Genomic DNA, 47,861 nt, shown 5'->3' on the forward strand with positions numbered 1-47,861 from the left:
ATTAGGCTCATCGGACTCCCTTTCAGGGCGTTCTCTGAATCCCATTAGGCTCATCGGACTCCCTTTCAGGGCGTTCTCTGAATCCCATTAGGCTCATCGGACTCCCTTTCAGGGCGTTCTTCCTAGTCTCTTCGGAAGATATCCCGGGTATAGACTTTTTCCTTCACATCATCGAGGCATTTATCGTATCTGTTGGCGATGATCGCCTGACTCTGCTTCTTGAATTCCTCCAGGTTGTTTACCACGCGGCTGCCGAAGAAGGTGGTTCCGCTCTTCAGCGTAGGCTCGTAGATGATAACCTGGGCGCCCTTCGCCTTGATGCGCTTCATCACGCCCTGGATGCTGCTCTGGCGGAAATTGTCGCTGTTGCTCTTCATCGTGAGGCGATACACGCCGATGGTGCAAGGCTTCTCTTCCTCCTCGCGGTAGTTGTTCTGGTTGGCGTAATCGTAGTAGCCTGCCATGTGAAGCACTCGGTCGGCGATGAAATCCTTGCGGGTGCGGTTGCTCTCTACGATGGCCTGGATCAGATTCTCGGGCACGTCGGCATAGTTTGCCAGCAGCTGCTTGGTATCCTTCGGCAGACAGTAGCCCCCATATCCGAACGACGGATTATTGTAGAAGGTGCCGATGCGAGGGTCCAGTCCCACACCCGATATGATGGCCTGGGTGTCGAGTCCCTTCATCTCGGCGTATGTGTCCAGCTCGTTGAAGTAGCTTACCCGGAGTGCCAGGTAGGTGTTGGCGAAGAGTTTCACCGCCTCTGCCTCTGTGAGTCCCATGAAGAGAGTGTCGATGTTCTCCTTGATGGCTCCCTCCTGCAGGAGTTCTGCGAAGAGATGCGCCGCCTGGTCGAGTCGCTCATCTCCTGCCGGTCTGCCCACGATGATGCGGCTAGGGTAGAGATTGTCGTAGAGCGCCTTGCTCTCGCGCAGGAATTCCGGGGCGAAGATGATGTTCTCGCTGCCCATCTTCCGGCGTATGTTCTCGGTGTAGCCCACTGGGATGGTGCTCTTGATGACCATGATGGCTTCGGGGTTCACCTCCTTGACCAGCTGGATGACCTCTTCTACATGCGATGTGTCGAAGTAGTTCTTCACGGGGTCGTAGTTGGTTGGCGTGGCGATTACCACGAAGTCGGCGTCCCTGTAGGCTGTGGCTGCATCTGTGGTAGCCTTGAGGTTGAGCTCTTTCTCCGCCAGGTATTTCTCGATGTATTCGTCCTGGATAGGCGAGCGGCGATGGTTAATGAGTTCCACCTTTTCGGGAACCACGTCCACAGCCACCACCTCGTGATGCTGGCTCAGCAGCGTGGCAATGCTCAAACCTACATAGCCTGTTCCGGCTACGGCTATCTTTATATTTTCTTTTGCCATTACCTTTTCTATATTTAAATTGCTGCAAAGGTAATAATAAATAGGTAGAATGCCAAATATTGCGCCGATTTTTATTAAAAAATAACTGAATTTGCGGTAAAAAAGCCCTTCAAAATTTGCGTATTTCTGAGCATCTGTACGGTTGACCGGAAATACGCTAATTTTGGAGGGGGATAAATGGGGCGTTTGGGGGGTGATGATGCAGTGGTGGGAGAGAAGCCGGGTGTCTGCCTTTCTGTCTGATTTTTCTATATTGTCAATAAATCAGAATAGTCGGGAATCTCTTCTAGAAATAAATATTTTTTACCGTCGTAATCCATCCGGCAGATATAGTGATCCAGTCCGTTGCTCACCACCAGGTAATCTACGTGGAGCAGGAGATTATATACCGAAATCTGATCGAACACCTTCTGCGTGATGGGGATATGCGGCGCCTTGTATTCGATAATCATCCTGGGGCGGAGTTCGCGGCTGTAGAGCACGCTGTCGGCACGCAGCACCTTGTCGCCGCATTTCAGCTGAATCTCGTTGGCGAGCAGCGAGGCAGGGTAGCCCTTGTGCTCGATGAGATAGTGTACGAAGTGCTGGCGCACCCATTCTTCGGGCGTGATGGCTACGTATTTTCTGCGCAGCACATCCAGTATCTTGGGCTGCTGTCTGGTGCCCGAAACCTTCATTTCGAAGGTTGGTAAGTTCAAGCGAATCATTTTTTATACCTTATTATATATATAGTTCGATTTATTTTTGTACCTTTGCAAATGGATTGCAGGCTGGATTCTCTGTGCAGACAGATGAATGGCAGGCTGGAATCACAGTGCAAAGATACAAAAAATAAATCAATGGCAGAAAAGAAAAATGCAATAAGTTACGAGTCGATCATGAAAGATCTCAAGGCTCGGAAGTTTGCGCCCGTGTATGTTCTGATGGGCGACGAACCTTTCTATATAGACAAGATCTGCGATTATATCGCCGAAAACGTGCTCCAGCCGGAAGAGCGGGACTTTAACCAGACCGTGCTTTTCGGGGCGGATACCACGGCGGTGCAGGTGGTGGATCAGTGTAAGGGATATCCGATGATGGCGGAATTAAGGGTGGTGATTGTGAAAGAAGCACAGAATCTGAAAAGTCTGGATGCCCTGGAAAAGTATCTCGAGAAACCGGTGAAATCCACCATTCTCGTCATCTGTAACAAAAACGGCAGTATCGACCGCAGAAAGAAGTTCATCCCGAGAGCCGAACAGGTGGGAGTGGTGTTCGAGAGCAAGAAGCTCTACGACCGTCAGCTTCCGGGTTTCATCGAAACCTATCTCAAGGCTCGCAAGGCAACCATCGAACCGAAGGCGGTGCAGATGGTGGCAGATCATATCGGAGCCGATCTTCATCGCCTCACCTCCGAACTCGACAAGCTGCTCATCTCTCTTCCTGATTCCGACCGACGGGTGACTCCGGATGTGGTGGAACGTGAAATAGGAGTGAGCAAGGACTTCAATGCTTTCGAACTTCGCAGCGCCATCATCCAGCGTGATGTTTTCAAGGCAAATCAGATAATAAACTATTTTGACAGCAACCCAAAGTCGGGTTCGCTCTATGCGCTCCTCCCGTTGCTCTTCAGTTATTTCCAGAATCTGATGATAGCCTATTATGCTCCGAATAAGCAGAACGAAAATGAGCTTGCAAAATTCCTGGATTTGCGCGGAACCTGGGCGGTGCGCGATTATACGATGGGAATGAGAAACTATTCCGGAGTGAAAGTGATGCAGATAATCGAGAAGCTGAAAGAGGTAGATGCGAAGAGCAAAGGCATCGATAATCCGTTTACTTCGGCAGGCGAATTGATGAGAGAACTCATCTTCTTCATCCTCCATTAGGCTGCTTTTCGGCTCCAAAAATCCGTCGATGGGCGAGGGTGGGAGAGAGGCCATTTTTTACTCCTCCTTCGTCTTGTCGGAGAAATGAAATGATCTGGAATCGGGGAGGGCGTTTAGCTTCCTGAAAGTGGTGAAAATAGCGTTCGTTATCGAGGAAACGGGCGCTATTTTTTTTGTTTTTCTCGTGGGAAATCTCTTGTTTGGATGGATTTTTCATCTAGATGGTCATTTTTCAGTTTTCGCTGAAATCGCAGTTAACTATAATGAATATCAGATAGTTAACGAAAATAACCCCCTTCAATACTCGCATTTTTGAGCAAAACCCGACCAACGGGCTTGAAAACGCTCAAAATGGAAAAATTTGCCATCCTCAACCCCTCTTTTTTTAGTGTTTGCATTTATTAAGGTTTACGTTTCTGTAGTTTAGTAATGTAAATATGTATTTTATAAATCGTTCTTTATATTTATGAATCTAAATTAAAGAAAACTAAATCTGAGAAAAAAGAGGGTGAATTTACAAACACAAATATAAATCGGGCGGTTTTGAAATATGAATGTATAAATATACAATCGAATTATTGAAACGAAAACATATTGAAACCCAGTGATTTATAGATTTCTGTTATTTTATGTAAGGTTATGATTTGGAATTTTGTGCAAGAAAGATGCATAAATACGGCTGAAATGCCTATTTATAGGGAATAAAGGCTTTGAAACTCAGTGAATTAATAGTTTTAAATAAAGCAAACCATTGTAAAAGCTTTAGATTGCTAAAGCTAGATTTGTAAATCTAAACCATAAAACTAAGAAAGCAAAGATTGAAAGTTTAAATTTGTAAATACAAACCTAAAGTTTAAAAAACAAAATTTTTCCCGAAAAGTTTGGTAAAACCAAATTTTTGCTTTATCTTTGTAAAATCTAAGAAAAATGGGCCAAAAACGGGCCTGTTCGGAAATAAAACATCGTAAAAAATCAAATTCAAACATAGTGATGAAAGACAGAATCAGACAGATCATGGAGGACCAACACCTCAACCAACAGAACTTCGCGCAGCTCATCGGAAAATCGACAGCGACCCTGAGCAGCATCTTCAATGATCGCACAAAACCATCGCTCGACATCGTGGATGCAATCAAGAAAAAGTTGCCTCAGGTGAACCTTGAGTGGTTGCTTTATGGTACTCCTCCTATGTATATTAATAAGGTGGAAGGTGCCCAGGCGGGGGCTTCCGCCAGAGGTGGAAACGGAGCGGACGAGGATTCGCTCGATATGTATGGAGACGCTGTAGGTGTGGCTGGTACAGGAGCTTCGGCAGCAGGCATGGGCGGAAGCCATGGGGGCATAGGTGGCGCTGGCGGCGTGGTGGAGCCTACCCTGGATTTCGGAGGCAGCGAGGGTTCCGACTCCCCTACTTCTCCATCGCTCTTTGACCATCCTCAAACACACGGTGTAAAAAGGACACCTAAAAATATCGCCAATGCAGCGGTTAAATATGTGGACAAACCGCAGCGTAAGATTACCGAGATCCGCATCTTCTACGATGATCAGACCTGGGAGACTTTCGTCCCGAAGAAATAGATTGCTGCTCTGCTGTCGGGAATAAAGAAGGAATAAAGAAGGAATAAAGAAGGAATAAAGAAGGAATAAAGTAAGAGGGGAGCTGAAAAGAATCTAACTGAACGGTTGAAACGGGCTGAAAGCCCAAAAGCTCTTAGCCCAGGGCATCGCCCTGGGTATAATAGCAATCAATAAGACGCCCTGTAAGGGCAAAAGCTTTGTTTATTGCTTGGTTCTTTGAAAGCTTTTGCCCTTACAGGGCGACGGGTTTGCGTCCTAATTACCCAGGGCGGTGCCCTGGGCTAGGAGCTTCTGCCCTTTCAGGGCGTATTGGGTAATTTCAACCGTACAGGTCGAAAAAAATGCTCTTTCTCTTTGTGAAGTTCGGATTTTGTTGTACCTTTGCACTGACTATATATAAAATAGGTATAACAGCAAGCGTTAAATGTGCATTAACAGCAAGCATTAATAACAAGCATTAAAATAGCAATAAGATGAAAAAATATGTTCTAGACCTTAAGGTGGTTTCTGTAGAAGCACTCAGCGATAAGCACGTATTGATTAAGCTTACCGACGAGAAGCCTTTGCCGGAAATCCTGCCTGGACAATTCGTAGAAGTAAAGGTAGATCATTCGCCTGCCACCATGCTTCGCCGTCCTATCTCCATCAATTTCGTGGATAGAGAAACCAACCAGCTCTGGCTGCTCGTTGCCATGGTGGGCGACGGAACCCGCCAGCTCGGAAAGCTTCAGGCTGGCGATACGCTCAACTGTATGCTGCCTCTGGGCAATGGTTTCACCATGCCTACAGAGAAGAGCCAGAAGTATCTCCTCGTGGGGGGTGGTGTAGGTGTGGCTCCTCTGCTCTACTTCGGAAAACTCATCAAGGAGTTTGGTGCAGATGTAACCTTCCTGCTGGGTGCCCGCAAGGCTTCCGACCTGCTGGAGCTGGATGAGTTTGCCAAGATAGGAAAGGTATGCATCACTACCGAGGATGGCTCTGCCGGCGAGGTGGGTTTCGTAACCAATCACTCTGTATTGGAGAACGAGCAGTTTGACATGATCTCTACCTGCGGTCCGAAGCCGATGATGGTGAGCGTGGCTCGCTTTGCCAAGAAGGCTGGTGTGGAGTGTGAGGTTTCCCTGGAGAACAAGATGGCGTGCGGCGTAGGTGCATGCCTCTGCTGCGTAGAGAAGACCACCGAGGGACATAAGTGCGTTTGCAAGGATGGTCCGGTCATCAACATCAAGCAGCTCACCTGGGATATCTAGTCATTCCCTAGGGTATATCTGATTGGCTCCACTCGCCCTGAAAGGGCAGAAGCACCTAGCCCAGGGCATCGCCCTGGGTATAATATATACCAAATGGCAAGTCGCCCTGAAAGGGCAAAAGCATTTGTAATCCAAATGTAATAGAATATTATTTGATTAAGAAAGATTATGGCTGATTTAAGTGTAAATATAAAAGATTTGAAGCTGAAGAATCCAGTGATGACTGCATCGGGAACTTTCGGCTACGGATTGGAGTTTGCTGATTTCGTTCCGCTGGAGGAAATCGGAGGTATCATCGTAAAGGGTACTACCCTGGAACCACGCGAGGGAAATGACTATCCACGCATGGCTGAAACTCCACAGGGAATGCTCAACTGCGTGGGCCTCCAGAACAAAGGTGTGGAGTACTTCTGCGAGCACATCTATCCTCAGATCAAGGACATCGATACCAATATGATTGTAAACGTGAGCGGACACTCGCCTGAGAGCTATGCGGAGTGTGCTGCACGCGTGAATGAGCTGGATAAGATTCCTGCCATCGAGCTGAATATTTCCTGCCCTAACGTAAAGGATGGCGGTATGGCTTTCGGCGTTACCTGCGAGGGTGCTGCAAGCGTGGTGAAGGCGGTGCGCAAGGTGTATGACAAGACCTTGATCGTGAAGCTTTCGCCTAACGTAACCAGCATTGCCGACATCGCCCGTGCGGTAGAGGCTGAGGGTGCCGACTCTGTTTCGCTCATCAACACATTGATGGGTATGGCGGTGGATATAGAGAAACGCCAGCCGCTGCTGAGCATCCGTACAGGCGGCTTGAGCGGTCCTTGTGTCAAGCCGGTGGCATTGCGCATGGTTTACGATGTGGCCCATGCCGTGAAGATTCCGGTAGTAGGACTGGGCGGTATCCAGAATGTCAAGGATGCCATCGAGTTTATGATGTGCGGTGCTACTGCCATCGAAATCGGTACTGCCAACTTCATCGATCCTGCCGTAACCAAGAAGGTGAAGGATGGTATGAACGAGTGGCTTGATGCTCACGGCTGCAAGTCGGTGACAGAAATTATCGGTGCCATCAAGTAAATGCTGGTCGCCAACAGATAAATTACACATTATTATATATAACAGAATGAACTATCGCATGTGGTTCAAGAACGGGCTGAAGGCCCAAAAGCTCCTAGCCCAGGGCATCGCCCTGGGTAATTACGGACACAAGCTTGTCGCCCTGTAAGGGCAGAAGCTTTAAAATACTGGGCAATATACAAAGCTTTTGCCCTTACAGGGCGTATTGCCGGCTGCTATCTTACCCAGGGCGATGCCCTGGGCTAGGAGCTTCTGCCCTTTCAGGGCGTGTGGGCTTACATGCGTAACTAAAATAGAATAGGTATGATGGATTTGAATGATATGAATCCCGTTCTGCTCGTAGCATCTCTTACGCAGCAGATAGCGGAGCAGGAGAAGCGGGCGGAAGCTTGCAGCGAGGATGCTGAGAACAAGGCTGCGCTGAGCAAGAACCTGCTGAGACGAGGCAATCTGCTGATGCAGATGGGCGATAAGGAGGGAGCCGGAAAGGATATGCAGAGATACCTGCAGCTGAATCCCGAGAAGATAGAGGAACTTACTGGAGAGTTTAAGGCTGAAGGAAGAGAACATTGCCGCTAATTGTCTGAGCATTGCCGCTAATTGTCTGAACATTGCCGGTAAATGTTCTTTCGAAATGATACGAATGCTGATAAAAATCTGCCAGTTTAGGGCTTTTCTGATAAAAATCTGCTGAAAATCTGCTGAAAAGCAGAAAATATAAGGAAAATAAAGAAAAAACTGACAATTTGTTTGGTGGTATCAAAGAAAAGTATTACTTTTGCAAACGAGTTGAGACTTTCATCGGTTGATGCTCGAAGCAATAAGTGAATAATAAATAAAAGAATAAGAAAATGGAAAAGTTGAACGCTTACTTTTTTAGCTATTACTTTTACTTTGCAAGCAATTGTAAAGCGGGAAGTTGCGTATATATTTCAACTTAGGATATAAGATTCTTGAAATCATCGAAACGGTCCCGCTCTATTGTGAGCAGGACCGTTTTTCGTAAAACTCGAATCCGTTTTCCATAAACGTTTTCGAAATAATCTGTTTTCAAAAACATTTTCCGAAAAATCCGTTTTCCTAAAAAAGGAGATAATGTAAAAAAGAGAGTGAAACAATGAAGAGAATTGCAATACAAGGAGAGTTGGGATCCTTCCACGACATTACCGCCCACGAGTATTTCCAGGGCGAGCAGATAGAGTTAATCTGTTGCGCTACCTTCGAGGAGGTGTTTGAGAACATCAAGCGAGATCCTACCATCATCGGCATCTGCGCCATCGAGAATACCATCGCCGGCAGTCTGCTCCACAACTACGAGCTGCTCCGGGAGAGCGGAACCACCGTGGTGGGTGAGCACAAGCTCCACATCGAGCACAGCATCTGCTGCCTGCCTTCCGACGACTGGAGTACCCTGCAAGAGGTTCACTCTCATCCTGTAGCGCTGATGCAGTGTGGCAAGTTCCTCGCCAACCATCCTGATCTCAAGGCGGTGGAGGCTGAGGATACCGCAGGTTCTGCCGCATTCATCGCCCAGCATCAGGTGCACGGATGGGCAGCCATCTGTTCTGCCTACGCCGCCAGGATGTATGGCATGAAGGTGCTGCAGGAGGGAATCCACGACAATCCGCACAACTACACCCGATTCCTCGTGGTCTGCAATCCGCAGAAGGCCGCTCTTCTCCGACCTATCGAAAAGGCCAACAAGGCGAGCATCGTCTTCAGCCTTTCACACGACAAGGGTTCGCTCTCCAAGGTTCTCACCATCCTGAGCTTCTACGACATCAATCTCACCAAGATCCAGTCGCTGCCAAGCATCGGTCATGAATGGGAATATCTCTTCTACGTGGATCTCACCTTCGATAATCTGACCCGCTATCGCCAGAGCATCGATGCCATCACACCACTCGTGAAGAAACTCACGGTGCTGGGAGAATATGAGGAAAAAGAATAGTAACATTTCAAAATAAAAGAGAATAAAAATGATACAACCAGCCAATAGAGTAACAGAAATACAGGAATACTACTTCAGCCGTAAGCTGAAGGAAGTGGCTAAGCTTAATGCCGAGGGACAGGACATCATCAGCCTCGCCATCGGAAGTCCAGACATGCCGCCTTCTAAGCAGACCATCGATACGCTCTGCGAGGTAGCCCATAACCCTGCTGCACACGGATATCAGCCTACGGTGGGCATCCCGGAGTTGCGCAAGGCGATGGCTGGTTATTACAAGAGATGGTATGACGTGGATCTTGACTGGGCTACGGAAATCCAGCCCCTCATTGGTAGCAAGGAGGGTATCCTGCACGTTACGCTCGCCTTCTGCAACCCTGGCGACGAGGTGCTCATCCCAAACCCGGGCTATCCTACCTATACTGCCATCAACAAGATTCTCGGCACCAAGATTACCTATTACGACCTGCGCGAGGACAATGAATGGCAGCCAGACTTCGAGGCGCTGGAGAAGATGGACCTCAGCCACGTGAAGCTGATGTGGACCAACTATCCGAACATGCCGACCGGAGGCGTGGCAAAGATGGAGACCTACGAGCGACTCGTGAAGTTTGCCCAGGACCACAACATCGTGGTGGTGAACGACAATCCTTATTCGCTCATCCTCAACGAGCATCCGCTGAGCATCATGCAGGTGCCGGGCGCCAAGGACTGCTGCATCGAATTCAATTCGCTCAGCAAGAGCCACAACATGCCGGGATGGCGTGTGGCTATGATTTCGAGCAACAAGCAGTTTATCTCCTGGATCCTGAAGGTGAAGAGCAACATCGACAACGGATGCTTCCGCGGAATCCAGCTCGCTGCTGCCGAGGCCATGCTCAACAATACCGATGAGTGGCACCGTGAGAACAACATCACCAACTATCGCCGCCGCCGCGACATCGCCGAGCAGATCATGCAGGTATTGGACTGCAAGTTTGATCCTAACCAGGTGGGTATGTTCCTCTGGGGCAAGATTCCGGAGAAATACGCCGATGTAGAAGACCTCACAGAGAAGATTCTCCACGAGGCGCGCGTATTCATCACCCCTGGATTCATCTTCGGAAGCAACGGCAAGCGATACATCCGCATCAGCCTTTGTGCCAAGGATGAGAAAATGAAGGAGGCGCTGGAAAGAATCAGAAAAGTCTTTGGAAAGTAAAAAAATAAAAAATTAAAATATACGACTATGGAATTAGAATTAGAACCATTGAATCTCCCTAGTGATCAGGAACGCCCTATCGTCATTGCAGGCCCATGCTCTGCAGAGACTGAAGAGCAAGTTATGACTACCGCCAAGCAGCTGGCTGCTAAAGGCTGCCACATGTTCCGCGCTGGTGTATGGAAGCCACGTACCAAACCAGGAGGCTTCGAGGGAAATGGCGAGACTGCCTTGCCTTGGATGAAGCAGGTGAAGGAGGAGACCGGTATGCTCACTGCTACCGAGGTGGCTACTCCTGAGCACGTGGAGCTCGCCTTGAAATATGGAATCGATGTTCTGTGGGTGGGAGCCCGTACTTCTGCCAATCCATTCGCCATGCAGGCACTGGCAGACAGCCTTCAGGGCGTGGATGTTCCTGTGCTGGTGAAGAACCCGGTGAATCCGGATCTTGAGCTCTGGATCGGTGCGCTCCAGCGTATCAACCAGGCTGGTATCAAGCGACTTGGTGCCATCCACCGCGGTTTCTCCAGCTTCGACAAGAAGATCTACCGCAATCTCCCTATGTGGCAGATTCCTATCGAGCTGCACCGCCGCATTCCTCAGTTGCCTATCCTCTGTGACCCTAGCCACATTGGCGGTCGCCGCGACCTCATCGCTCCTCTCTGCCAGCAGGCTATGGACCTGGGCTTCGACGGTCTGATCGTAGAGAGCCACTGCTCTCCTGATGATGCATGGAGCGATGCCAAGCAGCAGGTTACTCCAGATATCCTGGATTACATCCTGAGCCTCCTCGTAGTTCGTGATGAGCATTATTCTACAGAGGGCCTGCATCAGCTGCGCGGTCAGATTGATGAGTGCGACAACCAGCTGATGGATCTTCTTGCCAAGCGTATGCGTGTATGCCGCGAAATCGGTACCTACAAGAAGGAGCACAATATGACAATCGTACAGACCAACCGCTACAACGAGATTCTCGAGAAGCGTGGTGCCCAGGCTTCACTCTGCGGAATGAGCCCTGAGTTTGCTGCCCAGATCTTTGAGCATATCCACGAGGAGAGTGTTCGCCAGCAGTTGGAAATTCTGAATCAGAAATAAATTAAGTGAAGAGTAGAGGACGAAAGACTTCGGCCTCCACTCTTCATTCTTCACATTATAATGAAATGAGAATTTTGATAATGGGAGCAGGAAAGATGGGAAGCTTTTTCATCGACCTGCTCAGCTTCGACCACGAGGTGGCTGTGTATGAAAAGGATGCCAAGCGACTGCGCTTCACCTATAACTGCTACCGTTTCACCAAGATGGAGGAGGTGGAGATGTTCCGCCCGGAACTCGTCATCAATGCCGTAACCGTGAAATACACCATCCCGGCATTCGAGGAGTTGCTGCCACATCTCTCTAAAGACTGTATCATCAGCGACATTGCGTCGGTGAAGACAGGATTGCAGGAGTTTTACGACAAGAGCGGCTTCCGATACGTGAGCACCCACCCGATGTTCGGTCCTACATTCGCCAACCTGAACCAGCTCTCCGAGGAGAATGCGGTCATCATCAAGGAGGGCGACTATATGGGTAAGATTTTCTTCAAGGATCTCTATCAGAAGCTCGGACTGAGCCTTCATGAGTACACCTTTGATGAGCACGACCAGACGGTGGCTTACTCGCTGAGTATTCCATTTGTCAGCACTTTTGCCTTTGCGGCGGTGATGAAGCATCAGGATGCTCCTGGTACCACCTTCAAGCGCCACATGCAGATAGCCAAGGGCGTATTGAACGAGGATGACTATCTCTTGCAGGAAATCCTCTTCAACCCATATACATCTGGACAGGTGGCCCAGATTCGCGAAGAGCTGGCTGAACTCATCGACATCATCGATCACAAGGATGCCAAGCGCATGAAACTCTTCCTCACCAGAATCAGAAATCATGTGAAGGAAGACATCGAAATCAAGCAGCAGAAATAGGAAAAACAGAAGACAAAGAAGAGTAGTAGATTATGAGTGAACAGATTGATCAACAGAATAACACAGCTGAACAGCCTAGCATGTTTCAGGTGGTAAATGAGGGATTCACTACCCGAGAGGCGATTGAGGAAGCCAAGAGATGTCTGCATTGTAAGATTCCGCAGTGTAAGAAGGGATGCCCTATTGAAAACGATATACCGGATTTCGTACACGAACTGTCGATGGGTAACATGGGTGCTGCGATGAGCATCATCAATGCCAAGAGCAATCTGCCGGCTATCTGTGGACGCGTGTGTCCACACGAGAAGCAGTGCCAGGGACATTGTGTGCTCGGCAAGAAGGGAAAACCTGTACAGATTGGAAAATTGGAGCAGTTTATCGCTGACTTCGATACCAAGATGAAGCTCTCCCGTGAGCTCCTGCCACAGAAAACCCGTGGTAGAGTGGCTGTAATCGGTTCGGGTCCTGCAGGACTTACCGTAGCCGGTGATTTGGCAAGACAGGGATTCAATGTAACGATTTTTGAAGGACAGGCTGAACCGGGTGGCGTACTGATGTACGGTATTCCGGAGTATCGCTTGCCAAAGACTGTGGTGCGCGATGAGGTGAGCAAGATTGCTGCCTTGGGCGTGCAGTTTATCACCAACTGTATGGTGGGCGAAAACAATGTCACCATCGACAGTCTCTTCCGTGCCGGTTATGATGCCATCTTCATGGGTACCGGTACCAGCGTGCCTCAGAATATGGACTCTACACCGGGCAGCAAGCTCCATGGTGTAAGCCAGAGTACCTACTTCCTGCATAATGTAAATGCCTATAACGAAGGTGCTTTGCCCCGCGATATGGTTCCTTTGCGCGATGGCGAGAAGGTAGGTGTAATCGGTGGTGGAAATGTGGCGATGGATGCTGCCCGTACTGCCATCCGTCTGGGTGCTGACGTTACCGTATTGTACAGAAAGACCCAGGAGGAAATGCCTGCCATCAAGAGCGAATACGAGGATGCCGTAAAGGAAGGTGTGAAGTTTGAATGGAAAACTACCGTAGAAGCCTTCCTGAAGGGTAAGAATGGCAGACTGGGAAGCTGCGTGCTGAATACACCTGAGGGCGAAAGGGTAGAGAATTTTGATAGAATCTATCTGGCTATCGGTTCGCGCCCTGCCAACCGTATCGTTTCTACTACTGCTGGAATCGAGGTGGATGAGAAGGGATATGTAAAGGTGGTAGATCGTCCTTTCGGAATGACTACCCGTCGTGGCGTATTCGCCGGAGGTGATGTGGTGCATCGCCCTCAGACCGTAGTGCTGGCGATGAAGGCTGCCAAGGAGGTGGCTCAGGGTATCGCGCAGTATGTGGATGCCATCAAGCTCCTGGAAGAAGCCAAGCGTATCGAAAAAGAAGGTTCCTGCTCGTAGAGGTTAATATCTGCTTAATCTGGTTAATATCTATTGCAATATTTTGCGGAATGAAGGATTCTTGTTATTTTTGCCTACAAAAAAGCAAAGATTATGAAGAAAATTATATTTTTGATGATAGCCCTGCTGTCGATGGCTTCCATGGTCTTTGCGCAGAAAACATGCGTCATCGCATCTGCCGAGGATCATGTGCCTATCAGGGAAGCCCTCATTCATACGAACAATAACCATTGGGCGCGTACCGACTATCGGGGTTACTGGAACATGCGCTACCAGTTTGATTCTGCTACCGTATCCAAACCGGGCTATATCAAGGCAACTATCCGCTATCAGGAGTTGCCTGATACCGTTTTTCTCCTTCCCGAAGCCAAACAGATTGGTGAAGTGACCGTTTGGGGCAAGAACCAGGAGCATATCGACAATATGGAAGAGCAGATACAAGAGAAGGTGAATTCTGTGCCAACATCACCGGGAGGAATCGGCTTCGATGCCTTCGGCTGGATGGACAAGCAGGGCAGCCGCGACCGGAAGCACAAGAAGCAGGCTCAGGAAATCTTCAAGAAGATGGACAGAAAGGATCCTATCGTCTCTGCCTACGAAAAGGCTACGGGAAAGAAGTATGAACTGAAAAATCCTATCAATCTGAGCGCTAACAAGAAAGAAACTTTGGAAAAGCAGGATGAGACCAGGCAGGAATCATCAGAGAAAACGCTTCCAAATGTTCAAAATGAAGCAAAAGAGCAAGAAAATGAAAAATAATCGAGATTGAGTTGGCTTTCTCGGAAAAAGTTCGTAACTTTGTGCCCGAAATAAAAAAGTACAATTAAGAACATGTTTGAAAATTTAAGTGATAGATTAGAACGTTCCTTCAAAATTCTGAAGGGTGAGGGTAAAATTACCGAAATCAACGTGGCTGAGACCATGAAGGATGTGCGCCGTGCACTCCTCGATGCCGACGTTAACTATAAAGTTGCCAAGGAATTCACCAACAAGGTGAAGGAAAAAGCACTCGGCATGAATGTTTTGACAGCCGTGAAGCCAGGCCAGCTGATGGTGAAGTTGGTTCACGACGAACTCGCTGAGCTGATGGGAGGCGAGGAAGCTCCATTGCATTTGGAAAGTCGCCCTGCTGTAATCCTGATGAGTGGTTTGCAGGGTTCTGGTAAGACTACCTTCAGCGGTAAGCTTGCCAATATGCTCAAGAACAAGAAAGGCAAGAAGCCTTTGCTCGTGGCTTGCGACGTATATCGTCCTGCTGCTATCCAGCAGCTCCATGTAGTAGGCGAACAGGTGGGTGTGCCTGTATATAGTGAGCCTGATAACAAGGATGTACTCAGCATCGCTGACCACGCTTTGCAGCAGGCTAAGACCAACGGCAACGATGTGGTCATCGTCGATACTGCCGGTCGATTGGCTGTTGATGAGCAGATGATGCAGGAAATCAGCAACCTCAAGAATCATCTCAACCCGGATGAGACTCTCTTCGTAGTTGACTCCATGACGGGTCAGGATGCTGTAAATACAGCCAAGGAGTTCAACGACCGCCTCGACTTCAATGGTGTAGTTCTCACCAAGCTCGATGGTGATACTCGTGGTGGTGCTGCCCTCAGTATCCGCACCGTGGTTACCAAGCCTATCAAGTTTATCGGTACCGGCGAGAAGATGGAGGCTATCGATGTGTTCCATCCTGCTCGAATGGCAGACCGTATCCTCGGAATGGGTGACGTGGTTTCGCTGGTAGAGCGCGCACAGGAGCAGTTTGACCTGGAGGAGGCTAAGAAGTTGGAGAAGAAGATTCGCAAGAACCAGTTCGATTTCAATGACTTCTACAATCAGATTCAGCAGATCAAGAAGATGGGTAACATCAAGGATCTGGCTGCGATGATTCCGGGTGTAGGCAAGGCTATCCGTGATGTTGATATCCCAGAGGATGCCTTCAAGGGTATCGAGGCTATCATCCAGAGTATGACTCCTAAGGAGCGTACCAATCCATCTATCCTCAATACATCTCGCCGCCAGCGTATCGCCAAGGGTTCTGGTACCAATATCCAGGAGGTAAACAAGCTCATCAAGCAGTTTGAACAGACACGCAAGATGATGCAGATGATGACTGGCAACAAGATGGCGCAGATGATGGGCCGTATGAAGGGTATGCCAGGTATGCCTAAGATGCCAGGTATGTAATTCAGAAGCAGAGAGCCAAGGCTCGAAGCTTATCAATGTAAAATTCTTAAAATAGAAAAAGTAAGATGCAACTAATAGACGGAAAGGCTACAGCAGCCGCCATAAAGGAACAGATTGCTCAGGAGGTGGCTCAGATTGTAGCCGCAGGAGGCAAACAGCCACATCTGGTGGCTGTGCTGGTGGGTCACGATGGTGGCAGCGAAACCTATGTGAAGAACAAGGTTCTGGCATGCGAAAAGTGCGGATTCAAATCTACGCTGATCCGTTTTGAGGAGGATGTTACTGAGGAGGAGCTTCTGCAGTGTGTAGATAAGCTCAACAAGGATGCTGACGTGGATGGTTTCATTGTGCAGCTGCCTTTGCCGAAGCACATCGACGAGCAGAAGATTACCATGGCGATAGACTATCGCAAGGATGTGGATGGCTTCCATCCCGTGAATGTGGGTAGAATGTCGCTGGGTATGCCTAGTTTCATCTCGGCTACTCCGCTTGGAATCCTCACCCTGCTGCAGCATTATCAGATAGAAACCAGCGGTAAGAAGTGTGTTATCCTGGGCAGAAGCAACATCGTGGGCAAGCCTATGGCCCAGCTGATGATGCAGAAGCAGTATGGAGATGCTACGGTTACCGTGTGCCACTCGCACTCCAAAAATCTGAAGGAGGAGTGCCGGGAGGCGGATATTATCATTGCGGCTATCGGTAAGCCTGATTTCGTAACAGCCGATATGGTTAAACCGGGAGCTGTTGTCATCGACGTGGGTACGACTCGTGTACCTGACGCCACCAGAAAAAGCGGATTCCGCCTGAATGGTGACGTGAAGTTCGATGAAGTGGCTGAAAAGTGTTCTTTCATTACTCCAGTACCGGGCGGAGTGGGTCCGATGACCATCTGCTCGCTGATGAAGAATACGCTTGCCGCAGGAAAAAAAGAAATTTATGATTAGATCTCTCTATTCCATTAGGGAGTGTATTAGGTTTAGTTGTTAGGTTGGGGGCAGGTTGCTGTGAAGCATTCTACCCCTTTTTTATTAACTTTATACGATTTTTAAGTCGTATCATCTATATATATTAATGTAATACAATTGAGAATCTAAAAACAAGCAAAAAATAAATAAGAAGTAATATGATGAAACCAAAGTATCTACTCTTCTCGGCTGCCCTGTTGGCTATGACCCAAGCTGTGGCGCTGACTCCTGTCAGAAAGCAGACTCAAATGCCAGCTGCCAAGAAACAAGTTAATAAGGCGACTTTGTCTGTTGCAGATAAGGATGCACCTGCCTATACCATAGTGGGCAAGGATTCTACCTGCCAGATTTTCGTGTATTCTCCAGCTCCCAACCAGGGACTGCATCTCGCTTATCTTACAGACGATGAAAGATGGGTGGATGTAGGTCAGCTCTGTGCCTCTGACTTCGGACCTTGGGGCAGTGAGAAAAAGATGTATCGCCCATTCGTTCTCAAGGCAAATGATGGTACCTGGCGGGCTCTTTGGAGTGTAAATAAGACCTCACCACAGTTTGCTGTGGCTTATTCTGAAGATCTCGTAACCTGGCGACCACAAGATTATCCTATCATGAAGGAGAAGAATATCAGTGATGTGGCTGCCTATCAGATGGAAGATGGAACCTTCGACCTTTATCTGAAGACGGAGAAAGGCAAAAGATACGTTCATGCCGACAAGGATTTCCGCATCTTCCAGGAAGATTCGCTGGAAGCTGCTGCAGATGAAATCCTCTGGCAGCGCGATACGGCTACCATCAATGGTAAACTGATAGAGGGTAACGACTTCGAGATTCCGGCCATTCATCTGAACTATATCCGCGCCTGGCATAAGGCTCTGGCTGAGGAAGCAAAGGAAAACAGCCGGAAGCTGCCTAAGAATGAGGCTGATTTGAAGGCTTATATCGCTGATGTAGAGGAGAAAATCAAGAATGAGCAAGGTGAGGAGGCTGTCCTTCAGCACGCTAAAATGGTAAAGGAGGCGGATGCAGCAGATGCTTTCACGGCTAAGCTCACGGTGAATCCGCAGAAGAGTCATCGCATCAGCGACAAGCTTATCGGCATCTTCTTCGAGGATATCAGCAGAGCTGCCGATGGCGGACTCTGTGCAGAACTCCTGCAGAATGGCGATTTCGAATACAATGGTGAGCGAAAAGGCTGGAATGCTGCAACTGCCTGGATGGGAATTGAGGCTTCATCTTCTTCTGTATCGTCATCCTCTTCTGCCATCATTTCTACAGAAAATGGGGTAAGCGTGAATAATCCGCATTATGCCATCCTCTCATCTACACCTATTTATAATATAGGATGGGAGGGAATCGTCATCAAGTGTGGTGCCGCTTACGAAGTGAGTCTGTATGCCCGTTGTATCGACGGCAAGAAAAAGCAGCTTACTGTAGCACTCGTAGATCAGGAAGGACTTCCGATAGCTCAGGCTAAGCTGAAGGTGCAGGGACCTGATTGGGCTGAATACAAGGCGCAGCTTGTCATCACAGACAAATATAAAGGTGAACTGGGCAAGGATACCCGTTTTGCCCTCTTGCCTAAGGGAGAGGAAAAGGTAGCCGTAGATATGGTGAGCCTGATGCCGCAGGATACCTACAAAGGTCATGGTCTGAGAAAGGATCTTGCTGAGATCATCGCTGAGCTGAAGCCTCGCTTCGTGCGTTTCCCTGGTGGATGTATGCTCCACGGACAGGGACTCGGCAACATCTATCATTGGAAAGAGAGTATCGGTGAACTGAAAGACCGAAAACCGGCTCTCAATATCTGGAACTATCACCAGACCCGTAAGCTGGGGTTCTTCGAGTATTTCCAGTGGTGTGAGGATATGGGCGCTGAGCCTCTGCCAGTATTGGCTGCTGGTGTACCTTGTCAGAACTCCCAGCCTAATGCGCAGGGCATCTGCGGACAGCAGGGCGGAATCCCAATGGCAGAAATGCCAAAGTATGTGCAGGATGTTCTCGACCTGGTAGAGTGGGCGAATGGTGATCCTGCCACATCGAAGTGGGCAAAGATGAGAGCGGATGCCGGACATCCGGCTCCTTTCAATCTCAAGATGGTAGGTATCGGAAACGAAGATCTGATTTCCACCGATTTCGAACAGCGCTATCTGATGATCTGCAAGGCTCTCAAGGAGAAGCATCCGGAAATTGAAGTAGTAGGTACTGTAGGTCCATTCCATAGTCCATCTTCCGACTATATCGAGGGCTGGAAGATTGCAAAGGAGAATAAAAAATGGATTGATGCGGTAGATGAGCACTATTATGAGCAGCCAGGATGGTTTATCAATCATCAGGATTACTACGATCATTACGACCGTAAGGCTCCGAAGGTGTATCTGGGCGAGTATGCTGCAAATGGCAATAATGAATTAGACCGCGCTTTGGCAGAGGGTATTCATCTCTGTAATGTGGAACGTAACGGAGATGTCGTGGAAATGACTTCTTATGCTCCTCTGCTCTGCAAGGATGGCTATCATAACTGGAACCCGGATATGATCTACTTCGATAATTCGGAGAAAATCCGACTCACCGAGAGTTACAAGATGCAGAAGATGTTTGGTCAGCATTCCGGTGATACTTATATTGTATCTAGCCTGAACCTTCCTGCAGCTCTCAAGAAGTACGTGGGCACCAGCGTGGTAAAGGTTTCCAAGACCGGTAAAACCTGGCTCAAGGTGGTGAATGCCTTGCCTCGAACGCTGAAACTCCAGGTGGAAGCACAAGGAGCTGGTGCTGGCAACAAGCAGGTTGAGGTGAAGGCTCGTTCTGCCGAGGTCTTTGAACTCTAATCTGTTTGTATAAGACATATAAGGACCCTTGTATTATTGCACAATCGGGCTGCTTTTGTGTAAGGGGTCTGATAAATTGTAAGCAATTTAGCTTATTTCCTAACAAAAATCCGCAAAAATTGAAAGTTTTTGCGGATTTTGTTGTTTGTTTCATAAATTCTCACTATCTTTGCAGTCAAAATTGTAAGAAGAAGGCTTGAGAGAGACCTTCTGGTAATAAAGAACAAGATAATATAAAGAGATAATAACGATATGAAACATCCATTAAGAAGTAGCGTCTGTACTGAAGGCAGAAGAATGGCAGGTGCCAGAGCACTCTGGGTAGCTGCAGGTATGAAACATGAGCAGTTTGGCAAACCTATTATCGCCATCGTGAACAGTTTCACGCAGTTTGTTCCGGGACATACTCATCTTCACGAAATCGGTCAGATTGTCAAGAAGGAAATTGAAGCTATGGGTTGCTATGCAGCTGAGTTCAATACTATCGCTGTTGACGACGGTATCGCTATGGGTCACGACGGAATGCTCTATTCACTCCCAAGTCGCGATATTATTGCTGATTCTGTGGAATATATGGTGAATGCGCACAAGGCTGATGCTATGATCTGCATTTCCAACTGTGATAAGGTTACCCCAGGTATGTTGATGGCGTCTATGCGTCTGAATATTCCTACTGTATTCTGTTCTGGAGGTCCGATGGAGGCTGGTCGCTGGAAAGGCGAGAATGCTGACTTGATTACCGCTATGATTAAGGGTGCTGATACCAGTGTCAGCGATGAGGAAATGAAACAGATTGAGCAGTGTGCTTGCCCTGGATGTGGTAGCTGCTCTGGTATGTTTACCGCTAACTCTATGAATTCTCTCACAGAGGCTATCGGTTTGAGTCTTCCTGGCAATGGTACTATTCTCGCTACTCACAAGAACCGCATCGAACTCTTCAAGGCTGCGGCTCGTCAGGTTGTAAAGAATGCCTACGCTTATTATGAGGATGGCGATGAGAGCGTATTGCCACGTAGCATTGCTACCCGTGATGCCTTCCTCAATGCCATGACTCTCGATATTGCAATGGGTGGTAGTACAAATACAGTGCTCCATCTCTTGGCTGTGGCTCAGGAAGCAGGTGCCGATTTCAAGATGGAAGATATCGATCAGCTCAGTCGCAAGGTTCCTTGCCTCTGCAAGTTGAGTCCTAATACTCAGAAGTATAGCGTTCAGGAATGCAACCGTGCCGGTGGTATCCTGGGTATCCTGAACGAACTTAACAAGGGTGGCCTTATCAATGGTGCTGTGAAGCGTGTGGATGGCAAGACTCTCGATGAGCAGATGAAGAAATACGATATCACAGGTGCCGAGATTGATCCTGAGGCTGACCGCATCTATCATTCTGCTCCAGGCAGAAAATTCTCCACTCAGATGGGTAGTCAAGATGCACAGTGGGAGAGTCTTGATACAGATAGAGAGAATGGCTGTATCCGTGATCTCGAACATGCTTATACCAAGGATGGTGGTCTTGCAGTACTCTTCGGTAATATCGCGCAGAATGGTTGCGTAGTGAAGACCGCAGGTGTGGATCCTGTACTCTGGCATTTCGAGGGTCCAGCAGTATGCTTCGATTCTCAGGAAGATGCCTGCGAGGGTATCCTTGGTGGTAAGGTGAACTCTGGTGATTGTGTTGTCATCACACACGAGGGTCCTAAGGGTGGTCCTGGTATGCAGGAGATGCTGTATCCAACTTCATACATCAAGAGCCGTCACCTCGGTAAGGAGTGTGCCCTCATCACAGATGGTCGATTCTCAGGAGGTACATCTGGCTTGAGTATCGGTCACATTAGCCCAGAGGCTGCTGCTGGTGGTAACATCGGCAAAATCAAGGATGGCGATATCATCATTATCGATATTCCTAGCCGCTCTATCAATGTGAAGCTTTCCGACGAGGAACTTGCTGCACGTCCACAGCAGCCGCTGAAGCGTAATCGTCAGGTTAGTAAGGCTTTGCGTGCATACGCACAGAGCGTAAGCTCTGCTGATAAGGGTGGTGTAAGAATCATTGATTAATCCTTTCCTGGTTTCCCAGGCAAGAAGGTTTGTCTTTGACAACAAAGAAAATAAAGTTTTTGAATTATTCAGAATAAGATATAGATAAATGGCAAAAGAAGTAATAACAGGAGCTGAAGCATTGATGCGCTCCCTGCATAACGAAAGGGTTAAGACCATCTTCGGTTACCCAGGTGGTAGCATCATGCCAGTGTTTGATGCACTGTATGGTTACACGAGAGGAGAGAAGAAGATGTTCGATCACATCTTGGTTCGTCACGAGCAGGCTGCTGCTCACGCTGCACAGGGCTACGCCCGAGTCAGCGGCGAAGTGGGTGTTACTCTCGTTACTAGTGGTCCTGGAGCAACTAATACGCTCACCGGTATTGCGGATGCCATGATGGATTCTACACCTATCGTGGTCATCGCCGGACAGGTGGGTGTGGGCGCTTTGGGTACTGATGCCTTCCAGGAAGTTGACCTGGTGGGCGTTACCCAGCCTATCTCTAAGTGGTCTTATCAGATTCGTCGTCCTGAGGATGTGGCATGGGCTGTAAGCCGTGCCTTCTTTATCGCTCGTAGCGGTCGTCCGGGACCTGTAGTACTCGACTTCACCAAGAATGCTCAGATTGCTACTTGTGAGTGGGAACCAGTGAAATGTGAGAAGGTTACATCTTATAATCCATATCCGAAGATTGATGAAAAGGCTGTAGCTGAAGCTGCTGAACTCATCAATCAGGCAAAGCGCCCTTTCGCTCTCGTCGGTCATGGCGTAGAACTGGGTGGTGCTCATAATGAACTGGTTGAATTCCTGGAGAAGGCTGATATCCCGGCTGGTCGTACCCTGCTCGGTCTCTCAGCTCTTCCTAGCAACCATCCGCTTAATATGGGTATGCTCGGTATGCATGGTTCTTATGCTACCAATATGAAGACTCAGGAGTGTGATGTGCTCATTGCCATCGGTATGCGATTCAGCGACCGTATCACGGGCGTTCCTTCCAAATATGCTAAGCAGGCTAAGATTATCCATCTTGATATTGATAAGTCGGAAATCGATAAAGTCATCAAGACTGATGTGGCTGTGATTGGCGATTGCAAGCAAACGTTGCCTGCCATCACTCGTCTCTTGAACAAGAATGTTCATCGCGAGTGGAGAGATTCCTTCGAGGAATATCGCAAGCAGGAGCAGGAGAAGGTTATCGAGAAGGATATTCATCCTAGTGAAGGCCCTCTGCTGATGGGTGAGGTGACCAATGTGGTGACTGAAGCTACCAATAATGAGGCTGTTCTCGTGAACGACGTAGGTCAGAACCAGATGATCAGTAGCCGCTACTTCAAGTTCACCAAGAAACTGAGTATTGTTACCAGTGGTGGTTTCGGAACCATGGGCTTCGGTCTTCCTGCTGCTATCGGTGCAACATTCGGCGCACCAGACCGTACCATCTGCTGTTTCTTCGGTGATGGCGGTTTCCAGATGAACATCCAGGAATTGGGTACCATCATGGAGCAGCAGGCACCAGTGAAGATGATTCTCTTGAACAATAACTATCTGGGCAATGTACGCCAGTGGCAGGATTTGATGTTTGAGGGACGTCGCTCTTTCACCCATATGCTGAACCCTCGTTATGAGGAAATTGCCAAGGCTTATGGCATTCCTTACGATGTGGTAATCGACCGCAAGGATCTGAAGGCGAAGGTTGAGAAGATGATCAGCACCAAGGGACCTTACCTTTTGGAATGCGCCATCAAGGAAGATGAGGATATTGTTCCTATGACTCTGCCGGGAAAGAGTGTGGACGAAATGCTGCTTGAACTCCACTATTAATGGCTTTCGGCTATATATATAATAAGGTGTAACTATACATTTTAAATAATAGAAATAAAATGGAGAATAACAACGATAAGAAATTATATACATTGCTTGTCTATTCTGAGAATATTGCAGGTATTCTGAATCAGATTACGGCTGTATTTACAAGAAGACAGGTGAATATCGAGAGCTTGAATGTGTCGGCTAGCAGTATCAAGAACATCCACAAATATACCATCACGGTATGGAGTGATGCTGAGCAGATTGAGAAAATCAACAAGGCAATAGAGAAGAAAATTGATGTGGTGAAGAGTGATTATTATACAGATGATCAGATTTTCATCCACGAGGTAGCACTCTACAAGATTTCTACTCCTATTCTCTTGGAGAATCCTGAGGTTTCCCGTACTATCCGCAAGCACGATGCTCGTATGATGGAGGTGAATCCTACCTATAGTACTGTACTCTTGGCGGGTCTTACTGAGGATATCGCTGATCTTTTCCATCAGCTCAACAGTTTCGATTGTCTTTTGCAGTACAGTCGAAGTGGTAGAATTGCCGTTACAAGAAGCTTCGATGAGCCTATCTCTGATTATCTGAAAAAGAATTCAGAAGAATAGTCTCGGACAGGAATTCTGAAAGAATATATTGATTCTGGAACAAACAGATTTAAACGAGGAAAATCCCTTTGCTTACCTGGTTGGAAGACCAAGAGCAGAGGGATTTTTTAGTTTCTTGTATGTAATAAAGATATAGGGGGCTTCGTTATATATATAATAAGGTATAAAACAATAAATCAAAAACCGAAGAATATGAAACAGGAATTATTAGATAAGGTAGGTTGCTACGAGTTTCTGGCGGAACCTTTCCATTGCGATTTTGCAAGTCGTCTGTTTATGGGGCATTTGGGAAATCATCTTCTGAATGCTGCCGATTTCCATAGTAATGATCGTGGTTATGGAATGAACTATCTGATGCCCCGACACAAAACCTGGGTCTTGAGTCGTCTCGCTATCGAGATGCAGGAAATGCCAAAGTCTTATGATAAGTTTTATGTAGAAACCTGGGTAGAGAGTGCAATGAAGTACTTCACTAGCCGAAACTTTAAGATCTGTTCATCTGTTTCGGATGGTTCTGAAGCAGAGAAGGTATATGGCTATGGTAAAAGTGTCTGGGCGATGATCGATACAGAGACCCGTCAGCCAGTGGATATTTTCAGTATCCATGATGGACTTATCAAGGAATATATAGAAACAGAGAAACCTTGTCCTATTGCAGCCAGCTCTCGTGTCAAGATGGGTAAGAATGCAGAATTGGTACGTACTATTCATACCTATTATAATGATGTAGATGTAAATGGCCATATTAATTCTGTGAAATATATCGAGCATGTACTCGATCTTTTTGACCTAGATTATTACAAGACTCATTTTTTACAGCGCTTCGAAATCGCATACGTAGCAGAGAGTCATCAGGGCGATCAGCTGAATTTCTATGTAGAGAAGGTGGGTGATGGGGGAAAAACAGAAAAAGAAGCTTCTGTTAACGAACCTCAAAAAATGGAAGAATTTTGCATAAAAATAACAAAAATCAGCCAAAATAGCGATATTGAGGTGGAAGTTGTAAGGAGTAAGGTGAAATTTATAAAAAAATGAAAGAAAAATTTGGTGGTTTCATAGAAATTCATTACCTTTGCACTCGAAATAAAAAATAAACCCAGTGCCGCTTCCTCGTGTAGGTGGTGGACGGATCAAACAGGCTCTCTTTGGATAAGAATACAGCTCGCATCCGTATGGACAAGTATAACCCGCGGCTCCACAATAGGCAAGCCGCACAAAAATTAAGTTACAATTATGGCAGAAATGAATTTCGGTGGCGTAATGGAAACTGTTGTCACCAGTCATGAATTTTCATTGGAGAAAGCACGTGAAGTATTGAAGAACGAAACTATCGCAGTTATCGGTTACGGTATCCAGGGTCCTGGTCAGGCTTGCAACCTTCGCGATAATGGTTTCAACGTCATCGTCGGACAGCGTCAGGGTAAGACCTACGAGAAGTGTTTGAAGGATGGCTGGGTACCAGGCAAGACTTTGTTCTCTATCGAGGAAGCTGCTGAGAAGGGTACTATCATCTGTATGTTGCTTTCTGATGCCGGTCAGATTGCTTGCTGGCCAAAGATTAAGCCATACCTCACACCAGGTAAGACTTTGTATTATTCACATGGTTTCGCTATCAACTGGAGCGATCGCACAGGCGTTGTTCCACCTAAGGATATTGATGTTATAATGGTTGCACCTAAGGGTTCTGGTACTTCTCTCCGCACTATGTTCTGCGAGGGTCGTGGTTTGAACTGTTCTTACGCTGTTTACCAGGATGCATCTGGCAAGGCAGAGGAAAAGACTATTGCCTTCGGTATCGGTATCGGTGCAGGTTATCTGTTCAAGACTACATTCCAGCGTGAGGCTACTTCTGACCTTACTGGTGAGCGTGGTTCTTTGATGGGTGCTATCGAGGGTCTCTTGGAGGCTCAGTACGATGTACTCCGTGAGAATGGTCACTCTCCATCTGAGGCATTCAACGAGACTGTTGAGGAGTTGACTCAGAGCCTTGGCCCTCTCTTTGGTGCTAAGGGTATGGATTGGATGTATGCTAACTGTTCTACAACAGCTCAGCGTGGTGCTCTTGATTGGGCTCCTCGTTTCCGTGAGGCTATCAAGCCTGTTATGGAGTGGTTGTATTACTCTGTTAAGACTGGTAATGAGGCTCAGATTTCTATCGACAAGAACTCTCAGGCTGATTACCGTGAGAAGTTGAACGCAGAACTCGAGGCTATGCGTAACAAGGAGATGTGGCAGGCTGGTGTTACTGTACGTAAGCTTCGTCCTGAGAATAACTAATTTTTTTCTCGTACATAATGTTATAAAGGGAGCGGTCCGCGATGGGTCGCTCCCTTTTACGTATATGATAAAGTCGAAAGGAGGTTGCTTTTCCAATCATCCTTTCGACTTTCAATGATCCTTTTATCTTTTCAATTATCCTTTTTTTTCTATGACTTTGAGGTCTTCTATGATGATTTCTTCTTCTGCAATCTTTCTGCGGAATTCCTTTTCTTTCTCTTCCGTTTCCTTCGCCAGGCAAACATCACACTGCTGGCATTTCGTTTCATTATGTTCACCAAAATAGGCGAGTAACTGGCGTGAGCGGCATATCTCATCATTTTTGGCATATTGCAGCATGCTTTGAATACGCTTCATATATTGCTCTCTTCGGCCTTCCCATACCTCTTGCGGAATCTGTACCTTGTTGCCATCCACACGGTCGCGTGTATAGCTGATGAAAGGTATCTTGCGGCGGGGGATGAATTTGATGATGTGGCGGGCTGCCAGGTTCTTTAATGCAAAATATACCTGCTGGATGTTTAATTCCGCCTGGCGGGCAATAAGATGCTCGTCTATGAAGGTAAGATCCACAAACAGACTGCCGTAGCTGCGCAGTAATGCTGTGATGACCGCCTCCTGTGTAGGAGGAAGCTGATCGAGTATATAAAGTTCGTTTCTGCCCAGGAGAAACATAACGCGGGCTTTACCATCTGGATCGTCCTCGTAGTGCAGATAGCCGCTTCGTTCAAGAATCCTGAGGGCAGAATCTACTTTGGTAGGGAAAAACTTGTAGGTGATGCAGAATTTATCGATGTCAAACTCGAAGGTCTTGCCACATCCGCTACCTACACCTATCTGGTAGAAGTAGGCAAGATGTTCGTAAACGTCCTGTATCATTTCTTTAGGTGGAAAGGTATCATCTATTCGTTTCTTGAGTTTCGACTCGTCGCTTCTGTCAAAAAGCAGTACAGCATAGGATTTCTCCCCATCTCTTCCGGCACGTCCAGCCTCCTGGAAGTAAGCCTCAAGTGAATCGGGACAGTCTATGTGAATCACCATCCTCACATCGGGTTTGTCTATTCCCATTCCAAAGGCGTTTGTGGCGCACATCACCCTTACTTCGTCTGCCTGCCAGGCTTTCTGTCGCACATCCTTCTCATCAGGAGCGAGTCCGGCGTGGTAAAAGGTGGCGGAAATACCTTTCTTAGACAATAGTTCAGCCATTTCCTTGGTGCGTTTTCTACTTCGGGCATAGACTATGGCTGAGCCTTTCACGCTTTGCAGGATATGCACCATTTCACCCTGCTTATTGGAAGTGTTGCGTACAACATAAGCGAGGTTCTTGCGTTCGAAGCTCATCTTAAACACATTCTTTTCTGCAAAATGGAGTCTTTCCTGTATATCATCCACAACTTCTGGAGTCGCAGTCGCTGTAAGAGCAAGGATAGGTGCCTGGGGAATCATTTCCCTGATTTTGGCTATCTGCAGGTAAGAAGGGCGGAAATCGTAGCCCCATTGGCTGATACAATGGGCTTCATCTACTGTGATGAAACTTACATGGATGTGTTTGAGCTTGGTCTGAAAGAGTTCTGATGCGAGTCGTTCTGGTGAAACGTAGAGAATCTTTACGCCCCCGAAGATACAGTTGTCGAGCGTCTGGAGAATTTCGTTTCTCGATTTGTCTGCATAGATGGCATCAGCCAGTATACCTCGTTCTCTAAGATGCTGTACCTGGTCTTTCATCAGGGCGATGAGAGGGGTGATAACGATACATACACCTTCCTTGACCAAGGCAGGCACTTGGAATGTGATGGATTTGCCGCCACCTGTAGGCATAAGACCGAGGGTATCCCGTCCGCAGGCAATGCTTTCGATGATATTGCGTTGAATGCCTCGGAAATCAGGATACCCCCAATACTTTTGCAGAATAAGTTGAAATTGATCTGCCATTTTTTCTTAGTCATTTGGCCTGATAGCCTCTATTTGAAGTTGGACTTGATTCTTCTTGAAAATATTGTCCTCAATGGTGTATGCAATGTCGAAACTGCGGCGGCTTTTGATGTATCGGGCAGCCGCGCTTTGCCCGAAGGCAATTCCGTTCATTACGGTACTCGATTTAGAATCTACCAATTCCAGTTTGATATGCTCTTGCTCTCTGCCCACCACCTTGCTGGTGCCGTAATCATATACGTTCTGCGTGCAGAATACGGGTTTGCTATTGCATGGACCAAAAGGTGAGAACTTCTTTAAATCTGAGTGCAGCTGCTTCGTTATGTCCTTGAAGTCTATCATCGCATCTATGTTGAGCATCGCTTCCGTCTGTTCGGGAGCGATATGTTCTGCCACGTACTGGTGGAATCTGTCTCTAAACTCCTTCACGTTTTCCCATTTCATCGTAAGTCCGCAGGCATAGGTGTGGCCTCCGAAGTTGATAAGCAGGTCGCGGCAACTCTTGATGGCAGAATATACATCGAATCCTGTTACGCTGCGAGCCGAACCTGTTGCAAGGTCTCCGTCACGGGTCAATACCACGGTAGGACGGAAGTAGATTTCCGTAAGTCGGGATGCAACGATGCCGATGACTCCCTTTTTCCAACCTTCATCATAGAGTACGATGCTGGAGTTGTGTTTCTGTGTCTCCAGTCGTGACACGATTAGATTGGCTTCTTCTGTCATCTGCTTGTCTATGTCCTTGCGTTGTTCGTTGTACTCATTGATGTGCTTTGCCATTTTCAGAGCCTGCCCGAAGTCTCGCTCTACCAGCAGATCCACGCTTTCCTTGCCGTTCTCCATACGTCCTGATGCATTGATGCGTGGTCCTAGCTTGAAGACGATGTCACTCATAGACAGCTCTCTTCCGTTGAGTCCGCAGATATCGATAATCGCCTTGAGTCCGATACTTGGATTGGTATTGAGAAGTTTGAGTCCGTGGAAGGCAAGGATTCGGTTTTCATCCACCACAGGCACTATGTCGGCAGCAATGCTCACGGCACAGAAGTCGAGTAATGGGATGAGGCGTGAGAAAGGAATGTTGTTGTTCTTGGCAAAAGCCTGCATGAACTTGAATCCTACGCCACAACCGCAGAGATGTTTGAATGGGAACGGATCATCCGGGCGTTTGGGGTTAAGTATGGCCACAGCTGGTGGCATCACGTCGTCAGGGACATGATGATCGCAGATGATGAAGTCTATGCCAAGATTCTTGGCATATTCTATCTCCTGGATAGCTTTGATGCCGCAATCTAGGATAATGATGAGTTTTACACCTGTTTCGTGCGCAAAGTCTATTCCCTTTTTGCTTACTCCATAGCCTTCGTCGTATCGGTCTGGTATGTAGTAATCAATGTTGGAATAAAACTGTTGCAGAAACTTGTACACCAATGCTACAGCCGTGCATCCATCCACGTCATAGTCTCCATAGACCATGATGCGCTCCTTTCTTCCCATAGCATCGTTGAGGCGATCTACTGCGATATCCATATCCTTCATCAGGAATGGATTGATGAGATCTGACAGCTGGGGGCGGAAAAAACGCTTGGCTGCAGATTCTGTCGTAATGCCTCGATGGATGAGAAGCTTGGCTAGGATAGGGCTGATACTGAGTTTGTCGGCTAGTTCTTTAGCCGATTTCTCCAGCTCTGGTGTCGGTTCTTCGTAATTCCATTTAAAATGCATTTTAATTATTTTTTATTTCTGCCCCCAAAGTTACGAAATTAAAATGACAATCGAAAATGTTTATGAAGTATTTTATTTAAAAATATCTAGATTTAAGTAAAAATAATACTTGTAGGTAAACAAAAAGGCAGCAAACTTTGCTGTTTGCTGCCTTTGGTTCTGTTTATTTTGAATAAATTAGATGCCGAGCTTCTTGCGGATATCCTTAGGAATGGCATTCTTGTTTACCATGAAGTCCATAGTCTTGTAAGCTACGAAAGCCTTGGTCATATACCATGTTCCCTTGTAGTCACCATACTCACCCCATGAGTTCTTTACCATATAGTACTCCTTGCCGTTCTGGTCCTTAGCGATACCATAGATGTGCATTCCGTGGTCGTCGGTAGTCTCCCAGTTGTCGAAAGCTTCCTGGCGCATAGCCTGGGTAGGAACAACTTCTGGTGCGTTTACACCAAGTGAATCGAACTTCTCCTTCTTCTCGTCCTTAGAGAGTTTGAACCAGTGGTCTGCGTCTGTACCTGCCATAGAACGAACCTTCTTGACGTCGTATGCGATACCGAGACCCTTACGAGTAAAGCCGTCCTCTGTTACGTCGCCACCCCAAGCTATAGTGTAGCCGTTGTTGATAGCGTTGTCGATGATCTTGCAAAGGTCATCCATTGGTACGTTGTAGCTCAAAGGCCAACGCCAGTTATCCTGTACCTCAACAGCAAACTTGCTCCACATTGGGTGGTGAGTGTAGCTGGTGATGGTAACATAATCATCGAGGTTCAAGCCGAGGCTCTGGCAGAATGACTGTGGAGTGTACTGCTTGCCCTGATATGTGAACTTCTCTGGAGTCTTACCGATATATGAGTCGATGATACCCTGAAGACCGCTCTTCCAGGCAGAAGAAATCTTCTTAGCATTGCTCTTAGCTACAGCCTCTACGTATGGAGTCATTACGTCGAAGAACTCACCGAAGTTAGCGAGTGAGTCGCCTGTCAAAGTACCTGGAGCTGGCATTGCGCCCTCCGGTACGATTCCGTAGTGCTGCAAAGCATAAAGTACATCGTATGCGCTACCGCCCTGAGAGAAGCTTACGTCGCCGTGCATTCTCACTGCCATAGTGGCGCGGTCCATATAAGTCTTGTTAGCTACGAACATCTCGCTGAGGTCGTAGGTTTTACCTGTATGCTTCAGAATCTCGCTTTCGAAGTAGCTGAGTGTAGAGTAAGCCCAGCACGTACCGCTGCGGTTCTGGTCCTTGATGCTTGTAATAGGATTCTGCTTCACTACTGTGAATACAGGCTTGTTCTTTGCAATAGTTGCAGAATCAGTTGCTGATTTCGCATTTGCGCCAGTGGCAACCATGGCCAACATGGCTGCAACGATCATTGATTTCTTCATGAAATTTTTCTCTTAAATTAATAATGTTATTCTATACTTATATCTCTCTATGAAAAATCCTCAAGTATTGAAAAACTTGAGGGTTCTTCGTTCATTTGCTTGAATGGATTTTTCTATTTAAAGAATCTCTCCTCTGTGGGCTGCCATATAATCCTCTACATCCTTTGGATGGTAAGGTATACGGTCGGTTCCGAGGAATCGGCAACCATCCTTGGTGATGAGCACATCATCCTCGATACGGATGCCTCCGAAGTCTTTGTAGGTCTCAATCTTATCGAAGTTGAGGAACTCTGCACAATGACCTGAAGCCTTCCAGTCGTCGATGAGAGCTGGAATGAAGTAAACGCCTGGCTCGTCTGTTACTACGAAGCCTTCTTCAAGGCGGCGACCCATACGCAGGCAGTTTGTACCAAACTGTTCCAGGTTAGGGCGAACTTCATCATCAAAGCCAACGTTTATCTGGTCGAGGTTCTCCATATCGTGAACATCCATACCCATCATGTGTCCCAATCCGTGAGGCAGGAACATAGCGTGGGCACCAGCACGTACAGCCTCTTCTGTATCACCTTTGGCAAGGCCTAACTCTTTCATACGGTCGAAGAGCAAGCGGCATACGGCAAAGTGGACATCAGCCCACTTCACACCTGGCTTTGCAACTTCCAGAGCGTAGTCGTGACAAGCCTCTACGATAGAATAGATTTCCAACTGGCGTTGGCTGAACTTACCGCTGACAGGCATTGTACGGGTATGGTCTGAACAGTAATTGTTCATAGTCTCTGCACCTGCATCACAAAGTGCCAGTCTTCCTTCCTCGAGCAGATTCATAGATGGATAACCATGCTGAATCTCTCCATGCTGGCTGAAGATAGTAGGGAAACTAACCATTGCTCCATAAGAGTGAGCAATTCCGCTTACCTGTCCTGCTACATATTTTTCTGTGATTCCTGGGCGGACGAGCTTCATAGCAGTGGTGTGCATCTTATATCCGATAACAGAAGCACGCTCCAATTCCTCAATTTCCTCTGGAGTCTTGGTAGAACGCATCTTGACAACCGCCTTGATGAGATCCATGCTGGCTTCCTCTTTCTGCTGGTTTGGATGAATTCCGAGAAGGTCAAATACCTGAAGCTTGATATCATAGCGGTAAGGTGGCAAGAAGTGAATCTTGCGTTTCTTCGCCATAGCATCATTGCAGATGGTCTTCAGGCTCTTCATTGGTGCTGAATTATGTACGCCCACCTGCTCTGCGAGATCGTGGACGCTATCTACGCTTCCGTACCATACAATATCTACCAAGTCGATATCATCACCGATTAAAGTTTCGATATCGTTATCTATGTCAATTACACCAACCAAACCGTCTCGCTGCAAACCGAAATAGTACAGGAATGTTGAGTCCTGGCGGAATGGGTAATATCCGTTATTAGGGAAATTACAAGGTGAATTGTTGTTTCCGAAAAGAATGATGACGCCGCTTTTGACGAGCTTCTTAAGCTCTTGTCTGCGGCTGATATAAGTGTCCTTACTAAACATATTTTTAGAATTTTACTTTATTTTGCTGCAAAGTTAGCAATTATTTCGCAAAAATGTATTATCTTTGCAATCAAAAATAGAAAAAACTAGCGAATTTATAAATAATTAATATAAAAATGCTCTTTTTGAGGGACAAAATGTAAGAAAATGAGTTTTCTCAGAGTGCAAATCGTTAGTAATGCAGAGAGTGATAATCTGTAAGAGTATGAATGTTGATTAGTGTAATGCAATCAAAAAACAGTGGAAGGATAAAGGTTATGAAGTTGAATTTGGAAAAAACTGGTTTGGTCTTGGAAGGTGGAGGTATGCGTGGCGTCTTTACCAGTGGCGTACTTGATGCTTTTATGAAGCATGATGTTTATTTCCCATATACGGTGGCGGTGTCGGCAGGTGCATGTAATGGTATGTCGTACATCAGTCGCCAGCCGCGTCGTGCCCGTATCTCAAATATCGATTATTTGGCGAGGTATCAGTATATCGGCATCCGACATCTGGTAACGCAAGGGTGTATTTTCGACCGTGAGTTGCTTTACGATAAGTTTCCGAATCTGTTGCTTCCTTACGATTTTGATACCTATTTTAAATATGCCGACCGATTCGAGATGGTTACCACGAATTGTCTTACGGGCAAGCCTATGTATCTTTCGGAAAATCATGATCGGCAGCGTGCCCTTGATATTGTGCGTGCTTCCAGCAGTTTGCCATACGTGAGTAAAATCGTGGATGTGGATGGTATCCCAATGCTCGATGGTGGAATAGCAGACAGTATTCCCGTGATGAGAGCTATAGACAAAGGTTATGAGCACAATGTGGTTGTCTTGACCCGCAACAAAGGTTGGAGAGATACTGGCAAAGATAGAAAGCTACCTTATTTATATAAGAACTATCCGCGCCTGCGAGTGGTCTTGAGTCATCGGCATAAGGTTTATAATGAGCAGATTCAACTGATTGATGATTTGGAGGCTGCTGGCAAAATAACTTGTATCCGTCCGATTCGTCCAATGGAAGTAGGGCGCATAGAGAAGGATACGGATAAGTTAGAACGTCTCTATGAAGAAGGATTTATGCTGGGAGAAAAGTTTTGTGAGAAATTCCTATAATGAAGTTCTCATTATGGATTCCTGATATGGAATACTCTTTATGAAGTAGCCTGTTCTCTAAACAGAAACTCGTGTTTTGAGAACAGGCTATTCTTATATATATGCTCACCTTTAATATATATGCTCACCTTTAATATATATACTTATTTTTTATATATGCCCATCCTGCAGATTGGCTTTAGCCTATTATTCTTTAAGCAAGTCGGGTCTTAATCGCTTGGTTCGTTCCATTGCCTGGTCAAACTCCCACTGGCGGATTTTTGCTTCATTGCCGCTAAGCAGGATTTCAGGAACCTTCCAACCCTTGTAGTCTGAAGGACGGGTGTAGATAGGAGCTGACAGAATGTCGTCTTGGAAGCAGTCGGAGAGGGCACTTTGTTCATCGCTGATGACTCCTGGTACGAGGCGGATTACCGCATCTGAAATAATAGCTGCTGCCAGTTCGCCGCCCGTGAGCACATAATCACCTACGCTGATTTCTCTGGTAATAAGATGATCGCGCACGCGCTGATCGATTCCCTTGTAGTGACCGCAGAGGATGATGAGGTTTCCACCCAGCGACATTTCGTTGGCTATCTTCTGGTTGAAGGTCTCGCCATCCGGAGATACATAGATGACGTCATCGTAGTCACGCTCTGCCTTCAGGGCAGTGATGCATCGGTCTATTGGTTCGCATTGCATCACCATTCCGGCGCTTCCTCCGTATGGATAGTCGTCCACTCGTTTCCATTTATCTAATGTATAGTCGCGCAAGTTGTGGAGATGGATCTCTGCGAGGCCCTTCTTCTGCGCACGTGCCAGGATAGATTCATTGAAGAATCCCTCCAGCATCTCTGGTAATACTGTAATAATGTCTATTCTCATAACATCTGCAAAGATAATAAATAATGTGTATAGCGCCAAATGTTTTATCGTTTTTCTTTTTCTTCTGCAATTGTTTTCTTATTTTCTGATGCTTTTACTATTGTTTTCTTGCCTTTCTTGTATTTTTACTTTGAATTCTTTATTTATAGTGGAAAAATACCATTCTTACGCATAAATATGCAACAAATTCATCAAGAATCAAGAAAAATGCTAGCAAAATGATAAATTTTCAATAAAATGTGCTACTATTTGCAGAAAAAGTCGTATATTTGCAAACAAAAAAGTTCGGTAGTGCGTATTATGCTGTTGTATGGTGTGCGCACACGAATGTATAGTTAATCAAATAATTAGTGAATAAGATGATACTGGACATTGAAATGCTGAGAAGCTTTTATGCTTCGTATTCGGAAAGTGTAAAACAGGCTAAGGCTACTGTGAAACGACCTCTCACTTATGCCGAGAAGGTGCTTTTTGCGCATCTTTTCGACCCTGCTGAGTTGCGCCCATATAAAAGAGGTATAGAATATGTGGATTTCCGACCTAACCGCGTGGCGATGCAGGATGCTACCGCTCAGATGGCGCTCTTGCAGTTTATGAACGCAGGTAAGGATAAAGTGGCTGTTCCTGCTTCAGTACATTGCGATCACTTGATTCGTGCAGACGTGGGTGCTACTCAAGACCTTCCTGAAGCATGTAAGACCAACAAGGAGGTATATGATTTCTTGAAGTCGGTATCTCAGAAATATCACATCGGGTTCTGGGGACCAGGAGCTGGTATCATCCACCAGGTGGTACTCGAGAACTATGCCTTCCCAGGCGGTATGATGGTGGGTACAGATTCCCATACTCCAAATGCCGGCGGTCTCGGTATGGTAGCCGTGGGCGTTGGTGGTGCCGATGCCGTGGATGTGCTCACTGGTCAGCCTTGGGAACTCAAGATGCCTCGCCTCATCGGTGTGCATCTCACGGGTAAGCTCTCTGGCTGGGCTACTCCAAAGGATGTGATTCTCGAAATCTTGGGCATTCTCACTGTGAAGGGTGGTACCAATGCCATCCTCGAATACTTTGGCGATGGCCTCGACGGCATCTCTACCACGGGTAAGGCTACCATCTGTAACATGGGTGCAGAGCTGGGTGCTACCTGCTCCATCTTCCCATTTGACCAGAATGCCAGCGAATATCTCCGCAAGACGGGTCGTGAGGAGATTGCTTCCCTTGCCCAGAAGAATGCAGCCGAGCTTCGTGCTGATGATGAGGTGCTTGCCAATCCATCTGCCTTCTACGACCAGATTGTAGAAATCGACCTCTCTAAGGTGGAGCCACATCTCAATGGTCCGTTTACTCCAGATGCGGCAACCCCTATCTCTCACATGAAGGCGCAGGGGCCTGCCAACGATTATCCTATGGTAGTAGAAGTAGGATTGGTAGGTAGCTGTACCAACTCTTCCTATCAGGATTTGGCCCGTGCGGCAAGTGTGGCACGCCAGGCTTACGAGAAGGGCATCCAGGTAAAGGGGCAGCTCATCATCAACCCTGGTTCTGAGCAGATTCGCTATACTGCCGAGCGTGATGGCATCCTCGATGACTTCAAGAAGATTGGAGCCTTGATCATGACCAATGCTTGCGGTCCTTGCATCGGACAGTGGAAGCGTCATACCGACGATAACACCCGCAAGAATGCCATCGTCACCTCTTTCAATAGAAACTTCCGCCGTCGTGCTGATGGCAACCCTAATACATTTGCCTTCATCGGTAGCCCTGAGCTCACCGTGGCACTCACCATTGCCGGCCGCCTGGATTTCAATCCTGCCACCGATACCTTATCAGATAAGGATGGCAACAGCGTGAAGCTCGATGCGCCTGCTGGTTTCACCTTCCCTCCTAAGGGATTTGCCGTAGAAGACAAGGGCTTCATCGCTCCTAGCGAAGCAAATGCTAACATTGAGGTGGTAATTGCTCCAGATAGCAACCGCCTGCAGAAATTGGCTCCATTCGCTCCTTGGGATGGAAAGGACCTGGTAGATATGCCTCTCCTCATCAAGACCGAGGGCAAGTGTACCACCGACCATATCTCAATGGCTGGTCCATGGTTGAAGTTCCGCGGACATCTTCAGAATATCTCTGATAACCTGCTGATGGGTGCCGTCAACGCCTTCAATGGCGAGAGCAACAAGGTGAAGAACCAGTTGGATGGCAAGTATGTGGAGGTTTCTACCGCAGCCAAGGCTTACAAGGCGCAGGGCATCAGCAGCATCGTGGTGGCTGAGGATAACTACGGTGAAGGCTCATCTCGTGAGCATGCAGCCATGGAGCCTCGTTTCCTGAACGTGAAGGTGATTCTTGCCAAGAGTTTCGCCCGTATCCACGAAACCAACCTTAAGAAGCAGGGTATGCTCGCCCTTACATTCTGCAATAAGGATGATTATAATAAGGTACAGGAAGACGACCGCATCTCACTCACCGGTTTGAAGGAGTTAGCTCCAGGTTCTAAACTCACTGTCATCTTGAAGCATAAGGATGGTTCTGAGGATAGTTTCGAGGTAGAGCATACTTATAATGATACACAGATTGCATGGTTCAAGGCTGGTTCTGCATTGAACTTTGCAGCAAAGAAGTAACAGTTATGAATAAAGAATATTTGATATATAAATTAAGCGATGAGGTAAAGAACTCATGCAAGATAGATAAGGATGCATTCTCCAAGTTCAACGTAAAGCGTGGACTTCGTAATGAGGATGGCTCTGGTGTGCTGGTAGGATTGACCAACATAGGTAACGTTGTGGGTTACGAGCGCGATGAGAATGGCAAGCTGAAGCCTACCGAGGGTAAGCTCTATTATCGTGGCTACGAGCTTGACGACCTCGTTACTCCTCTTCTGAAGGAGAAGCGATTCGGATTTGAGGAGGTTGCCTTCCTGCTCCTTTCCGGTCAGCTGCCGGATAAGGAGGAGCTGGAGGCTTTCAAGGAACTCCTGAACGACAACATGCCGCTCGACCACCGTACCATTACTCACATCATCGAGCTGGAGGGTTCTAACATCATGAACATCCTGGCTCGTTGCGTGCTCGAAATGTACACCTTCGATCCGAACCCTGATGATATCAGCCGCGACAACCTGATGCGTCAGAGTGTGGAGCTGATTGCGAAGTTCCCAACCATCATCGCCTATGCATACAACATTTATCGTCACTCTGTACAGGGCAGAAGCTTGCACATTCGCCATCCACGCGAGAATCTCTCTATCGCAGAGAACTTCCTCTATATGATGAAGCATGAGAACTACTCAGAGTTGGATGCGCGTATGCTCGATCTGCTCCTCATCATCCAGGCAGAGCATGGTGGTGGTAACAACTCTACCTTTACGGTGCGTGTTACTTCTTCTACCCGCACGGATACCTACAGCTCCATCGCTGCCGGTATCGGTAGCTTGAAGGGTCCTCTTCATGGTGGTGCCAACATCAAGGTTATCAATATGTTCCATCATCTGAAGGAGGCTATCAAGGATTGGACCAATATCAACGAACTCGATATCTACCTGAAGCGTATGCTCAACAAGGAGGCTTATGATAAGACGGGTCTTATCTATGGTATCGGCCATGCGGTTTATACCTTGAGCGATCCTCGTGCCGTAGAGTTGAAGCGACTGGCTGGCGAGCTTGCCAAGGAGAAGGGTAGAGAGGATGAGTACAACTTCCTGAAGCTTATCGAGCAGGAGGGTATCAAGTGCCTGCAGGAACATCGTGGCGGCAGCAAGCCTGCCTGTGCCAACCTCGACTTCTATAGTGGTTTCATCTATGAGATGATTGGTCTTCCTCAGGAGATTTATACTCCTATCTTTGCTATGGCCCGTATCGTGGGTTGGACTGCCCATCGCATCGAAGAACTCAACTTCGAGGGTCGCCGCATTATTCGTCCTGCTTACAAGAATATTCTGGGTGAGTTGGATTATACTCCATTGGGTGAGAGATAAAAAATACATCAAATAATAAATACATAGTATTTAAAAAGGGCAATGCTTCTATGAGTATTGCCCTTTTATTTGGTGTGTACAGGGGGAATATGCTTTTCTTTTTGGCTGTAGTCTTTTTTTCGATACTAAATAGCGTGTCTTGTTTTAAAAACGGCTTTAAAAAAATATTTTAGTAAAATATAGTTAAGAAAATAATGTTTGGAGATAAATATTTGCGGATTACAGATAAATGTAGTATCTTTGTCGACGAATTGCATGAAATGCAAGACTACAATAGTAAATTGTTATAATAAATAAGAGTATAAGAGAATAGGTGATGTCTGTAGATAGCCTATTAGACTGGTACCTAAATAAGAGGAGTAATAAAAGTTAATGGAAAAAGAATTTGAAGAGTATTGGAGCGCACACAGCAAGAGAATGCTTTTGAATGCTCCTGGCAACCTGCGGCAGGAATACCTGGAATCAACGAAATTAGATACGCCTATGGATTGGGTGTGTTATATCCTTCCCGTGGCTGCAGGTATTCTCATTCAACCTCATGTCAATCTGAAGAGTGAGGTGCTGTCTTGGGCCATTATTTTATTGATAGTGGTAGTACTGTTTGTTTTTTTGCAGATGGTAAAGCCTTTTTTTCAGAAAAAGAAGTCAACCATTCAGGCAATTGATCAAATTAAACAGTATTACTACGAAAGATATAAGAAATATGGTCTGGATAAAATGGAGCCTTGGAATTAAGGCTCCATTTTTTTATGCGATTATGTGGTCTTATGCCATCATATATTTTATACGATCATAAAGTCGCTCATGATGTCATCTGATATATAAAGACCTTGATGGGTAAGTGATAGCTTCCCGTTGCTTATCTTCATGAGTCCTCTATGAATATGCTTCTCTGCTTCCTGCATCATCTGAGAAGCTAATTGGTCACCAAACTCTTTTCCCATTTTTTCTAAATCAATACCGTCGCTTGTCCGTAATGCCGTGGTAATAAGGTCATTGTATCTAGTAGAAAGATCCAGAGATTCGCTTTCACTAGGCAATTCTCCCTTTTGGATGGAAGCGATGTATTCTCTGATGTTGTCCACATTCCAGCTTCTGGTGGCTTCAATCTTGTTTTCTTCACCTCTTTTAGTCTTTCGTCTGTAGGAGTGGGCGGCTGCACCTATTCCGATATAGGGCACTTCATGCCAATAGCTGCTGTTGTGGCGTGATCGGTAGCCTGGCTTGGCAAAATTGCTTATTTCGTAGTGCTCGTATCCGGCAGAGGTGAGTTGGGTGATGAGTAGCTCATACATCTGTCGGCTGGTTTCCTCATCGATTTCCTCTATCTTTCCCTGTTCCTGCATTCTGTAGAGAGTCGTTCCTTCTTCGTACATCAAGCTGTAGGCAGAAACGTGTTCTACCCCCAGTTTGATAGCTTCATCAATGTCTTTTTTCCAGTCTTCCAGAGTTTCGCCAGAAAATCCGAACATCAGGTCGATGCTGATGTTGTGGATGTCGATGCCACGCAACCTTTTGATGGCAGCCTTGACATCTGCAGCCTTGTGGCGGCGGTGAAGGAAGCCCAGGCGATGGTCTGAAAAAGTCTGTGCTCCCATGCTTACCCTGTTTACGGGCAGCTGCAGGAGAGTCTTGCAGAATTCTTCTGAGACATCATCGGGGTTGCATTCCATCGTGATTTCCATTTTTGAGAATTCTTCTTCCGGATGGTTTGGAGGGAAATAAGCCTCCTTGATACCTTCGAAAAGGTGGATGAGCTGATCGTGGGTAAGCTGGCTGGGAGTTCCACCCCCCAGGTAGATGGTTTTTAAACTGTAATCGTAATCAGTTGCCGTTTTGAAGGGGCGCATCTTCATTTCCTTGCACAGAGCATCAACGTAATCATCCCGCATGCTGAGGGATGTGGTGCTGTAGAAACCGCAGTAGATGCAGCGGCTCTCACAGAATGGGATATGTATGTATAGTCCTGCCATGTTTTTTAAAGTCTGAATTCCTAATCGGCATTTCTGGCTTTAGTCTTATCTTTTTCTATATATAATAAGGTATAAGCCTAGAAGTATGTCTTAACAAGATGCAAAATTACTAATATAATTTAATTTAGAGCAAGTTTTTTGTGAAAAAATTTGCAGGATTGCCGAAAAATGTGTAATTTAGTAGCACGAAACAGAAAAATCGTATGATTGGACTGTCGAATAACTAGCAATTTTAAGTATAACCCTTAAAAATCTATAAGCGTCATGAGAGTATATCAGACTAATGAGATTAAAAACATTGCATTGCTGGGCAGTGCGGGTAGCGGCAAGACTACACTTGCCGAGAGTATGTTATTTGAAGCAGGCGTTATCAAGCGTAGAGGCTCTGTAGAAGCGAAGAATACGGTGAGCGACTACTTCCCAGTAGAGTTGGAGTATGGCTACTCAGTGTTCCCTACCGTTTTTCATGTGGAGTGGAACAATAAGAAGCTTAATATTATAGATTGTCCTGGTAGCGACGATTTCGTAGGTGGTGCCATTACATCACTCAACGTTACCGATCAGGCAGTCATCCTTATCAATGGTCAGTATGGTCCAGAGGTAGGCACCCAGAACAACTTCCGTTATACAGAGAAGTTGAACAAGCCTGTTATTTTCCTCGTTAACCAGCTTGACTCAGACAAGTGCGATTTCGACAACCTCATTGCTACCATGAAGGACATTTATGGTTCCAAGTGTGTGCAGATACAATATCCTATCGAGACAGGTTCTGGTTTCAATGCTCTCATTGACGTGTTATTGATGAAAAAATATTCCTGGAAACCAGAAGGCGGTGCTCCTATCATCGAGGATATTCCTGAGGAGGAAATGGACAAGGCAATGGAACTTCATGCTGCACTCGTTGAGGCTGCTGCCGAAAACGACGAGGGCTTGATGGAGAAATTCTTCGAGAGTGAAAGCTTGACAGAGGATGAACTTCGTGAGGGTATCCGCAAGGGATTGGTAACTCGCAGCATCTTCCCTGTATTCTGCGTTTGCGCAGGCAAGTCTATGGGCGTTCACCGCCTGATGGAGTTCTTGGGCAACGTTGTTCCTTTCGTAAGCGAGATGCCTAAGGTGCATAATACCCGTGGTGAGGAAATTACTCCTGATACCAATGGTCCTGAGAGTGTTTACTTCTTCAAGACAGGCTTGGAACCACATATCGGTGAGGTAAGTTACTTCAAGGTGATGAGTGGTTCTATCAAGAGTGGTGACGACCTGACCAATTCTGACCGTGGTTCCAAGGAGCGTATCGGACAGATTTATGCCTGTGCGGGTGCCAACCGTGTGCCTGTAGATCAGTTGAATGCTGGTGATATCGGTTGTACCGTGAAGATGAAGGACGTGAAGACGGGCAATACCTTGAATGGAAAGGGTGCTGAGTGGCGCTTCGATTTCATCAAGTATCCTAATCCTAAGTACTCTCGTGCCATCAAGGCTGTCAATGCCCAGGATACAGAGAAGCTGATGGCTGCTCTTCTCAAGATGCGCCAGGAAGACCCTACATGGGTTGTGGATCAGAGCAAGGAGTTGCGCCAGGTGATCGTACGAGGCCAGGGTGAGTTCCACCTCCGTACATTGAAGTGGCGTCTGGAGAACAACGAAAAGCTTAATGTAGTCTTCGAGGAGCCTCGCATCCCATATCGTGAGACCATTACCAAGAAGGCTCGTGCCGACTATCGTCATAAGAAGCAGAGTGGTGGTGCTGGTCAGTTTGGTGAGGTTCACCTCATCGTTGAGCCATACGCAGAGGGTATGCCAGATCCGACATCATTCACCTTCAACGGTCAGGAGTTCAAGATGAACATCAAGAGCCGCGAAGAAGTTTCGCTGGAGTGGGGTGGCAAGTTGGTATTCCTCAACTCTGTGGTTGGTGGAGCTATCGATGCCCGTTTCATGCCGGCTATCCTGAAGGGTATCATGGATTGTATGGAGCATGGACCTCTGACAGGTTCTTACGCCCGCGATGTCCGCGTTATCGTGTATGATGGAAAGATGCACCCGGTAGATAGCAATGAGTTGTCATTTATGCTGGCTGCCCGCCGTGCTTTCAGCGATGCCTTCAAGCAGGCAGGTCCAAAGATTCTGGAGCCTATCTATGATCTGGAGGTTTACGTGCCAGCCGACTATATGGGTGATGTGATGAGTGATCTTCAGGGACGCCGTGCCCTTATCATGGGTATGGATTCTGAGGCTGGTTACCAGAAGTTGAGTGCCAAGATTCCACTCAAGGAGCTTGCCAACTATTCTATCTCCCTCAGCTCGCTTACCGGTGGTCGTGCTTCGTTCACCACCAAGTTTGCCAGCTACGAGTTGGTTCCTACCGATATCCAGAGCAAGCTAATTGCCGATCATGAGGCTGAACTGGCTAAGGAGGCAGAATAGAGTAAAAAAGATATTTCATCTTTATGATAAAATTGTTGTTTGAAATATAACTTCGAATTATCTCTCTTATATAAATTAAAATTTTATGTTGATATGACCAATGGGGAGCCTGCATGTGATATGTCGGCTCTCTTTTATTTTTATATATGCAATTATAACCATTTATTTTTGTTAATTTGAGCAAATTGAAATGAAATAATTAACTGTTTTGTGTTAACCAATTAAGAAATTTCCTATCTTTGCCCCTATGAAAAAGAAAACGATTTGGACCATAGCCATTATTATGGGCTTTTCGTTCCTTGCGCTGCTCTTTCTGCAGCTCAGTTACATCCAGGAGATGGTGAACATGAAGAAGGAACAGTTTGACGAGTCGGTCAACAGAGCCCTATATCAAGCTTCAAGAAACTTGGAGCTGAATGAAACTTTGCGCTATCTTGAAAAGGATGTCAATGAGACAGAACGCAAGGCTAGTAAGAAGGATTCTGTGGGAACCCGCAGCGGTCAGCTGGATGGAACTATCCAGCACTCTCATCAGTATTCTGTGGTAGGCAAGGATGGTACGGTCTATTCATCCTTCGAGTTGAAGACCATTGCAACCAATCCTGCCAACAAGCCGAAGGCGATGATTCTGCGCAGCGACAAGAACTCGCTTAATGAGACTCAGAAGTCCTTGCAGGAGATTGTAAAGAATCGCTATGTGTATCAGAAAGCGTTGCTCGACGAAGTGGTTTATTCCATTCTCTACTCGGCATCCGATAAACCGTTGAAGGAACGAATCAACTTCAAGCAGTTGGATCAGGATCTCAAGGCAGAGATGATGAACAATGGAATCAATATCCCTTATCACTTTACGGTAACAACCCAGGATGGCAGGGAGGTGTACCGTTGTCCGGATTATACCGACGAGGGTGAGGAATACAGCTATTCGCAGGTACTCTTCCGCAACGACCCGCAGTCGAAGATGGGAGTTGTAAAGGTTCACTTCCCAGATATGAACAGCTACATCTTCTCCAGTGTGCGCTTCATGATTCCTAGTGTCATCTTTACGCTGGTATTGCTCATCACCTTTATTTTCACCATCGTGGTCATCTTCCGACAGAAGCGATATACGGAGATCAAGAATGACTTCATCAACAATATGACCCATGAGTTGAAGACGCCTATTGCCAGCATCAGTCTGGCGGCACAGATGCTCAACGACCCATCGGTTTCCAAGAGCGAGCAGATGCAGAAGCATCTGGGTGGTGTGATAGATGATGAATCGAAGCGACTCCGTTTCCTGGTAGAAAAGGTGTTGCAGATGAGTATGTTCGACCGCAAGAAGGCGGTGTTCAAGAAGAAGGAGCTCGATCTGAATGAAATCGTTGAAAATGCGGCTCATTCCTTCTCACTCCGGGTAGAACATACGGGTGGAAAGATATATGTGGATATCGAGGCGATAGACTCTACGCTCTATGTGGATGAGGTTCATTTCCAGAATGTGATTTTCAATCTGATGGACAATGCCGTGAAGTATCGTAAACCCGAAGAGCCTCTGTTTATCACGATGAAGACATGGAATGATGAACATCATCTGTATCTCTCTATCAATGATACGGGCTTGGGTATGAAGAAGGAGAACCTGAAGAAGATCTTCGACAAGTTCTACCGCGTACATACGGGCAATGTGCATGATGTGAAGGGCTTCGGTCTCGGTCTCGCCTATGTGAGGAAAATCGTGGAATTGCATGGTGGAGAAATCAAGGTTGACAGCGAATTGGGCAAGGGTACTACCTTTACCATCAAGCTGCCGGTGATACATGATTAAAAGACAATGATAAATAGAATATTAACAAGTAAAAATAATAAGAATATGGAAGAGACAGTAAAAATCCTGCTTTGCGAGGATGATGAGAATTTGGGTATGTTGCTTCGTGAGTATCTGCAGACCAAGGGCTTTGCTACAACATTGTGCCCTGACGGTGAGGCTGGCTTCAAGGAGTTCACCAAGAACAAGTATGATATTGCCGTACTCGATGTGATGATGCCTAAGAAGGATGGCTTTACCCTGGCTCAGGAGATTCGCCAGCAGACGGCAGATCTGCCAATCGTATTCCTTACTGCCAAGACTTTGAAGGAGGATATTCTGGAAGGCTTCAAGATAGGTGCTGACGATTATATCACCAAGCCTTTCTCTATGGAGGAGCTGGTGTTCCGTGTAGAGGCTATCCTTCGCCGTGTACGTGGCAAGAAGACCAAGGAATCTACCATGTACCACATCGGTAAGTTTACCTTCGATACACAGAAGCAGCTGCTTACCATCGGTGATGAGCAGACCAAGCTTACTACTAAGGAGAATGAGCTTCTTGCTCTTCTCTGTGCTCATGCCAACGAGATTCTTCAGCGTGATTTCGCATTGAAGAGCATCTGGATCGACGACAACTACTTCAATGCGCGCTCTATGGATGTGTATATCACCAAGCTCCGCAAGCATCTGAAGGAAGATCCGCAGATTGAGATTATCAATATCCATGGTAAGGGCTACAAGCTCATCGTTCCGGATATGGATTAGGAATATGGATTGACAGAAAAGCTGTAAACTGTATAAAGCAGTAGAAAGCTATCTATGGAAAAAGAGAAAAGGGATAAGTTTGCAGAAAACCTATCCCTTTTTTTCTTTCATTTCTGAATCGTCTTATCTGAAACATCATGTCCAGGTTCCGTTTCTTATCCCTTCTTCAGCGAATAGACAAATCCGGCAATGCCAGCTAGGATGAAGAACAGACCTGCAAACAGCATGATGTTGTTCTTGATGGCAAAGGCGAAGCTTGCCGCAAGCAGCAGAACGCCCAAAACGATGAAGGTCATACCCATGGAAGGGAGGGTATGGAGCGATTTTTTGAGTCTTTTATCCATATTTTCTTGCAATTAACAATTATTTTCTGCAAAAGTACAAAAAATATTTGGTTAATTCAAGAAAAAGTTGTAATTTTGCACCGCAATTTGTGAAAAGGTGTGTGTTTACGCGCACATTTCTATGTTTTGCAAGAGAATTTTAATATTAATTTTTTAATTATTTACAAAAGTAGTATGAATCAATACGAAACCGTTTTCATTTTGACTCCCGTTTTGTCTGATGAACAGATGAAGGAAACGGTCGCTAAGTTCGAGAAGGTACTCACCGATAATGGTGCTGAGATTCTGAACAAAGAGGCTTGGGGTTTGAAGAAGTTGGCTTACAACATCGAGAAGAAGACATCAGGCTTCTACAGCTTGGTTGAGTTCAAGGCTGAGCCAACTGTTATCGCTAAGCTCGAAACAGCTTATCGCCGCGACGAGAAAGTAATTCGTTACATGACTGTTAAACTTGACAAGTATGCTGCCGCTTACGCAGAGAAGCGTCGTGCAAAGCTTGGTAAAAAAGAGGAGGCTTAATCATGGCAGATCAGAAATCAGAAATCCGTTATTTGACCGCTCCTTCTATCGACACAAAGAAGAAGAAGTATTGCCGTTTCAAGAAGAGCGGTATTAAGTACATCGACTATAAGGACCCAGAGTTCTTGAAGAAGTTCTTGAACGAGCAGGGTAAGATCCTTCCACGTCGTATCACAGGTACATCTTTGAAGTATCAGCGCCGCGTGGCACAGGCTGTTAAGCGTGCTCGCCAGATCGCTTTGCTTCCTTACGTAACCGATTTGATGAAGTAATTTAAGGAGGAGAAGAAGAATGGAAATTATTTTGAAGCAAGATATTATCGGTCTTGGATACAAGAACGATATCGTAAATGTAAAGAGTGGTTATGGTCGTAACTTCCTTATCCCTACAGGTAAGGCTGTTATCGCTTCTCCATCTGCTAAGAAGCAGTTGGCTGAGGATTTGAAGCAGCAGGCTCACAAGCTTGAGGCTATCAAGGCTGAGGCTGTTAAGAAGGGCGAGGCTCTCAATGGCATCGTTCTTACTATTGCTGCTAAGGTTAGTGCTACTGGTCAGCTCTACGGTTCAGTTAATGCTGCAACTGTTGCTGAGGAGCTCGCTAAGAAGGGCATCGAGGTTGATCGCAAGATCATCACTATGAAGGATGCTAAGAAGGTAGGCGAGTACGAGGCTACTGTACACTATCACAAGGAGGTTGAGGTTAAGGTTCCAGTTAACGTTGTTGCTGAGAACGCTCCTGTTGCAGCTCCTGCTGCTGAGGAGGTTGCAGCTGAGGCTGTAGCAGAGGAAGAGGCTCCAGCAGCTGAGTAATCCTCAATAATATAATCTCAAATCGACACAAGTACGAAAATTTTCGCACTGTAAAGCAAATTAATATAAAGATCCCTTTTGCCGAAAGGCATTAGGGATTTTTTGTTTCTGTATTCCGATATCAGGGTAAAATCGTATAATAGAGTGGTAATTTAGTACATATATAACTTTATTTTAGCTTATTCTCTCCCGATTCTCAGAAAAATATTGTATCTTTGCAGCCGAATTCATGGAATTCGCTTATAAAGAAGAAATTATTAAGTAACTGTTCAAAATTAATTTTATAAATATGAATAATTCACGAATAAGTTCGTACCCACAGACGCCAAGGCCAT

General features: G+C 46.5%; 39 protein-coding genes. 29 read left to right on the top strand and 10 right to left on the bottom strand.

What is annotated here, in order from left to right; genetic code table 11:
- Positions 1 to 122: 122 nt before the first annotated feature.
- A complete protein-coding gene (locus tag AAAT87_RS08790; RefSeq protein WP_349226217.1) occupies positions 123 to 1,376 on the bottom strand; it encodes a nucleotide sugar dehydrogenase in 1,254 nt (417 codons plus the stop codon).
- 248 nt (positions 1,377 to 1,624) lie between these two features.
- Positions 1,625 to 2,083, bottom strand: a complete 459-nt coding sequence (locus tag AAAT87_RS08795; RefSeq protein ID WP_349226218.1) for a type I restriction enzyme HsdR N-terminal domain-containing protein — start codon at positions 2,081 to 2,083, stop codon at positions 1,625 to 1,627.
- Positions 2,084 to 2,215: 132 nt separating this feature from the next.
- On the opposite strand from AAAT87_RS08795, the gene holA reads away from it, so the two are divergent.
- Positions 2,216 to 3,244: a DNA polymerase III subunit delta gene (gene holA / locus AAAT87_RS08800; RefSeq protein ID WP_349226219.1), complete on the top strand. Its 1,029-nt coding sequence runs from the start codon at positions 2,216 to 2,218 to the stop codon at positions 3,242 to 3,244.
- On the opposite strand, the gene AAAT87_RS08805 is transcribed toward holA, so the two are convergent.
- Positions 3,231 to 3,461 carry a hypothetical protein gene (locus AAAT87_RS08805; RefSeq protein WP_349226220.1) on the bottom strand — a complete coding sequence of 77 codons (231 nt, stop codon included), beginning with the start codon at positions 3,459 to 3,461 and terminating at the stop codon, positions 3,231 to 3,233. The genes holA and AAAT87_RS08805 overlap by 14 nt on opposite strands.
- Before the next feature lie 773 nt (positions 3,462 to 4,234).
- Between AAAT87_RS08805 and AAAT87_RS08810 the strand changes: the two genes are divergently transcribed.
- The 18 genes from AAAT87_RS08810 (at position 4,235) to ilvC (ending at position 26,389) form a co-directional block, all read left to right on the top strand.
- Entirely contained in the window at positions 4,235 to 4,822 is a 588-nt protein-coding gene (locus AAAT87_RS08810) for a helix-turn-helix transcriptional regulator (RefSeq protein WP_295025482.1), read from the top strand.
- Between the two features lie 473 nt (positions 4,823 to 5,295).
- Positions 5,296 to 6,072, top strand: coding sequence for a dihydroorotate dehydrogenase electron transfer subunit (locus AAAT87_RS08815; RefSeq protein WP_089543548.1), 777 nt, complete (start codon positions 5,296 to 5,298; stop codon positions 6,070 to 6,072).
- A 168-nt stretch (positions 6,073 to 6,240) separates the two neighbouring features.
- On the top strand, positions 6,241 to 7,149 hold the full coding sequence (locus AAAT87_RS08820) for a dihydroorotate dehydrogenase (protein ID WP_295023463.1): 909 nt from the start codon (positions 6,241 to 6,243) through the stop codon (positions 7,147 to 7,149).
- Between the two features lie 303 nt (positions 7,150 to 7,452).
- The gene (locus AAAT87_RS08825; protein ID WP_295023459.1) at positions 7,453 to 7,728 is read left to right on the top strand and encodes a tetratricopeptide repeat protein; all 276 of its coding nucleotides are present in this window, start codon (positions 7,453 to 7,455) and stop codon (positions 7,726 to 7,728) included.
- 538 nt (positions 7,729 to 8,266) lie between these two features.
- Positions 8,267 to 9,100, top strand: a complete 834-nt coding sequence (locus AAAT87_RS08830) for a prephenate dehydratase (RefSeq protein WP_089543551.1) — start codon at positions 8,267 to 8,269, stop codon at positions 9,098 to 9,100.
- A 28-nt stretch (positions 9,101 to 9,128) separates the two neighbouring features.
- A complete protein-coding gene (locus AAAT87_RS08835; protein WP_295023456.1) occupies positions 9,129 to 10,298 on the top strand; it encodes a pyridoxal phosphate-dependent aminotransferase in 1,170 nt (389 codons plus the stop codon).
- A 27-nt stretch (positions 10,299 to 10,325) separates the two neighbouring features.
- A complete protein-coding gene (locus AAAT87_RS08840; RefSeq protein ID WP_295023454.1) occupies positions 10,326 to 11,393 on the top strand; it encodes a chorismate mutase in 1,068 nt (355 codons plus the stop codon).
- A gap of 65 nt (positions 11,394 to 11,458) precedes the next feature.
- Positions 11,459 to 12,259, top strand: coding sequence for a prephenate dehydrogenase (locus AAAT87_RS08845; RefSeq protein ID WP_119249143.1), 801 nt, complete (start codon positions 11,459 to 11,461; stop codon positions 12,257 to 12,259).
- A 32-nt stretch (positions 12,260 to 12,291) separates the two neighbouring features.
- Positions 12,292 to 13,671, top strand: coding sequence for an NAD(P)-dependent oxidoreductase (locus tag AAAT87_RS08850; RefSeq protein WP_295408880.1), 1,380 nt, complete (start codon positions 12,292 to 12,294; stop codon positions 13,669 to 13,671).
- A 93-nt stretch (positions 13,672 to 13,764) separates the two neighbouring features.
- Positions 13,765 to 14,430 carry a hypothetical protein gene (locus AAAT87_RS08855; protein WP_349226221.1) on the top strand — a complete coding sequence of 222 codons (666 nt, stop codon included), beginning with the start codon at positions 13,765 to 13,767 and terminating at the stop codon, positions 14,428 to 14,430.
- A gap of 72 nt (positions 14,431 to 14,502) precedes the next feature.
- Complete coding sequence (gene ffh, locus AAAT87_RS08860; RefSeq protein WP_089543557.1) at positions 14,503 to 15,855, top strand: signal recognition particle protein; 1,353 nt, start codon at positions 14,503 to 14,505, stop codon at positions 15,853 to 15,855.
- A 65-nt stretch (positions 15,856 to 15,920) separates the two neighbouring features.
- Positions 15,921 to 16,799 (top strand): bifunctional methylenetetrahydrofolate dehydrogenase/methenyltetrahydrofolate cyclohydrolase FolD, encoded by an 879-nt coding sequence (gene folD / locus AAAT87_RS08865; protein WP_293555417.1) that lies wholly within the window; start codon positions 15,921 to 15,923, stop codon positions 16,797 to 16,799.
- Positions 16,800 to 17,068: 269 nt separating this feature from the next.
- Positions 17,069 to 19,648, top strand: a complete 2,580-nt coding sequence (locus AAAT87_RS08870) for an alpha-L-arabinofuranosidase C-terminal domain-containing protein (RefSeq protein ID WP_431997151.1) — start codon at positions 17,069 to 17,071, stop codon at positions 19,646 to 19,648.
- A 252-nt stretch (positions 19,649 to 19,900) separates the two neighbouring features.
- Entirely contained in the window at positions 19,901 to 21,703 is a 1,803-nt protein-coding gene (ilvD, locus tag AAAT87_RS08875; protein ID WP_349226223.1) for a dihydroxy-acid dehydratase, read from the top strand.
- 88 nt (positions 21,704 to 21,791) lie between these two features.
- Positions 21,792 to 23,507 (top strand): biosynthetic-type acetolactate synthase large subunit, encoded by a 1,716-nt coding sequence (ilvB, locus tag AAAT87_RS08880; RefSeq protein ID WP_349226224.1) that lies wholly within the window; start codon positions 21,792 to 21,794, stop codon positions 23,505 to 23,507.
- Between the two features lie 59 nt (positions 23,508 to 23,566).
- On the top strand, positions 23,567 to 24,112 hold the full coding sequence (gene ilvN, locus AAAT87_RS08885) for an acetolactate synthase small subunit (RefSeq protein WP_295023442.1): 546 nt from the start codon (positions 23,567 to 23,569) through the stop codon (positions 24,110 to 24,112).
- A gap of 192 nt (positions 24,113 to 24,304) precedes the next feature.
- A complete protein-coding gene (locus tag AAAT87_RS08890; RefSeq protein WP_295023440.1) occupies positions 24,305 to 25,147 on the top strand; it encodes an acyl-[acyl-carrier-protein] thioesterase in 843 nt (280 codons plus the stop codon).
- A 198-nt stretch (positions 25,148 to 25,345) separates the two neighbouring features.
- On the top strand, positions 25,346 to 26,389 hold the full coding sequence (gene ilvC / locus AAAT87_RS08895) for a ketol-acid reductoisomerase (protein ID WP_006847380.1): 1,044 nt from the start codon (positions 25,346 to 25,348) through the stop codon (positions 26,387 to 26,389).
- A gap of 135 nt (positions 26,390 to 26,524) precedes the next feature.
- On the opposite strand, the gene AAAT87_RS08900 is transcribed toward ilvC, so the two are convergent.
- The 4 genes from AAAT87_RS08900 to AAAT87_RS08915 form a co-directional block, all read right to left on the bottom strand.
- Positions 26,525 to 28,321 (bottom strand): RecQ family ATP-dependent DNA helicase, encoded by a 1,797-nt coding sequence (locus AAAT87_RS08900; protein ID WP_295408887.1) that lies wholly within the window; start codon positions 28,319 to 28,321, stop codon positions 26,525 to 26,527.
- Between the two features lie 6 nt (positions 28,322 to 28,327).
- Positions 28,328 to 30,046 (bottom strand): single-stranded-DNA-specific exonuclease RecJ, encoded by a 1,719-nt coding sequence (gene recJ / locus AAAT87_RS08905; RefSeq protein ID WP_295408889.1) that lies wholly within the window; start codon positions 30,044 to 30,046, stop codon positions 28,328 to 28,330.
- A gap of 177 nt (positions 30,047 to 30,223) precedes the next feature.
- Positions 30,224 to 31,435: a C1 family peptidase gene (locus tag AAAT87_RS08910; RefSeq protein WP_153091938.1), complete on the bottom strand. Its 1,212-nt coding sequence runs from the start codon at positions 31,433 to 31,435 to the stop codon at positions 30,224 to 30,226.
- A 117-nt stretch (positions 31,436 to 31,552) separates the two neighbouring features.
- Complete coding sequence (locus tag AAAT87_RS08915) at positions 31,553 to 32,968, bottom strand: aminopeptidase P family protein (protein ID WP_298529203.1); 1,416 nt, start codon at positions 32,966 to 32,968, stop codon at positions 31,553 to 31,555.
- Positions 32,969 to 33,225: 257 nt separating this feature from the next.
- Between AAAT87_RS08915 and AAAT87_RS08920 the strand changes: the two genes are divergently transcribed.
- On the top strand, positions 33,226 to 34,068 hold the full coding sequence (locus AAAT87_RS08920; RefSeq protein WP_295023431.1) for a patatin-like phospholipase family protein: 843 nt from the start codon (positions 33,226 to 33,228) through the stop codon (positions 34,066 to 34,068).
- A gap of 186 nt (positions 34,069 to 34,254) precedes the next feature.
- Here AAAT87_RS08920 and trmD read toward each other — a convergent pair whose 3' ends face one another.
- A complete protein-coding gene (trmD, locus tag AAAT87_RS08925; RefSeq protein WP_089543570.1) occupies positions 34,255 to 34,932 on the bottom strand; it encodes a tRNA (guanosine(37)-N1)-methyltransferase TrmD in 678 nt (225 codons plus the stop codon).
- Positions 34,933 to 35,291: 359 nt separating this feature from the next.
- Here trmD and AAAT87_RS08930 point away from each other — a divergent pair, with 359 nt between their 5' ends.
- The 3 genes from AAAT87_RS08930 (at position 35,292) to AAAT87_RS08940 (ending at position 39,637) form a co-directional block, all read left to right on the top strand.
- Entirely contained in the window at positions 35,292 to 37,550 is a 2,259-nt protein-coding gene (locus AAAT87_RS08930) for an aconitate hydratase (RefSeq protein ID WP_349226225.1), read from the top strand.
- 5 nt (positions 37,551 to 37,555) lie between these two features.
- The gene (locus AAAT87_RS08935) at positions 37,556 to 38,902 is read left to right on the top strand and encodes a citrate/2-methylcitrate synthase (protein ID WP_295023427.1); all 1,347 of its coding nucleotides are present in this window, start codon (positions 37,556 to 37,558) and stop codon (positions 38,900 to 38,902) included.
- A 372-nt stretch (positions 38,903 to 39,274) separates the two neighbouring features.
- Entirely contained in the window at positions 39,275 to 39,637 is a 363-nt protein-coding gene (locus tag AAAT87_RS08940; protein WP_295023425.1) for a hypothetical protein, read from the top strand.
- Positions 39,638 to 39,684: 47 nt separating this feature from the next.
- On the opposite strand, the gene hemW is transcribed toward AAAT87_RS08940, so the two are convergent.
- On the bottom strand, positions 39,685 to 40,875 hold the full coding sequence (hemW, locus tag AAAT87_RS08945; RefSeq protein ID WP_295023424.1) for a radical SAM family heme chaperone HemW: 1,191 nt from the start codon (positions 40,873 to 40,875) through the stop codon (positions 39,685 to 39,687).
- Positions 40,876 to 41,139: 264 nt separating this feature from the next.
- Between hemW and AAAT87_RS08950 the strand changes: the two genes are divergently transcribed.
- The 3 genes from AAAT87_RS08950 (at position 41,140) to rprY (ending at position 45,853) form a co-directional block, all read left to right on the top strand.
- Entirely contained in the window at positions 41,140 to 43,302 is a 2,163-nt protein-coding gene (locus AAAT87_RS08950; RefSeq protein WP_295023422.1) for an elongation factor G2, read from the top strand.
- A 247-nt stretch (positions 43,303 to 43,549) separates the two neighbouring features.
- On the top strand, positions 43,550 to 45,109 hold the full coding sequence (locus AAAT87_RS08955; RefSeq protein WP_295023420.1) for a sensor histidine kinase: 1,560 nt from the start codon (positions 43,550 to 43,552) through the stop codon (positions 45,107 to 45,109).
- A 45-nt stretch (positions 45,110 to 45,154) separates the two neighbouring features.
- A complete protein-coding gene (gene rprY / locus AAAT87_RS08960) occupies positions 45,155 to 45,853 on the top strand; it encodes a response regulator transcription factor RprY (protein WP_295023418.1) in 699 nt (232 codons plus the stop codon).
- A gap of 155 nt (positions 45,854 to 46,008) precedes the next feature.
- On the opposite strand, the gene AAAT87_RS08965 is transcribed toward rprY, so the two are convergent.
- Entirely contained in the window at positions 46,009 to 46,197 is a 189-nt protein-coding gene (locus AAAT87_RS08965) for a hypothetical protein (protein WP_089543578.1), read from the bottom strand.
- Positions 46,198 to 46,371: 174 nt separating this feature from the next.
- Here AAAT87_RS08965 and rpsF point away from each other — a divergent pair, with 174 nt between their 5' ends.
- Genes rpsF through rplI form a run of 3 tightly spaced genes read left to right on the top strand, consistent with a single transcriptional unit; the run spans position 46,372 to position 47,526 of the window.
- Complete coding sequence (gene rpsF / locus AAAT87_RS08970; protein WP_006847398.1) at positions 46,372 to 46,716, top strand: 30S ribosomal protein S6; 345 nt, start codon at positions 46,372 to 46,374, stop codon at positions 46,714 to 46,716.
- 2 nt (positions 46,717 to 46,718) lie between these two features.
- Entirely contained in the window at positions 46,719 to 46,988 is a 270-nt protein-coding gene (gene rpsR, locus AAAT87_RS08975; RefSeq protein ID WP_006847399.1) for a 30S ribosomal protein S18, read from the top strand.
- Positions 46,989 to 47,007: 19 nt separating this feature from the next.
- Positions 47,008 to 47,526 carry a 50S ribosomal protein L9 gene (gene rplI, locus AAAT87_RS08980; RefSeq protein ID WP_089543579.1) on the top strand — a complete coding sequence of 173 codons (519 nt, stop codon included), beginning with the start codon at positions 47,008 to 47,010 and terminating at the stop codon, positions 47,524 to 47,526.
- Positions 47,527 to 47,861 lie beyond the last annotated feature (335 nt).

This window comes from Segatella sinensis, from assembly GCF_040095255.1.
Classification (GTDB): domain Bacteria; phylum Bacteroidota; class Bacteroidia; order Bacteroidales; family Bacteroidaceae; genus Prevotella; species Prevotella sinensis.

Excerpts from the sequence above, each read along its gene's own strand:
- AAAT87_RS08790 (WP_349226217.1), bottom strand. The coding sequence starts at position 1,376 with ATGGCAAAAGAAAATATAAAGATAGCCGTAGCCGGAACAGGCTATGTA.
- AAAT87_RS08795 (WP_349226218.1), bottom strand. The coding sequence starts at position 2,083 with ATGATTCGCTTGAACTTACCAACCTTCGAAATGAAGGTTTCGGGCACC.
- holA (WP_349226219.1), top strand. The coding sequence starts at position 2,216 with ATGGCAGAAAAGAAAAATGCAATAAGTTACGAGTCGATCATGAAAGAT.
- AAAT87_RS08805 (WP_349226220.1), bottom strand. The coding sequence starts at position 3,461 with ATGAAAAATCCATCCAAACAAGAGATTTCCCACGAGAAAAACAAAAAA.
- AAAT87_RS08810 (WP_295025482.1), top strand. The coding sequence starts at position 4,235 with ATGAAAGACAGAATCAGACAGATCATGGAGGACCAACACCTCAACCAA.
- AAAT87_RS08815 (WP_089543548.1), top strand. The coding sequence starts at position 5,296 with ATGAAAAAATATGTTCTAGACCTTAAGGTGGTTTCTGTAGAAGCACTC.
- AAAT87_RS08820 (WP_295023463.1), top strand. The coding sequence starts at position 6,241 with ATGGCTGATTTAAGTGTAAATATAAAAGATTTGAAGCTGAAGAATCCA.
- AAAT87_RS08825 (WP_295023459.1), top strand. The coding sequence starts at position 7,453 with ATGATGGATTTGAATGATATGAATCCCGTTCTGCTCGTAGCATCTCTT.
- AAAT87_RS08830 (WP_089543551.1), top strand. The coding sequence starts at position 8,267 with ATGAAGAGAATTGCAATACAAGGAGAGTTGGGATCCTTCCACGACATT.
- AAAT87_RS08835 (WP_295023456.1), top strand. The coding sequence starts at position 9,129 with ATGATACAACCAGCCAATAGAGTAACAGAAATACAGGAATACTACTTC.
- AAAT87_RS08840 (WP_295023454.1), top strand. The coding sequence starts at position 10,326 with ATGGAATTAGAATTAGAACCATTGAATCTCCCTAGTGATCAGGAACGC.
- AAAT87_RS08845 (WP_119249143.1), top strand. The coding sequence starts at position 11,459 with ATGAGAATTTTGATAATGGGAGCAGGAAAGATGGGAAGCTTTTTCATC.
- AAAT87_RS08850 (WP_295408880.1), top strand. The coding sequence starts at position 12,292 with ATGAGTGAACAGATTGATCAACAGAATAACACAGCTGAACAGCCTAGC.
- AAAT87_RS08855 (WP_349226221.1), top strand. The coding sequence starts at position 13,765 with ATGAAGAAAATTATATTTTTGATGATAGCCCTGCTGTCGATGGCTTCC.
- ffh (WP_089543557.1), top strand. The coding sequence starts at position 14,503 with ATGTTTGAAAATTTAAGTGATAGATTAGAACGTTCCTTCAAAATTCTG.
- folD (WP_293555417.1), top strand. The coding sequence starts at position 15,921 with ATGCAACTAATAGACGGAAAGGCTACAGCAGCCGCCATAAAGGAACAG.
- AAAT87_RS08870 (WP_431997151.1), top strand. The coding sequence starts at position 17,069 with ATGCCAGCTGCCAAGAAACAAGTTAATAAGGCGACTTTGTCTGTTGCA.
- ilvD (WP_349226223.1), top strand. The coding sequence starts at position 19,901 with ATGAAACATCCATTAAGAAGTAGCGTCTGTACTGAAGGCAGAAGAATG.
- ilvB (WP_349226224.1), top strand. The coding sequence starts at position 21,792 with ATGGCAAAAGAAGTAATAACAGGAGCTGAAGCATTGATGCGCTCCCTG.
- ilvN (WP_295023442.1), top strand. The coding sequence starts at position 23,567 with ATGGAGAATAACAACGATAAGAAATTATATACATTGCTTGTCTATTCT.
- AAAT87_RS08890 (WP_295023440.1), top strand. The coding sequence starts at position 24,305 with ATGAAACAGGAATTATTAGATAAGGTAGGTTGCTACGAGTTTCTGGCG.
- ilvC (WP_006847380.1), top strand. The coding sequence starts at position 25,346 with ATGGCAGAAATGAATTTCGGTGGCGTAATGGAAACTGTTGTCACCAGT.
- AAAT87_RS08900 (WP_295408887.1), bottom strand. The coding sequence starts at position 28,321 with ATGGCAGATCAATTTCAACTTATTCTGCAAAAGTATTGGGGGTATCCT.
- recJ (WP_295408889.1), bottom strand. The coding sequence starts at position 30,046 with ATGCATTTTAAATGGAATTACGAAGAACCGACACCAGAGCTGGAGAAA.
- AAAT87_RS08910 (WP_153091938.1), bottom strand. The coding sequence starts at position 31,435 with ATGAAGAAATCAATGATCGTTGCAGCCATGTTGGCCATGGTTGCCACT.
- AAAT87_RS08915 (WP_298529203.1), bottom strand. The coding sequence starts at position 32,968 with ATGTTTAGTAAGGACACTTATATCAGCCGCAGACAAGAGCTTAAGAAG.
- AAAT87_RS08920 (WP_295023431.1), top strand. The coding sequence starts at position 33,226 with ATGAAGTTGAATTTGGAAAAAACTGGTTTGGTCTTGGAAGGTGGAGGT.
- trmD (WP_089543570.1), bottom strand. The coding sequence starts at position 34,932 with ATGAGAATAGACATTATTACAGTATTACCAGAGATGCTGGAGGGATTC.
- AAAT87_RS08930 (WP_349226225.1), top strand. The coding sequence starts at position 35,292 with ATGATACTGGACATTGAAATGCTGAGAAGCTTTTATGCTTCGTATTCG.
- AAAT87_RS08935 (WP_295023427.1), top strand. The coding sequence starts at position 37,556 with ATGAATAAAGAATATTTGATATATAAATTAAGCGATGAGGTAAAGAAC.
- AAAT87_RS08940 (WP_295023425.1), top strand. The coding sequence starts at position 39,275 with ATGGAAAAAGAATTTGAAGAGTATTGGAGCGCACACAGCAAGAGAATG.
- hemW (WP_295023424.1), bottom strand. The coding sequence starts at position 40,875 with ATGGCAGGACTATACATACATATCCCATTCTGTGAGAGCCGCTGCATC.
- AAAT87_RS08950 (WP_295023422.1), top strand. The coding sequence starts at position 41,140 with ATGAGAGTATATCAGACTAATGAGATTAAAAACATTGCATTGCTGGGC.
- AAAT87_RS08955 (WP_295023420.1), top strand. The coding sequence starts at position 43,550 with ATGAAAAAGAAAACGATTTGGACCATAGCCATTATTATGGGCTTTTCG.
- rprY (WP_295023418.1), top strand. The coding sequence starts at position 45,155 with ATGGAAGAGACAGTAAAAATCCTGCTTTGCGAGGATGATGAGAATTTG.
- AAAT87_RS08965 (WP_089543578.1), bottom strand. The coding sequence starts at position 46,197 with ATGGATAAAAGACTCAAAAAATCGCTCCATACCCTCCCTTCCATGGGT.
- rpsF (WP_006847398.1), top strand. The coding sequence starts at position 46,372 with ATGAATCAATACGAAACCGTTTTCATTTTGACTCCCGTTTTGTCTGAT.
- rpsR (WP_006847399.1), top strand. The coding sequence starts at position 46,719 with ATGGCAGATCAGAAATCAGAAATCCGTTATTTGACCGCTCCTTCTATC.
- rplI (WP_089543579.1), top strand. The coding sequence starts at position 47,008 with ATGGAAATTATTTTGAAGCAAGATATTATCGGTCTTGGATACAAGAAC.